Source organism: Thioalkalicoccus limnaeus, assembly GCF_041197575.1.
GTDB lineage: Bacteria > Pseudomonadota > Gammaproteobacteria > Chromatiales > Chromatiaceae > Thioalkalicoccus > Thioalkalicoccus limnaeus.
Map to the genome: position 1 here is coordinate 1 of NZ_JBDKXB010000028.1, position 42,200 is coordinate 42,200.

A 42,200-nucleotide genomic window follows, 5' to 3' on the forward strand; every position below is an offset into this window, starting at 1 on the left:
CGGGCCATCGCTCCCATCGGTGCCGATGCTGGCGAACCAGCAATCGGCGCAGCCGGCGATCGCTCGAGCGGCGGACAGCGCCAGCTGCTGATTGCGGCCGCCGCGTCCCGGTTCGTTGGGTAAGCGGACCGTCGTTTCGCCCCCCCAGAGATGCAGCCCCGGTGGGCCGTCACGCAATCGGGCGCCGAGCGCGGCACCCTGTCCCTCGGCATCGCCGGCGATGAAGACATCCTGTCGATAGACCGGCCACCCCTGGGCACGGGCTGCCGCCGCGACGGCAGCCTTGGCCTGGTCGAGCGTCGCGATCCACTCGAGATCCACCCCTGGACCCGGATCGTCCGCCCGTTCGGCCAACCCTCGCTCGACCCAGGCCGCAAGCCACCCCGGCGGCGCCAGGGCACGGACCCGGGACGCCAGGGTGGGATCCGGCACCAGAAGCCCGGAGCCGATCACCGACGGGTCGTCACCCGGGACGTCCGAGATCGCGAGCGCTCGAACCGGTCGGCCGCACAGCCACTTCAGGAGCCCGCCGCCCTTGATCCGCGACAGCGCCTTGCGCACCAGATTGATGTCGCCGATCGACCAACCGCTCGCCAGCAGCCAGTCGTTCGCGCGGCGCAGATCGGCCAGGTTCAACCCGCCGACCGGGTCTTCGACGAGGCTCGAGGCGCCACCTGACAGCAGGAACAAGGTTGGTTGGCGGTGCTGCGTCAGCTCCGCGATCAAGGCTCGGCCCGCGATCAGACTGCCGGCATCGGGCAGCGGATGACCGCCGACGATCGGCATCAATCCATCATCGATCAGCCGCTCCGGCCGCAGATGCCCGGCCTTCGATACCACCAGGCCGCCGACGAGATCATCGCCGAGGCGTTCGATCGCACCCTCGGCCATCGCCTGGGCCGCCTTGCCGAGCGCGATCAACCTCACCGGCCCGGACATCGGCCGCGCCGCAAGGGTCCGCGCAACGCCCGCGCGGCCGTGGACCGCGGTCAGGCCCACATCGATCAGATCCAGCAGCGCGCGGCGCGGCGTTTGAGGCTGGCTGTCCACTTGGTCAGGTACTTCCATCCGGGATCCTCCGGTGGCGGGATCCATGGATCCACGGCGCCTCATCGAGGTTAGCGAGGCGGTCAAGCCCTCTGTTCGCCAGTGCCCGCGGCCCCTAGGCGGTGACAGTGGGCCTGGTGAGTCGCACTGATCGGCACCGCCCCGGGATAGCTCATGGCGCAGGCTGGCTGCGCCTCGGGACAGCGCGGCTCGAAGTGACACCCCGCCGGCGGCGCGGCCGGCGATGGCAGGTCACCGGTCAGTCGGATCACCGGCCGCTGCCCGTCGGCATCTGGAACCGCCGACAGCAGGGCTTTCGTGTACGGGTGCCGCGGGTCCCCGAGCACCTCGTCGAGGCGTCCACGCTCGACGATCCGGCCGAGGTACATGACCGCGACCTCATGGGCCATGTGCGAAACCACCGACAGGTCATGCGTGATGAATAGGAACGACAGGTCTCGATCGCTTTGCAGCTCTTGGAGCAGGTTCAGGATCTGTGCCTGCACTGACACATCGAGCGCGCTCGTTGGCTCGTCGCAAACGATGATCTCGGGTTCGACCGCGAGCGCGCGCGCGATACTGATGCGCTGCCGCTGGCCGCCCGAGAACTGGTGCGGATAGCGATTCGCATCGTCCGGACGCAGGCCGACCTGCTCCAGAAGCTCCGCGGCGCGCCGCCAGCGAGCGCGACGGCCGCGCACGAGTCCGAGCGTCAGCAATCCTTCGGCGACGATGTCGCCGATGCGCATGCGCGGGTTCATCGAGGCATAGGGATCCTGAAACACGATCTGCAAATCCTTGCGCAGCGGACGCATGCGGCGTTCGCCGAGATCGGCGAGATCGTGCCCGGCGTAGCGGATCGCCCCGGCCGTCGTCGGCACGAGCCCCAGCAGGCCGAGGCCCACGGTCGTCTTGCCGCAGCCAGACTCGCCAACCAGCGCCAGGGTTCGCCCGGCGTGCAACGTCAGGGACACGCCATCGACCGCCTTGAGCGCACCGACCGTTCGACCCAGAAACCCTCGGCGGATCGGGAAGTGAATGGCCAAATCGGCTACTTGCAGCCGTGGCTCCGCCCCCCCCCGAGGGTGCCGCGCGGGCTCCGGCGCGGCGGCTTCAGGCGGAGCCGCGGCCAGTTGGCCGGCGGCCCACAGATGACAGCGGACCCGATGCGCGTCGTTCAGGGGATGCCAGTCCGGTTCCCGCTGATGGCAGGCAGCATGCGCCCGGTCGCACCGTTCGGCGAATCGGCAACCCCGATGGGCATGGCCAAGCGGCGGCACCCGCCCTGGAATCACCGCGAGCGCCCGGCCGCGCCGCGCCAAGGTCGGGCGGCTCAGCATCAGCTTCAGGCTGTATGGATGCGCCGGGCCGGCGAAGAAGGCACCGCTCGGGGCGGTCTCGACGATCTGCCCCGCATACATCACAGCCAACCGATCGGCGGTCTGGGCGACGACCCCGAGATCGTGCGTGATCAACAGTATCGCCATCCCGGTGCGCTGTTGCAGGTCCTTCAGCAGAGCCAGGATCTGCGCCTGAATCGTGACATCGAGGGCCGTCGTCGGCTCGTCGGCGATCAACAACTTCGGCCGACCGGCCAAGGCCATTGCGATCATGACCCGCTGCTTCATGCCACCGGACAATTGATGCGGGTAGTCATCGACGCGCCGCGCCGGATCCGGGATCCCGACCTCGGTCAGCAGTTCGACGACCCGTTGCATCGGGTCGCGCGAAGCCATCTGGCCCGCGTGCAGCCGCACGGCCTCGGCGATCTGTCGGCCGATCGGCATGACCGGATTCAGCGCGCTTTGCGGTTCCTGAAAGATCATCGCGATCTCGCCGCCGCGGACTCGGCGCATCGCCGATTCGGGCAGTGACACCAAGTCCCGGCCAGCGAGCTGAATCCTTCCGGCAGTGATCTGCACCGGCGCGGCCAGCAGCCGGACCAGCGCCAACGCGGCCATCGTCTTGCCGCAACCGGATTCGCCGAGCAAGGCCAGCGTCTCCCCGGCCCGCACCGACAGGCTCACCCGATCCAGGATGCGCCAGTTGCCGGATGCATGACGGATCTCGACCGTCAGGTCCGTGACCTGAAGCAGCGGTTCGGTCAGGCTAGCCCTGTGCATCTGTCGCATGGAAAAACCCAAGGATGCGGATTACCTTTCCCGGATTAGATCATCCGCGACGCGCGAGGTAAACGACACCGCCACCTCGACCCGGCCAACGGAGGACCCAAGATGACCGAACCGAACGTCGAGCGCCTGACCGGCGCCGCCATCGCCCCCTACCTGAGCGAGGTCGCGCGGCTGCGCATCGCGGTGTTCCGCGAGTGGCCCTACCTCTACGACGGCGACATGGAGTACGAAAAGCACTATCTGGCGACCTACAGCGCCTCGCCCGAGAGCCTGTTCGTCCTCGTGCGCGACGGGGAGCGCATCGTCGGCGCCTCGACCGGATTGCCAATGGCCGATGAAACGGACGAATTCAAACGCCCCTTCATCGCCCAGGGTTACGACCCGCAGCGGATCTTCTACTTCGGCGAATCCGTCCTGCTGCCCGCGTACCGCGGCCGCGGCCTCGGCGTGCGCTTCTTCGAAGAGCGCGAGGGCTACGCCGGCGCGCTCGGGGGCTTCACCCACACCGCCTTCTGCGCCGTCGAGCGACCTGCCGACCATCCGCGCCGCCCCGCGGGCCACGTGCCGCTCGATGCCTTCTGGGGCCGCCGCGGCTACGTCAAACACCCGGAACTCGCGACCACCTACACCTGGAAGGACCTCGACGAGCCCGAACAAACCGCGAAACCAATGACCTTCTGGCTCAAGCGCCTGACCGGCTGACCTCAGTCCGCGGCGGCCCATTGCGCTTTCGGGACGACTCCTAGCTCAGCCGTGCCCACCCCGATTGCTTGGATCGGGTCTACTGGGACACTATGTATCGTGTTCGCGGGCCGATGGACGATCCCTGGCGCTCGATCGCGCCCCGCCTGTCATCCCCAAGCAACGAAGGACGCAAGACATGGACTATCGGCTCCCCGATGCGACACTGTCGACAATTATCGTGCGGCTCGTCTTTTTTACCGCCGTCTGGTCGATTATCACCGGCGCCGACCCGGAGTCCTGGGTCTTCGGTATACCATCCGTGCTCTTCGCAACTTGGGTCAGTCTGCTCCTGGCGCCAGCCCACCCCCGGACTTTGTCGCCGTTGGGTATCATGCGCTTTGTCCCCTACTTCTTGTGGGGTTCCCTGCGCGGCGGCCTGGATGTCGCGGCACGTGTCCTGGGCCCGCGCCTGCGCATCAAACCCGGGTTCTATCGGTATCGGGTGCGGTTGCGCAGTCGTGCGGCACTGGTCGTGTTCCTGGATACGCTGAGCCTGTTGCCAGGCACGCTTGGCGCGAATCTCGACGACGACCAACACGCCGTGATCCACTCCATCGATACCAGCGTCGATCTGGAACCGAGCCTCAAAGAACTGGAACGACTCGTGGGCGATATGTTTCGCGAGGATTTGACGGACGACACCGATGACTGAATTCCTGTTGGCCGTGGCGCTGCTGCTGTTCGCGACGATGGCCGTGAGCCTGATCCGCGTGGTTCGCGGACCGACCGCCGCTGATCGGATGATGGCCGCGCAACTGCTGGGCACGACCGGCGTCGGCGTGTTGCTGGTCCTGACACGGGTGCTCGATGCCCCAGCACTGACCGATGTCGCCCTGGTTTTCGCGCTATTGGCGGCGGTGGCCATTGCCGCCTTCACCCGGCGATGGCCGAACCCGGAGAGGGATCGATGATGAACTGGATCGCCGCGGCGCTGCTGATCGCCGGGTGTTTTTTTTACATCGCCGGGACCGTCGGCCTGTTGCGGCTTCCGGACGGTTTCTCGCGGCTGCACGCACTGACCAAGGCTGACAACCTCGGGCTCGGATTCCTGGTCCTGGGTCTGATCCTGCTGGCTCCGGACTGGCTGTATGCGCTCAAACTGGTCCTGATCTGGCTGCTTGTGGTCATCTCCGGTGCCTCGGGCGCCCATCTGATCGCCAAACGCGCGCTGCAAGATCAACGCGAGGAGATCTGAATGACGATGGATCTGACGCTGTTCGACCTGCTCCTGGTCGTGTCGCTGATCGCGATGGCGGTCTTCTGTCTCTTCAGCGCCGACATCCAACGGGCCGTGATCCTGTTCATCGTGTTCGGTCTGTTGATGGCCCTGGCCTGGGCGCGGCTGCGCGCGCCCGATGTCGCGCTGGCCGAGGCCGCGATCGGTGCCGGCCTCAGCGGTGCGATGCTGCTCGCCGCCGCGCGTCGGTCGATGGAGGGCCAGCGCCGACGGACCGACCTCCGCGTCGACCGCGAGGAGGGCCCGAGATGACGCCCACCCTCGGACGAATTCTGTTCGCCTCTCTCTTCGCGATTCTCGGTGGGCTCTTATTCTGGGCCTTCACCGTGGCGCTGCTCGAAGGGCCGCCGGAGCGTTTGGCCGTGATTGCCGCAGACGCCATCCCGCTCAGCGGCGTGTCGAACCCGGTGACCTCGGTGCTGCTGAACTTCCGCGCCTACGACACGCTGCTCGAGATGGCCGTTTTGCTGGCCGCGCTGCTCGGGATCTGGGCCGCTGGGCCGGCAAGTCCCGGTTTCGAACGCGCCGGGATCGTGTTTGCGAGCCTGACCGATTGGCTGGTGCCGCTGCTGATCCTCGCGGCCGGGTACCTGTTGTGGGTCGGCGGTCATGCGCCGGGTGGCGCCTTCCAGGCCGGGGCCCTGCTCGCCGCTGCCGGCGTCGTGCTGCGCCTGTCCGGACAGGCCGATGCCGGCCTTCCGCGCGGGGTCTGGTTGCGTGCGCTGGCGGTTGCCGGTCTCGCGGCCTTCGTGCTCGTCGGTCTCGGCCTGCTGGTGATTGGCCAAGGCTTCCTGACCTATCCCCTGGCCCACGCCAAATGGCTGATCTTGTCGATCGAGACCGCGGCGACCCTGGCCATCGGCGCGACGCTGGCCGCGGCCTACGTCGGCGGTCGCGTGGGCGACGAGGGGTCCGCATGATGACCCAAGGCCTTTACATCGCCGCGGGGCTGCTGCTCTTCTTCCTCGGGCTCTGGTCCTTCATCATGCATGCACCGGTGTTACGCAAGCTGATCGCGCTGAACGTGATGGGCAGCGGTGTCTTCCTGATCTTCGTCACCTTCGCCTACCGCGGCCAGGAGGCCGCGCCGGACCCGGTGCCGCACGCCCTGGTGCTGACCGGCATCGTCGTCGCCGTCAGCGCCACCGCGCTGGCCCTCGCTCTCTGGCGTCGCCTGGAGGATCAGGACGGTGATTGATACCCTGGCCTTGGCTGTCGCGCTGCCGCTGCTCGGCGCGATCGGGGCAACGCTGTGGCCGCGGCGGAGTCTCCCCCTGTCGTTGGTCGCGGGCCTAGCCACCACGGCCGCCGCCTTGGCGCTGACCGTCGAGGTGGCGCTCGACGGTGTGCAACGCTCCGATTTCGGCGGTTGGGGTGCGCCGCTCGGGATTGCGCTGCAGGCCGACGGCCTTTCGGTCGCGCTGTTGGCGATGTCGAACCTGGTCACCCTGGCCGCGACCTTCTACTCCGCGGAGTACTTCGGCGACAAGGCCGTGCGGCGCCATTTCTGGCCCCTGTGGATGCTCTTGTGGGCCTCGCTGAACGGGCTCTTCATCGCCGCCGATCTGTTCAACATCTATGTCGCGCTGGAGTTGCTCGGGCTCGCCGCCGTCGCGCTAGCCGCCTTGACCGGAACGCGCGATGCGGTATCGGCGAGCTTGCGTTATCTGTTGGCGAGTCTGCTCGGCGCGATCACCTATCTCCTCGGGGTCACACTCCTCTATGGCGCCTATGGCACGCTGGATCTGGGGCTTTTGGCCGACGCCATCACCTCGGGTCCGGTGGCCTGGGGTGCGCTGACGTTGATGATCGGCGGGCTGTTGATCAAGACCGCCCTGTTTCCGATGCACTTCTGGTTGCCGCCGGCGCACGGTAACGCCCCGGCACCGGTCAGCGCCGCACTGTCGGCCCTGGTGGTCAAGGTATCCTTCTACTTGATCTTGCGCCTCTGGTTCGACCTCTTCGGACCCATCGTGACCCCAGCCGCGGCCAATCTTCTGGGCATCCTCGGGGCCGCGGCCATCCTATGGGGCTCCTGGCAAGCCGTGATGGCCGAGCGCCTCAAATTGATGGCGGCCTACTCGACGGTCGCGCAGATCGGCTATCTGTTTCTGTTCTTCCCGGTGATCGCGTCGCTCGAACCGAGCCCCGCCCGCGACGATCTGATTGGGGCGATGGTGCTCTTTGCCCTGTCGCATGGCTTCGCGAAGGCCGCGCTGTTCCTCGCCGCCGGCCACATTCAGCAATGCGCGGGCCATGACCGGATCGACGACCTCGCCGGCACCGTCCAACGGTTGCCGGCGACCTCCTTCGTCATCGCCCTGGCCGGCGTCGCCCTGATCGGCTTGCCGCTGAGCGGGGCCTTCACCGCGAAATGGTTGTTGCTCAGCGGGGCGATCGCGGCCGGTCAATGGTGGTGGGTGCTGGTCGTCCTGGCCGGCACCCTGTTGGCCGCCGGTTACATCTTCCGGATGCTGGGCAAGGTCTTCGGGTTCCAGGAAACGCCCTATGCGTGCATCACCGCGGTGCGCTCCGAGGTACCGGCACTGCTGCTCGCGACCACGGCGACGCTGGTCCTCGGACTCGCCGCGAACCCCTTGTGGTTCCTGCTGGGTTTCGGAGACCTGCGATGACGCTGACGAACTGGCTCCCTGCCCTGATCGTCCTGAGCTCCCTAATCCCGGGGCTGCTGATCTTCGCCCTCAAGGAGGAACAGGTCACCACCCGGACCGTTCTCAATATGTTCGGGGCCACGTTCAAACTCGTGCTCGTCGGCATCATGGTTTGGGGGGTCCTGCAGAACCAGGTCTACGAATCGCGGTGGGTTCTGGCGCCGGGCCTCGAATTGATCCTGCATGCCGATGCCCTGTCGGTCCTGTTCGTCGTCCTGTCGTCGGGGCTTTGGTTCTTCACAACCATCTACGCGATCGGTTATCTCGAGGGATCACCGTACCGCAGCCGTTTCTTCGGCTTCTTCAGCCTGTGCGTCTCGGCCACCGTCGGCATCGCGCTCGCGGGGAACCTGATCACCTTCGTCATCTTCTACGAGATCCTGACGCTGGCGACCTATCCGCTGATCGCCCACCGCGGTACGCCTCAGGCCACCCGCGGGGCCCGCATCTATCTGTACTATACGATGACCGGCGGCGCGCTCTTGCTGATCGGAGCCGTCTGGCTGCAGGTCCTGGCCGGGCCGGTCGATTTCGTCGAAGGCGGGGTGCTCGATGTCCTGCCGACGGAACTGTCGGGCCAGTTGATCCTGATCTTTTTCCTGATGTTGGCCGGGCTCGGTGTCAAGGCCGCGTTGGTCCCGCTCCATGGCTGGCTGCCGCAGGCCATGGTGGCGCCCGCGCCGGTCAGCGCGCTGTTGCATGCGGTCGCCGTCGTCAAGGCCGGCGCCTTTGGGATCGTCCGCATCGTCTATGACGTCTATGGCATCGAGTTCGCGCACTCGCTCGGGCTGCTGACGGCCCTGGCGATCCTCGCGTCGATCACGATCATCTATGGGTCGGTCCAAGCCCTGTTGCAGGATGAGCTCAAGAAGCGGCTGGCCTATTCGACCGTCAGTCAAGTGTCCTATATCGCGCTCGGCGCCGCGATCTTCGGTCCGGTCGGCACCATCGGCGGGCTGCTCCACCTGATCCACCAGGGCATTATGAAGATCACCCTGTTCTTCGGTGCCGGCAACTATGCCGAGACGCTCGGCGTGCACAAGGTCAGCGAACTCAATGGTGTCGGGCAACGCATGCCTTGGACGACGCTGGCCTTCACGATCGGGGCCTTGGGGATGATCGGCATCCCGCCCGTGGCGGGTTTCATCAGCAAATGGTATCTCGGCGTCGGGGCCGCCACCGCCGGCATGGACTGGGTGATCTTGGTGCTCGCGGTCAGCAGCCTGCTCAATGCCGCCTATTTCCTGCCGATCCTCTATCGCGCCTGGTTCCGCGAACCACCGGCGCAATGGCCGAAGGAGTCGATCCCGGCCGGCACCTGGGAAACCAAGTGGACCCTGCTGATGCCACCGGTGATCACCGCCGCCCTTGCCTTAGCGCTCGGGCTGCTGGCCACGGCGCCCTTCAGCGTCCTGGAGTGGTCGCGACTGATCGCGATCCGCGAGTACGGACTGTGAGCGGCTTGCTCCTGATCGCGGCCTGGGCCTGGCCGCTGGCGTTGGCCGCGGTCGCGCACCGACCTGGGTTCTGGTGGTCCCCGATGGTCGGCGTGATCCCGGCACTTCTCGTGCTCGCGGTGCTGCCCACCGAGTCTGCACCCTTCGTGATCCCATGGATGCTGTTCGGAGCCACCTTCGCCCTCGATACCCTCGGTTGGGCCTTTCTCGCCTTTTCGTCGCTCTTGTGGGCCGTCACGAGCGTTTTCGTCAGCGACCGGCAACGCTGGGGGCCTCGCGCCGGACGCCTGCGCGTGTTCTTCCTGCTCGCGATGGGCGGCAATCTGATGCTGATCCTGGCCGCTGACGGAATCAGCTTCTTCGTTGGTTTCGCGTTGATGGGCCTCGCCGCGTACGGTCTCGTCGCTCACCAGGGGGGAGAGCAACGGCGCCGCGCCGGTCGGCTTTATCTTGCTTGGACCATCGTCGGCGAGGTGGCGCTCTTCTCTGGGTTGGTCTTGGCCGCCCACCAGGCTGCCGGTCATCTGGGGCTCGCGGCCCTCGCCGCCGGTGCCGCCGAGTCGCAACTGGCCTTTCTTCTGATCCTGATGGGCTTCGGCATCAAAGCTGCCCTGCCCGGGCTTCACCCCTGGCTCCCAGTGACCTATGGCCACGCCCCGAGCGCAACGGCCGCCATCCTCTCCAGCGCGATGATCAAGGCCGGTCTGCTCGGTTGGCTACGCTTCCTGCCGCTCGGCGGCGAGCCGCTCCCCATTTGGGGAGAAACCCTGGTCTGGCTCGGCCTGATCGCAGTCTTCGGGGCTTCGCTCATCGGTCTGACGCAACGCCTGCCTGGCGCGATCCTCGGCTATTCGAGCATCGCCAAGATGGGGATCCTCGTGCTCGGTCTTGGCCTGATCTTGATCGATCCCGCCCTGGCGCCGGCTGGCATCCTCGCCCTGACGCTGTTCGCCGCCCATCATGCACTGGTCAAAGGCGGACTGTTCCTCGGGGTGGAGCTGCGTCGCAACCTGCCGCGCCCATCCCGCGTCGCCCCACTGGTACCGATCGGCCTCTTAGGGCTCGCCTTGGCGCTCAGCGACGCCCCTTGGTCCAGCGGCGCCCTGGCCAAACACCAGCTCGAACCCTTGCTGACTTCCGGCGATTGGGCGTGGCTCAAGTCGGCGCTGACCTGGGCGACGGTCGGCACCCTGCTCCTGATGGCCCGGCTTCTGTGGGTGCTCTGGCGCCTGCCCGCCAGCGAGACCACCACGAGCCCCGCCGGCCTCTGGGCCTGGGGCCTGTTGCTTGTGGTCATCATCGGCTTTCCGTTCGTGCTCGGCGAAGGCCAGGACTGGTCCGGGACAGCCTGGCCGCTCGCGATCGGCATCGCGATCGCGATCCCGTTCGCGCTGTTGGCCTGGTGGCGTCCCCACTGGACACGTGGACTGATCGGCCTGATCCCACCCGGAGACATCCTGGTCGTCGCTCGTCCCCTGCGGCGGCTGGTCGCGAGGCGGCTCGGCCCAGTGCGAGGGCTTTGGAACCGGGCCCGTGCGGCTGGCATAGGACTGCTGCAACGGATCCGCCCATCGCCTTCCGACACGAACCATGATCCCGAACGTGCGCTGCGCGATTGGGTGATGGTCGGTGTGCTGTGGCTTGGCATCATCGCGCTCCTCGCGATCCTGCTTCTCGCCCAGTAACCAGCCGGATCCCCCCTTCGAGCAGTGCCACATAGGCTCCGACGTCCAGTGTCGGTTGCCAATCGCCTGGCAACGAGCCCACCGCCGAGCGGAGTGCCATCAAAGGCAGATTGACGCCGGCGACACGGCACAGGTCGATCCCACCGGACGGACGCGGGTTGATCTCCAACAGGCATTCACGGCCATCGGCCCGCTCCCGGGTCTGGAAATTGAAGATGCCGTGGAGTCGAAACAGGCCGGCCAGTCGTCGGGCAAGGTCTAGCGTCGCGGCTCGCTGCTCGATCAACTGGCCGCGGCCAGTGCCCTTGCGCCTTATCACGGCGGCGCGCAAGACGCCGTGTTCGGCGAGACAATCGACGGAGCGCTCGGGTCCGGGCAGGTATTCCATCAGCAAAAACACGCGTTGTTCCTTGTTGAGATCGAGCCACCGGGCGATCTCATCGGCCGAGGCGTGCTGGACGTCGTTATCGAGCCAGCGATCGAAAGGCGACCGGCTGGCGTCGATGATGCGGAAGCCGCCGCCAAAGATGCCGCGGGCCGGCTTGATGCAGAGCGGTTCCTCGTGGTCGCGCGCAAGCTCCCGGTAGGCCTCTCGGAACCCGAGGCTGGTTACGACCGGGCGGTGGACAGGCAGCGCGATCTCCGGGGCCGCCTGGGCCAGATACGCGAGAAAGGTCTGCTTGTTGTCGAGCCGCTCGAAGGTCGCGAGGTCCGGGACCGGAAGCATCCAGTGCAGCCCGTCACGGCGCAGTCGGTGCGCGTTACGCAGCAATCCGCGCCAACGCGACTGCGGCCAGACGATGGTGATCCCTTCGCGGGCGCACAGATCGACGAGCCAGTCGGCATAAGCCGCATCGTCGAGCTGCGCCGGTTCGAGGTGCAAGCGCTCGGCGGTCACGGCCAACGGCGTGATCGCGGTGTGGTAGCTTGCCTGCACGCGAAACTCGCCGGGCACCATCTCGTCGCGAATTCCGCGCACGACCTGGGCGACCGACGACAACCCGCGCGTGAACAGGACCCCGACCGGTGCAGCCATGCTCGAGCAGTCCCGAAGATCGCGGCAGGTTCCGCCACGCGCACACAAGTCCCCGCATCCAACGCCGACCGGGATCATTGCGACACGCGGCAGGCCGCGTTCGCGTGGTGATCGGGCCCATCTGTGATGCGGCGACGGTAGCTGAGCATCGCCGGTGACCCGGGCGGCCAAACCCGATCGAAACGCTGCAGGAAGGCTTCGCGATCCCATGGCACAAGGATCGCATCGATGTAGGCATCCCTTACCCGCGTTCGGCAAGCGCTCGCGTGGTCATCCGGCAACACCGCGGCGTGCCTGGCGACACGCGTGATCATGACGCGGCTGTCGTCCTTGAAGTCCGGCATGCCGGCCGACCCGTTGTTGAACACCGCTCGGTCGCCGGGAAAACCCTGGGCGAAACAACGACAGGTATGGCTGCTCGCCAGCAGGTCCACATCGGCCTCCCGGAACCATTGTTCTAGCCGTGGATCGCTGTGACCGACGGGCGGCATCGCATCGAGTTCGAGACCCCAGCCCGCGAGGCTGTCCGGATCCCCATGGACCACGCCGATGCGGCAATCTCCGACCTGGAGCCGCCGTTGCGGGGGCAGGCCGCGGAGACCACTCACGAGATCGTCAGCACGGCGCGCAGCCTCCTGCAGCCGCGCGATGATCGCGTTCGACCAGGCCACCGTCTGGTCCGGGGTCGAGGCCGGGTAGGCGCAACCGCACCCTGCGCCGGGTTGCGGATCGATCAGTTCGGCCTCCACGTTGCCCAGGCTCGCGGCGTGGGCGCTGACGCGTCGCTGTACGTCTGCGAACCACTGGGGTTCCGCGTCGAACCAGTGGAAGTCTCCGTTGACCACCAGTTGTGGTTGCGGGAGGCCCATCGCCACTTCGTGGGCGGCCAGCGCCTCGATCGCATCCAGTGCTTGAAGGTTTCCGTAAAGACCGCCGACAATGAAAACGCTGTGTGCGTGCAGCGGAGCCAGCTTCGCGATCGTCGCGGCCCGGGTCCGGTAGGTGACGGGGCAAAGGCGCCCGGGCGATGCACTCGCGGTAGCCATCGACTTCAGGCCGGCGCGTCCATCGGGCCCCGGTCGCCCAATGCGAAGGCGGCCAGGCCAACCCCGAGGGCGATGAGGTTCAGAAGCAGCAATTTGCTGTAGTCGTGGCTGAAACCCGTCAGCGTACCGATCCAGCCCAGGTAGCCCGAGCTCTCCAGAAAATAGAGGATCGCGGCGCCGACGGCGGCCAACACGGCGACGGCGAGCGCCGCGGGTGCGACACGCCGATTCAGGCCGATACTCCAAATGATCACCGGGGTCAGGAACATCGCCGCGGTCCCGCTCACCGCCACGGCGGCGAACAGGTCCTGTGTGCCGAAGAACACCATCAGCAGACCGAGCAGCGCGAACACAGCCATCGCGATGCGTCCTTGTGCGGGTGCCCCCCGCCCGAGACCCATGTCGACCACGGCGAGCTTGGCGGTGCTGGAAAAGGTGGAATCCATCGTCGAAGCGGCCGAGATCACCAGCGCCACGCCGAGCAGCAGCGCGGCCGGCTGCCCCATCATGCGGGTGAGCGTGTCGAGAAAGGCCTCTTCGCCGCTGCGGTGCAGTCCGGTGAAGACGCCAAGCAAGCCGAAGGCCAGGATCAGCAGCGACGAGATCCAGAAGGCCTGCACGAAGCTGCGTCGGGTCGTGCTCCGGTCGGCCAGAAAACCCCGGTCGGTCATCACCGGGTCGTGCAGCGGATAGCTCAACACCTGGAGGAGTGCGACCAGCAGCAGGATCCAGCCGGGGCTGACCGGATCCGGACTGCTCGCCAGAATCGCTCCGGCGTCGAACTCGGGTGCGAAAAGCATCATGACAAAAAGCACCGTGAGCAGTATCGCCAGCGTCCCGAACTGCAGCACGTCGGTTCGGAGGGAGGCGTGCAATCCGCCCAGCATCGAGTAGCCCAGCGTGACGCCGGCCACTGCGAGGATGGCGGTGGCATAAGCGAGGCTGCCGGTCGCACCGAACACGATGCCGACGACCAGAAGGTTGGCGAATACCTCGGAGACCAGTCGAACGCCGATCAGCAGATTGAAGCTACCGGTGCCCAGTCGGCCGAACCGGGCCTGCATGAAACTCTGGATGTTGCGAGCCCCGTGACGAAAGCGGAGCTGGTCGACGATCCATCCGCCGGTCAGGAACGACAGGTAGTAGGCGGTGTAGGCCAGCGCGCCGGCGATGCCGAAGAAATAGCCGAGGATCGCGGCGTTGAGCAGCGAACGCGCGAAGATCCAGGTGGTAACCTGGGAGAAGGTCAGGGTCCAGACGCCGGGTTTCGTTCCCGCCGGGCTCGAGCCGAAGAAGAATCCATCGGCCGTTCGGGCGCGCGGGGCCAAGGCGAAGCTGGCGGCAGCGAAGGCGACCAGAATCCCGGAAAGGAGCACGAGCGAAAGATCGGTCATGGTTCGAACATCTCCCGGCGGTTCAACGGCGCGGTGGGCGAGCAGGCTGCGGTAGTTCACAGCCAGGTTCCGTGAAGCAGACGGCCTGCGAGGCGACAAGACTCCTCAACGCGCAATTCGATGAAGGCACAACGGGCGCCTTCCCAGACTCACCCAGTTGGTGCGGCGTTGCGTCGCTTCATTATCACTGAATCCGAGGCCGATTGGACCTCCCATGCCGAGTGCGACGATGAAGGGGCACGTCATGGTAGTCGGTTGGGCACTCGCCCCCTGCCAACGGCATCCGCCCGCGACGCTCGGCGCAGAGCTGTCGCGGCCGCGCCATCGCCGACTCGAGAAGTCCACGATACCGAATTCCGGACAATCCGCCGAAATCCGCCACCAGCCTCGCCGGCACAGCGAGCCCGCCTATTATTGTTCGACCCGCCCCGATCGAGTGCGCAGGCGGGACAGGACGCGGGCATCGCCGCGGCGATAGGCGGCCGCCGCGCTCGGGCGCTCGGCTTCGTACGGGGCAAGCGCGAGCGACGGGTGGGTGAGTCCGCCCAGCGGGTCTGCGGTCGAGTCAGGGCAGGTTTCGGCGACGATGCCGAAATCGGCGAGGTAGGCCAGCGCCAACGCGATGGCGGGCTCGATCTGGGCCTTCACGGCCGGCCGGAGGCTGCCGCCATAGTCATCCAGTTCGACCGGCTGCACACCGATCAGCAGAAGGTTCTTGGGGAACTCGCCGAGCAGGGCCGCGAGCGCCAGCACCTCCTGGAAGCCCGTTTGGTGCAGGCTCATCTTCTTCGCGCCGAGGTACTTGGGGACCTCGTCACCCTCGACCCGCATCAGGGTCCCGGGCGATAAGCCATAGTCGATCGCATCGAAGACGACGAGGATGTCCGCGGCCCGGACCCGGTCGAGCAGATTGAGCCCCTGGGTACCACCGTCGAGCAGCGCGACCTGCGCCGGGAAACGCCAACGTTGCTGCAAGACCTCGACGACGCGCACACCGAAGCCTTCGTCGGCCCACAGCAGATTCCCGATGCCGAGGATCAGCACCCGCGGCGGGCCGGCATCCGGCCGCGCCGCCGGCGGCCGGCCCCTCATGGCCGGTCATCCTTGAACATCCGCCAACCGCTGATCATGGTGCTGATCAGGCTCTGGCGCGACATGATGTCCTCGCGGATCGCGGTGTAGACGTGCAGCATCACGAAGACGACGATGATCCACATGCCCCAGTGGTGCCACATCCGCACGTCCTGGCTCTGGCCGACGAACGGGATGACCCAGCCGAACAACTGATCCTGCCAGCTACCGAGACCCGTCTGCTCCGAGTAGAGGGCGAAGCCGGTGACGATCATGACCAGGCCGCCGACCGTGATGATGGTGACCATGAAGAGGTGGGCGAGCGGGTTGTGGCCGACATATTTCTTGGGCTCCTTCTCGAGAAAGGCGTACCAGCGCACCTCGTGCGCCAGCTCGCGCCAGAAACTCGCCCGCCAGAAAGGCAGCGTGAAGAGCTGCCGCGCATAGCGATTGCCGACGAAGGCCCAGTAGATCCGGAACAGGAAGCCGACGGCAAAGACATAGGCCGTCGCGAAATGGGCGAAACGGATATAGCCCATCAAAAAGTGGTCGCTGGCCTCACCCGGCAGCGACGGGGGTGGATTGGCGATCAGGTAGCCAGTGATCGCCAGGATGGTGATCGCCAAGGCGTTGATCCAGTGCCAGGCCCGCAAGGGAGCCTGGTAGACGTAAACGGCCGTCTGTTTGACCTGTGGCAGACCGTTGGGCATGGGATGTCCTCCGCGCGCTCACGCTGGAATAGTCGATCGTGGACGATGCTCGTTATCGAGGGTTGCAAAAGTCATCGCAGACGGCGCGCTGCGACACGCTGCAAGGACGTCCGTGTCAGCTCGGCGGCGGGATCCCTCCCGCCGACGGTCGCCGCGAGGCGCCTCCGATGACTTTCGGGCCGATTGATATGTCCCAGAAGCCTCAGCGCACCTGGATCCGGGTCAGCTCTTGGCCATCCGGGCCGATGATATGCGTCGCGCAGGCGAGACAAGGATCGAAACTGTGCAGCGTGCGCAGGATCTCCAACGGCTCGTCGGCCTTGGCGAGCGGTGTGCCGAGCAGCGCCGCCTCGTAGGCGCCGATGTTGCCGGCCGCATCGCGCGGCGAGGCGTTCCAGGTGGTCGGCACAACGGCCTGGTAGTTGGCGATCCGGCCATCACGGATCAGGACCCAGTGGCCGAGCGCGCCACGGGGTGCCTCGGTGGTGCCGACGCCGCGGACCTCCTTCGGCCAGGTCTTCGGATCCCAACGCTCGGTGTTGGCCGTGGCGGTATCGCCGGCCTTGATATTGGCGACCAGCTTGTCCTGGAAATGGCGCATCTTATGGGCAGCCCAGGATGCCTCGAGCCCGCGCGCCGCGGTGCGCCCGAGTGTCGAGAAGAGCGCATCGAGCGGCAGCCCAAGGTCCGTCAGTACCTTGTCGACCGGCTCCTTGAACTCGGGAATGCCCTTCGCATAGCCGATCACATAGCGCGCCAGCGGACCCACCTCCATCGCGTGGCCGCGCCATCGCGGTGCCTTGACCCACGAGTACTTCGCGTCCTCGTCGATCTCCTCGATCCGGGTCCTCGTCCCAACGGTGTTCGGGCCGAGGGCGAAGTTGGGCTCGGTCACCCCGTCCCAGGGGTGAAGGCCACGCGCCTCATCGGCATAGCGGAACCAAGAGTGGGTGACGAACTCCTGGATCTCGTCCGGATCGCGCAGGTCCACATCGTGGACCTCGCTCAGATTGCCGTTGATGATGGCCCCGCGCGGCATCAGCAGGTTGTCGGCCGAATCGTCGTTGGCGTGCTCCGGGATGTCGCCATAGGACAGGACCGCCTGGCGGCTCAGGCCGCCACCGTAGGTCCAGTCCTTGTAGAAGGACGCGATCGCGATCAGGTCCGGTAGGTAGACCTTGTCGATGAACTCGATGGTCTGGTCGATGATCGCGCTGACGAGATTCAGCCGCTCCATGTTGACGGCACCGACGGCCCCTGCGCCGTCGACATTGATGGCGCAGGGCATGCCACCGACGATCCAGTTCGGGTGTGGGTTCTTGCCACCGTAGACGGCGTGGATCTTGACGATCTCCTTCTGGAAGTCGAGCGCTTCCAGGTAGTGGGCCACCGCCATCAGGTTGGCCTCGGGCGGCAGCCGGTAGGCCGGATTGCCCCAATAGCCATTCATGAAAGGCCCGAGCTGTCCGAGTTCGACGAAGCGCTTGAGCCGCTGCTGGATGTCCCGGAAATAGCCCGGCGATGACTTGGGCCAATCGCTGATCGACTGGGCCAGCGCGCTGGTCGCCTTGGGATCGGCCTTCAACGCCGAGACGACATCGACCCAGTCGAGCGCGTGCAGATGATAGAAATGCACCAGGTGGTCTTGGGCCTGGAGCGTGAGCTGCATGATGTTGCGGATCGAGTTGGCGTTCTCGGGAATCGGGATGCCGAGGGCATCCTCGACCGCCCGAACCGAGGTCAGCGCGTGCGTCCCGGTGCAGACGCCGCAGATCCGTTGCGTGAAGGCCCAGGCATCGCGCGGGTCGCGCCCGCGCAGGATCACCTCGAGCCCGCGCCACATGGTGCCGGCACTGACGGCGTTGCGGATGACGTTGTCCTCGTCGAGGTTCACCTCGCAGCGCAGATGGCCCTCGATCCGGGTCACCGGGTCGACGACGAAGCGGCGCCCGCTGCGGTCGAGCGTGAAGCCATTCGGCGTGGTGATCGAAGCGCTCATGGCTTGTCCTCCTCAGTGGTGCTCGATGGCCGGCGATGCTTCAGAAGACTCACGGTGGCATGGGCCGCGATCGCGGCACCAACGGCACCAGCGGCAGCCAAACCGACACGGTCGGCGTTGGCCTCGACGCCGAAGACCCGCGTGTCGGTGACCTGCTGATAGAAGCCGGACTGGTCCCAGAAGGCGTTCTCGGAACAGCCGATGCAGCCGTGACCGGACTGAATCGGGAAGGAGACGCCCGTGTTCCAGCCGACCGTCGAGCAGGCGTTATAGGTCGTGGGCCCCTTGCAGCCCATCTTGTAGAGGCAGTAGCCGCGCCGCGCCCCTTCGTCATCCCAGGCCTCGACAAACTGGCCGGCGTCGAAGTGCGGACGGCGATAACACTTGTCGTGAATGCGCTGACCGTAGAACATCAAGGGTCGGCCCTGCCGATCGAGCGGTGGCAGGCGCTCGAAGGTCAACATATAGGTCAGCACCCCGGTCATGACCTCCGCGATCGGCGGGCAGCCGGGCACCTTGATGACCGGCTTGTCGCGAATCACCTGGTGCACCGGGGTCGCGCGGGTCGGATTCGGATGGGCGGCCTGCACGCAACCCCAGGAGGCGCAGGTACCCCAAGCGACAACGGCCTGAGCATCGGCGGCCATCTCGTGCAACTGCTCGACGAACGGCCGACCGGCGACGATACAGCTCATGCCGTCCTGCTCGAGCGGGGCGTTCCCCTCGACCGCGAGGAGATAGCGGCCTTTGTACTTCTCCCGTGTCTCTTCGAGGATCGCCTCGGCCTGATGGCCGGCGGCGGCCATGATCAGATCCTGGTAGTCGAGCGAGATCATCGAGAGGATGATGTCGCTAGCCAGCGGGTGGGCCGAACGAATGAAGGACTCCGAGCAGCAGGTGCACTCCAGGCCGTGGAGCCAGATGACCGGGATCCGTGGCTTGGTCTCCATCGCCTCGGCAATGTGACCGGCGAAAGACGGTGCGAGGCCAAGCGAGGCGGCCGTCACACCGCAGAACTCGAGAAAGCGGCGACGGCTGATCCCCCGGCGGCGCATGGCCTCATAGAAGGTATCTGTGATTGGCATCTGTGGTCCTCGAGAGGCGATCGGTGAGGGCACCGATGGGGGCCGATAGTCACGATCTGTTTCCGAACCGATTCCCGAGAGATTTAGTCAAAAACACCTTGGGGAATCAGGTTGGTGGGATCATGCACGAACGGCCAAGACCACAGCAATACCGAGAGAATTACATAATAATTTAAGCGAATTCAGATGCTTTTAGTATCTATTCAGGTTCGAATTCAACTGTTCTGAGGGATGAACGGCGGGATGCGCTGCGCGAGTTACGCGAGTGCGAACTACGCGAGAAGGGCGGGATGCGCTGCGCTTTCCCGCCCTACGGGGTACGTACCGCCGACATGCCTGGGGCTGCTGGGTGCGGCGCCAGGCGTTCGATCATTTCGCGCAGGGCCTCCGCCTTGATCGGTTTCGACAGGAAATCGTCCATGCCCGCTGCGAGACAGGCGGCCCGGGTATCCTCCGCCGCATCGGCGGTCAAGGCGACGATCGGCAGGCGCCGTCCGCGCTCGCGCGCCCGGACGGCGCACGTCAAGGCCAGGCCATCGAGCTTCGGCATCCGCAGGTCGATGAACGCGATGTCGAAGGCACCGGCCGCGATTCGCTGCAGGGCCTCCTCGCCATCCGCGACACGGACCACCCGATGGCCCAAGCGTTCGAGGAAGGTCACGATGACCTTCGCGGCGATCTCGTTGTCTTCGGCGACCAGCACCCGAATCCCGGCCGGCCGCTGGTCCGCGCTTGCCGGGGCGCCCGAGGAGGAGACGGGCGATGGCTCCGGGGTCGCGGGAACGGGGTGGCCGGCACTCGGCAAGGGGAGCCGAATCCAGAAACGGCTCCCCTGTCCGGGCGTGCTCTCGGCACCGATGGTTCCCCCCATCAATCGGGTCAGGTCGCGCGCGATCGTCGTGCCAAGTCCGGAGCCACCGAAGCGCCGCGTCGTCGACTGATCCGCCTGTCGAAAACGCTCGAAGACGATCGCCAGCTGTTCGGTCGACATCCCGATGCCGGTATCCCGGACCTGGATCAACAGATGAGGTTCGGTTACCGCGTCCTCGGGTGGCCGGTGCTCGACGGACAATTCGACCTCGCCCCGCTCGGTGAACTTGACCGCGTTGCCGAGCAGGTTGAGCAGGATCTGCCGAATCCGAAGTGGATCGCCGACATAGGACGATGACAGGCCGGGAGCGATACGCAGGCTGAGTGTCAGGCCCTTGTCGAGGGCACGCGGCTCGATCAGACGGCAGACCTCCTCGAGCGTCGTTCGCAGATCGAATGGTATCGCCTCCAGTTCCAGCCGACGCGCATCGATCTTGGACAGATCGAGAATGTCGCCGATCAGCGAGCGAAGAAGTTCGGCAGACCGTGAGATACCCTGGACGTACTCCTGCTGCTCTTTCGTCAGTTCGGTTGCCTTCAGCAAGTCCGTCATGCCGATGACACCAGTCAAAGGGGTGCGCAGCTCGTGGGTCATCACGGCCAGGAAGTCGCTTTTGGCCCGATTGGCGCGCTCAGCCTCGGCCCGCGCCTGCTGGACCCGGGCCAGCAGCGAATACTGATACAGAGGCAGCGCCACCAGCAGCAGCAGGAAGAAAGCCGCCTCAAACGGATGTTTCAGCCAGTGGTCGAGCGCAACCAACACCAGGCCATAGGCCACCACCGACGCGAGAGTCGCAAAGATCAGGTGGCTGCGACCATAGCGGGTACCTGCCGAGATGAAGATCCAGATATAGAAGAGATAGAAAGGGCTGATCGCTTCCTGCGTCAGCAGGATGACCAGGCTGGTCGCAAGGATATCGATCAACAGGCTCAGGTACCGTCGGACCGGCGAATGGGGTTGCCGCAATACGCTGACGAACAAGCCGACGCCGACGACGAGAAAGCCGGCAAAGAGCGCCACGAAATGCCGAACATCGACCTGATAGTAGCCGGTGGCGGCGCCAAGTCCGATGTAGAAGAGACCAAAGATCCAGATCCCCATCCTTACGGCCGCGGACTGGAATTCCGGGTTGCTCCATTGCCCTGGCTTCGACACAAACGTCCTGTACATGATCGAACCCCTGATCCTCATTCATGACCACATTCATCACTACGCGCCTCGCAAACCGCTTTCGCGGCATCCGATCCGGATCGACACGCCCGGTGGCCGGTTCCAGCGCGGGTTTTCGCCATTGGGCTTCGTGCTATATTAGCGAAACCTTCGGCTGCTCGGGGCGTCGCTGATGCATCGGCCCGACGCCGGAGTCCACCCCGCTCGTGCAGGGTTCGACATCCGGGACGTCGATCTGAATCGGGCGACCAGTCGACCAGAGCGGCGCTGTCTGGTTGGGGCCGGACCGCCGGTCCGCGACCGGCTGAAACAGGTCAATCGCGTCCGCGATCGCGGCGCCTTTTCAGGGCGCCAACAAAAAGCAGGAATAAACAACATGCCTCGCCCGGAAACGGATGGTCGCCCCGCGCGCGCCGCCCGTGCGCGGTGATTATCGAGAGAAGAGGAGCACATCATGTCGAAGAAGCATCCCGTCGTCGCCGTCACCGGCTCGTCCGGCGCCGGCACCACGACCGTCAAACGGGCCTTCGAACACATCTTTCAACGGGATGGGATCACCGCTGCCGTCATCGAGGGCGACAGTTTCCATCGCTACAATCGCGTCGACATGAAGGCCGAGATGGCCAAGGCTCAGCGCGAGAACCGGAACATCAGTCACTTCGGCGCCGAGGCCAACCGCTTCGATCTGCTCGAGACGCTGTTTCACGATTACGGCGAGCGCGGGGGCGGTCAGAAACGCTTTTACCTTCATAGCCCGGAAGAGGCGGCCGATCACAATGCGCGACTCGGCACCGACCTGAAGCCGGGTGAATTCACACCGTGGGAAGACCTCCCCGCCGGGACTGACCTGCTCTTCTACGAAGGGCTCCACGGCCTGGTCGTCACCGAAGAGCATAACGTCGCCCGCCATGTCGACCTCGGGGTCGGGGTCGTACCGATCGTGAATCTGGAATGGATCCAGAAGATCCATCGCGACAACGCCGAGCGTGGTTACTCGGCCGAGGCGATCGTCGACACCATCCTGCGCCGGATGCCCGACTACATCAATTACATCGTGCCGCAGTTCTCGATGACCGATATCAACTTCCAACGGGTCGCGACGGTCGACACATCGAATCCGTTCATCGCCCGTGAGATCCCGACCGCGGACGAAAGCTTCGTCATCATTCGCTTTCGCGAGCCGGAGAAGTTCCAGATCGACTTCCCGTACCTGTTGGCGATGATCCACGACTCCTTCATGACCCGCCGCAATACGATCGTCGTTCCCGGCGGCAAGATGGGCTTCGCGATGGAGATCATCCTGCAACCGATCATCGAGCGGATGATGGACGACCGCCGCGTCTGATCGCACCCCAGCGGGGCGGTCCCGACGATCGCCCCGCATCGCGCACACCAGCGATGCCCCCTCGGGCGCCGCCTCGACATCCTCGCCGCAGCTCAGGATCGAATCCATGCCAGCGACATGGTACGCGCCGTCGGCTACCGGTCAGTTGGGGCGGATCGGCGGATCGCTCTCGTCTTGACGCTGTTGGAGCGACTCGATCCCCAGCAACTGCGCGCGGCGGCTGTCGGCGCGCAGCACCGTGATGCGGAAACCACCGACTTCGACCTGCTCGCCCCTCTTCGGGACCCGCCCCAAGGCATTGGCTACGAGACCGCCGAGCGTATCGAACTCGTCATCGGCCAGCGCAGAGCCGAAATAGGCATTGAAATCCTCGATCGAGGTGCGGGCCTTGGCCGTGAATTCGCGCCGGCTGCGCTGGAAGATGCTGGCGCCTTCGTCGAAGTCGTGCTCATCCTCGATCTCGCCGACGATCTGCTCCAGGACATCCTCGATCGTCACGAGGCCGGCCGCGCTGCCGTATTCGTCGACGACGATCGCCATGTGATTGCGGCTCGCGCGGAACTCCTTCAGCAAGACATTGAGCCGTTTGCTCTCGGGCACGAAGACCGCTGAACGCAAGAGATCGCGCAGGTTGAAGGTGCGCCGCCGGGTGTCGTTACAGTAGGCGAGCAGATCCTTGGCCAGCAGGATGCCGACGACCTCGCCCTTGTCCTCGCCGGTCACCGGGAAACGCGAGTGGGCCGATTCGATCGCGATCTCGATGATGCGCTCCAACGGATCGTCGCGCCGCACCGCAACCATCTCGGCGCGCGGGATCATGATGTCGCGGACACGCTGATCGGAGACCTGAAGAACCCCTTCGATCATGCACAGGGCATCGGTATCGAGGAGCTCCCGACCCCGCGCCTCCTTCAGCAGCTCGATGAGCTGCTCCCGGTCCTGCGGTTCGCCTCCGAAGAGCTGGCCCAAACGTTCCAGCCAGCCACGCGGACGCGAACCGCTGCTAGATCGATCGCTCGTCATCACTTGACCTTGGTTCCTCATAAGGGTTGGCAAATCCTAACTCGTGCAGTATCAGGCTTTCCAGCCTCTCCATCGAATCGGCCGCGTCCGAATCCTGGTGATCGTAACCGAGCAGGTGCAGCACACCATGCACGACCAGATGCGCCCAATGGGCCTCGACCGATTTGTGCTGCTCAGCGGCCTCGCGCGCCACCAACGGAGCGCACAGCACCAAGTCGCCGAGCAGATCGTCACCGTCGAAGCCCGGTGGCGGTTCGAATGGAAAGGACAACACATTGGTCGGGCCGGACCGGCCTCGATAGCGGTGATTCAGTTCCGCCCCCTCGGGCTCGTCGACGAGGCGCAGCGTCACCTCGGCGCGCGCCCGGCGCCCGGCCAGCGCCGCGGTGACCCAGCGCTCGCACTGCTTCGAGCTGGGCGTGGCATCGGCGCTGGTCGCCCATTGCAGATCGAGCGACAGCTCCACCTTCGCGTCCGGGCTCGTCGCCATGCCGTCAGGGCTCGGTGCGCCGCGCCTGGCCGGGCTGTCGGTCGAAGGCCTCGTAGGCATTGACGATGCGCTGCACCAGCGTGTGTCGGACCACGTCACGGGCGTTGAAGAAGGTGAAGCTGATCCCCGGCACGTCGCGCAGGATCTCGACCGCCTGACGTAAGCCCGACGGCTGACCACGGGGCAAATCGACTTGCGTCACGTCGCCGGTGATCACCGCGGTCGAACCGAAGCCGAGGCGGGTCAGAAACATCTTCATCTGCTCGGGTGTCGTGTTCTGCGCCTCATCGAGGATGATGAAGGCCTCGTTCAGCGTACGCCCACGCATGTACGCAAGCGGGGCCACCTCGATGACGTTGCGTTCGATGAGCTTATTGACCTTCTCGAAGCCGAGCATCTCGAACAGCGCATCGTACAGCGGACGCAGATAGGGATCGATCTTCTGCGCCAGGTCACCCGGCAGGAAACCGAGCCGCTCGCCGGCTTCGACCGCCGGCCGTACGAGCAGCAGACGCCGGACACGATCCGTCTCGAGCGCCTCGACCGCGCTCGCGACAGCGAGATAGGTCTTGCCGGTGCCGGCCGGGCCGACGCCAAAATTGATGTCGTGATGTTGTATCGCGTGCAGGTATTCCTGTTGATTCGGCCCACGCGCGCGCACCAGACCGCGCTTGGTCTTGATCAAGATCTCGGGGCGTCGATCGAACCGTTCCCCGAGGCGCGCATCGAGATCCGCTTCCTGGAGGTGCAAATGGACCGTCTCCGGATTCAGGACCTCGCTGGCGGTCGCCGAGTACAGGTCGCGCAGCACCTGTTCGCCGGCCGTGACGCCATCGGGATCGCCGATCAGCCGAAAAGCGGTGCCGCGATTGTTGATCTCGATCCCGAGTCGACGCTCGATCTGGCGCAAGTGCTGATCGAGCTGCCCGCACAGATTCGCCAGGCGTACGTTATCGGCCGGTGTCAGGTCGAGATCGAGGGTCCGCGGGGCCGGTGCCAAGGTCGCTGTAAGGGACATCAAGCCGCCAACGCGTCGCTCAGCGCGCCACGCAGCGAGTTCGGCAGCGCCTCGGTGATCACGACATCGACGAAGCGGCCGATCAGGTCGCTCGGGCCAACGAAATTGACCACCCGATTGTTCTCGGTGCGCCCGGCAAGCTGTCTCGGATCCTTGCGCGCCGGCCCCTCGACGAGGATCCGTTGACGCGACCCGACCATGCCCAGGCTGATCGCCTGTGCCTGCGCCGTGATCCGCTGCTGCAGCTGGGCGAGCCGCTCCTGCTTGACCGCCAACGGCAGGGTATCCGGGTAATCGGCGGCCGGCGTGCCGGGGCGGGGACTGTAGACGAAGCTGAAGCTCTGATCGAAGCCGATCTCCTCGATCAGGTCCAGTGTCGCGGCGAAATCCGCCTCGCTCTCGCCGGGAAAGCCGACGATGAAATCCGACGACAGGCTGATCCCTGGACGGGCCTCGCGCAGACGCCGGATCTTGGACTTGTATTCAAGCACCGTGTGGCCACGCTTCATTCGCGCGAGGATCCGGTCCGAGCCACTCTGGATCGGCAGATGCAGATAACCGGCTAGCGCCGGGATCTCGCGGTAGGCCGCGATCAGGGCCTCATCGAATTCGACCGGATGGCTGGTCGTGAAGCGCACCCGATCGATGCCGTCGATCGCCGCCACATAACGAATCAACAGCGCCAGATCGGCCTCGGCCCCCTCGTCGGTCAGGCCGCGATAAGCGTTGACGTTCTGTCCGAGCAGATTGACCTCGCGGACCCCCTGCTCGGCGAGCGCGGCGACCTCGGCGATGACGTCATCGAACGGCCGACTGACCTCCTCGCCACGGGTATAGGGCACCACGCAATAGGTGCAGTATTTCGAGCAGCCCTCCATCACCGACACGAAGGCCGTGGGACCCTCGGCACGCGGTGGGGGCAGACAATCGAACTTCTCGATCTCGGGAAAGGACACATCGATCTGCGGCACGCGCTGCCGCGCCAACGCATCGAGCATCGCCGGCAACCGGTGCAGCGTCTGTGGCCCGAAGACCAGATCGACGAACGGCGCTCGAGCACGGATCGCGTCACCCTCCTGGCTCGCGACACAACCGCCGACACCGATGACGAGATCCGGCCGCCGTGCCTTCCAGGGTCGCCAACGGCCCAACTGGGAAAAGACCTTCTCCTGGGCCTTCTCGCGAATCGAGCAGGTGTTGATCAGCAGGACATCGGCCTCTTCCGGCCGCTCGGCGAGTTCCAGGCCGTGCGAGACGCGCAACGCATCCGCCATCCGGGCGGAGTCGTACTCGTTCATCTGGCAACCGTAGGTCTGGATGAAAAGCTTTTTCACCATAAGGGCTTTGATTTGTGGCATGGCCGCGAATCTTCAAGCCTCCGTGCGACAGGTGTCAAGCATTGGGCTCCCACCGACAGCGCCACCATACCGGGCGACACAAAAGCCTTGCGACAAATAACGCGAATTATTATCATTACCGGAAATGCCAGGCTGTCCATGTCGTTGGCCCTTTCCGGATACGAAGCCCGGTCGGATCGACAGCTGGCGTGGGTGGCTCACCCGATAGGCCGTATGCGGGCGCGCCGCCCGATGACGAATTCACTCACCTCGACCCGTGCTTGCTCGGAGGACCAATGAACCAGACCATGCAGCCCAGATCCGTCGGCTTCTCCGTACCTCATGCCATGAGCCGCCCGGAACCCCAACGGGTTCGCAGTGACACCCTGTTGCAAGGTGGTCGTCGTTTGATCATCGAGCACGGCGGCGCCAGCTACACGCTGCTGCTGACCCGCAACGACAAACTGATCCTGACCAAGTAGACCAACGACGATCGCGATCGACCTCCTGTTATTCGCCCAGGCCTCGGCCACCCTCACGGTGCAGGGAGGCACCGTTTCGTTCGGCGAGCTCCGGCCGCCGAACGGTCAGTGGCCGGCGTCCACCGCCGGCCCCGCGCTGCGAAGCGAAGGTCAGGGACACTCCTTCGGCGCCTCCGCGACGGCGCACGGATGCTCCGTCCGGTTCGATGGAACGGGAACTCCGCCCGCTCCGCGTCGCAAAGGCCCATGGACGGGCCTTTGCGACACCTAATCGTCACGCTGCCCCGCGCACCCCTAGCCTGACGAGGGACAGATGGCGCAACCTCAGGCTGTTCGTGACCACGAAGACACTCGATAAGGCCATCGCCAGACCAGCGGCCATCGGGTTCAAGTGCCATCCATAGGCCAGGTAGAAGACCCCGGCCGCAACCGGTATCAATAGAACATTGTACGCGAAGGCCCAGAACAGGTTACCCCGGATCGTCCCCAAGGTCCGGCGGGCGAGATCCAGTGCCGTTATGACGCGCGCCAATTCGCCCCGGGTCAAGGTAACATCGGCCGCCTCGATCGCGATGTCGGTCCCCGATCCCAAAGCGATGCCGACATCGGCCTGAGCCAGGGCCGGCGCATCGTTGATCCCATCGCCGACGAAGGCCACGGTGCGTCCTTCGCCCTTCAATTCGCGAACGAGATCGGCCTTTCCTCCCGGCAGCACCTCGGCCCAGACACGATCGACACCAAGTCTGCGCGCCACGGCTGAAGCCGCGCCCTGGTTGTCGCCGGTGATCATCGCGACCGTCAAGCCGCGCGCCTTCAGCGCCGCGACCATGGCCGCGGCATCGGGTTTCAGCGGATCGGCGAAGGCCAGCAGCGCCTTGACCTGGTCGTCGACGGCCACCACGACCGGGGTGTGACCCTCGCTTGCGAGGGCCTCGATGCGCGCGGCGAGCGTCGCATCGACCGCCATCCCCTGCTGCGCGGCCCAGCGCGCCGTGCCGATCAAGACCTGATGCCCATCGACCTGCGCCCGAACACCCTGCCCCGGCTCGGCCGTGAAACCATCAGTGCCGGGCCAGGTCAGTCCGCGCTCGCGCGCGGCCTCGAGCACGGCAACGGCGAGCGGGTGTTCGCTGCCGGCCTCGGCCGCGGCGGCCAGCCGCAAGATGTCATCCGCCTCGCCAGCCACGGGCTCGAGATGCGTGAGTCGCGGCCGGCCCTCGGTCAAGGTGCCTGTCTTGTCGAATACCAGCAGGTCGACCCGCGCCAGCGTCTCGATCGCCGAGCCCTTGCGGAACAACACCCCGAGCTCGGCGCCGCGCCCGCTGCCGACCAGGATCGCCGCGGGGGTCGCAAGCCCCATCGCACAGGGACAGGCGACGACGAGCACCGCGACCGCGCTCAGCAGCGCGAAATTCACAGCCGGCGGCGGGGCGTAGACAAGCCAGATGGCGAAGGTGGCCAGCGCGATCAGGATCACCGTGGGGGTAAACACGCCGACTACCCGATCAGCGACCCGTTGAATGGGCGGTTTGCTCCCCTGAGCCTGCTCGACCAGGCGAATGATCCGGGCGAGCACGGTGGCCTCGCCGACCTCGGTCACCGCCGCCCGCAGCGACCCGTGCTGGTTGAGGGTCCCGCCGACGAGGGGGTCGCCCGGCCCCTTGTGTACGGGGACCGGCTCGCCGGTCAGCATCGACTCGTCGACATAAGTCTCCCCCTGCTCGATCCTTGCATCGACCGGAATCCGTTCGCCGGGGCGGATGATTAGCAGATCACCAACCTGCAACTGCGCCGTCGCCACCTCTTCCTCGCGATCGACACGCCAGACGCGCGCGGTCTTCGCCTGCAAGCCGATGAGTTTACGCACCGCCGCCGAGGCCCGGCCCTTGGCCAGCTCCTCGAGATACTTGCCGAGCAAGATCACGGTGATGACGACGGCCGCCGTCTCGAAGTAGATATGCCGAGCCTCGGGCGGGAAGAATCCGGGCGCCAGCAACACCGCCAGGCTGTAGAGCCAAGCCGCCCCGGTCCCGGTCATGACCAGGCTGTTCATGTCCGGCGAGCCTTGCCGATACGCCGCCCACCCGGCGCGGAAAAACCGCCGGCCGGGACCGAGAATGACAGCGGTCGTCAGCAGTGCCTGGAGCCAATCCCAGACGGCCGGTGGCGCGAATCGGCTCAGGAAATCGTCGAACCCCGGAACCAGGTGCGCGCCCATCGCGACGATGAACACGGGCAAGGTCAACAGGACAGCGATCGCTACGGCGCGTCGCGCGCCGGCGCGATCGCTGTCCTCGGCCTCGTGCTCATGGGTGCCGCCGAGCATCCGCGGCTCGTAGCCGGCCTGCGTGATGGCTTGCGCGATAGCCGTCTCGTCGGCATCCGGGGCCAAGCGCAGGCTCGCGCGTTCGGTGGCCAAATTGACATGGACATCGATGACCCCTGGCAGCCGCGCCAGCACGCGCTCGACCCGGGCCGAGCAGTTCGCGCAGGTCATGCCGCCGACGCCGATCTCCCAGTCCTTCGTCGATTCGGCCATGCCGTCCACCATCGAGGCATCAACCCGGAGTGGGCGAGCCCATCTGGGCCTGCAGGTAGTTCTGCAGACCCATTTTGTCGATCAGACCCAATTGCTGTTCCAGCCAGTGGGCGTGATCCTCTTCGGTATCTTCGAGCAGGCGACGCAGGATCTCGCGGGTCTGGAAGTCGCGTTCCTCCTCGCAGCAGACGATGGCGGCCCTCAGGGCCGCGGCAACCTCGTACTCGAGTGCGAGATCGTGGCGCAGCATCTCGGGGACCGTGGCACCAACGCGCAACGGATCGCGCTGGGTCAAATCCGGCACCGCCTCGAGGAACAGCATGCGTCGGATCAGGGCGTCGGCGTGCTGTTTCTCCTCGTCGGTCTCGTGGTCGATGCGCGTGTACAGCTTGGTCAGACCCCAGTCTTCATACATGCGCGAGTGGATGAAATACTGATCGATGGCCGTCAACTCGTTGGCCAGTAACCGTTGCAGTTGCTCGATGACACGCGGATGGCCTTTCACGGTGAATCTCCTCCTGGGCAACGCCTAGATCGCGGATTCGAGGTAGTTCGGCAAGCCAACCTGATCGATCAGCGACAACTGGGTCTCGAGCCAATCGATGCGCTCCTCGACGTCCTCCTGGATCTCGGCCAGCAGGTGGCGACTGACGTAATCGCGCTGGGACTCGCAATGGGCAATCGCGGCGACGAGGGCATCCCGGTAATGGGTCTCGGTGGCGAGATCGTTACGAAGCAATTCCGGGACATCTTCGCCGATCAGCAGCTTGTCGAGGTCTTGCAGGTTAGGCAGCCCTTCGAGGAAGAGAACACGCTCGATGATGCGGTCGGCCTGCTTCATGGCTTCGATCGAGGCCGCCTTCTCGCGCCCCTCGAGCGTTTGGAAACCCCAATTTCCGAGCATCCGCGCGTGTAGGAAATACTGGTTGATCGCCGTCAGCGCGATCTTGAGCACCCCGTTGAGCTGGCGATTGATGGTCGGGTCTGTCTTCATCGTGCTATCCCCGCGTTTCGGTTCGTTGACTGAGGGGCCGTCGGCCGACCGATAGCCGGAACATTGCCATCGTTGGCGTTTTTATCAAGTCTGGCCACCCCGACACTTGACACCAATAAGAACCATTCCTATTATCAGACTCAATCCCGATTACTCCAGCATCAGGACCCCTCGCCGCCATGTATGTCTGCATCTGTCAATCCGTGACCGATCGTGAGATCCGCCAGGCCGTCGACCGCGGGGCCCGCACGATCCTAGACCTTCAGTCCGAGCTCGGCGTCGCGACCGGATGCGGGCGCTGCGAAAGCTGCGCGCGCGATGTCATGAACGAGCAGCTCTGGACCGGCACCCCAGCCGCGGGCGACTTGACCCCCGTGATGGCCTGTGGATAGGGCGCGTGCGATGAACTCTCGAAACAACCCGACGTTCCGCGCACGTCTTTGGGCGACGCTGGAGCGTTTCGTCGACGAAGTACCCTACGGAACCCGCCGATACCGCTGGCGCCTGCTCCAGGAGCAGGCTCGGGAGTCGGCTATTCGTCAGCGCGAGCGGACGAAACCGACGCGCTGAGCGGTCGTTCAAGACAACCTGCGGCCCGGGGAGCGCTTCGGGCCACGCCTCGCCAGCCGAGTTCGGGACTCCGAGTTCGCCAGCCGAGATCTTCAAGTTCAACCTTCGACCTGGAGCTCGCTGGCATGCACGACCACAGACTCGCCCCCCCGACTCGATCCGACCTCGACCAGCTCGATCCGGAGATCCTACAACGAGAGCTCGGCACCCTGATGCGGCGTTATTTGGGCTCGAGGTCGGCGCCGATGGCGCGCGCCGTCGCCGGCCATCTCGAGGCCCTGTGCTGCCATCCGGAGTTCTTCGGCAGCAACGATGAACGGTGCGTCTATCTGCGTCTCGTCCGCCAATGGCGGTGGTTGGCCGATCAGGATACGGCCGCGGTACTACACTGACCGACTTCGGGAGACCAGACCATGACGCAACGCGCTCGAGTCTCCATCCACGCGGCGCCGCAGCCAGCCGCACCGACCGAGACAGCCCTCCTCAACGGGTCGCCTTCCTTATTGGCCAGCGGCGGCTTCCCCGACACTCGAGAACAACCGGCACCGGATCGATTCGGCGGCGAGGCACCCCTCGATACGCCGCTCTTCAACCGGCGACGACCGAACCCGGCGGCCGTCACCGAAGCAGCGACCGTTGCCAAAAAGAGCGGTCCGATAAAGCTGTGGGACATCCCCCACAAGTACCATTGCCCGATCGTCGGGACCTGCCTCCTGGTCGATGAGTTGCGGCGCATTTCCGACAAGGTCGAAGCCGGCGCCCATCGGTCGGCGAACGACTATCGGATCCACGTCCGGTTCGTCGGCGCCGCCGAAACCAAGAACCCGTTGTCGATCGCGACCCAGCGACTGCTCGACCGCAAGTTCGCATCGAGCATTCGACAGTTCGCACGCGCGAAGGGGTCGGACGAGATCGAGGCCCTGTGGCGCGGCGCAGTGGCCGAAGGAAACATCCCCGGTCCCTTCTGGGCGCTGATGTCACACCCGCGCGCCGACCATCGGGTGAAGGCCATTGCCTACGAGGATGTCCACATGCTGTCGCATCAGGTCGGCGCCGGACTTCAGGCCGAGGCCAAGGCACTGGCCGAAGCGCGCGCGCGCCTCGATCAGGTCGAGCGCGACCGGCAAGCGGAGAAGCGTCGGCTCGAACGCCAGTTAGCGGATCGCGACCGGGAGTTGGCCGCGCTGCGCGAGGAGCTCGACTTGGCCGCCGCGCGGCAGCGTCAGCCGGCCTGCGTCGAGCCGCCCCAGCGCCCCGATCGCGACCAGGAATCGACGGCAAGAGTCCGCGCGGCCGCCCTCGAGGCGCGGATCACGGACCTCGATCGCAACCTCGAGCGGATGACACGGGAGAACCGGCGCTTGGCACGCCAGGTTCAGGATCTCAGCAACGAAAACCACGCGCTGACCGCGAATCTCGCCGAGCAGCAGGCGGCCAAAGAAGCCCTGGAACGGCTGCTGTCCCGCGCCGGCGCCAGCTCGGAGGGTTTGCCTGGTTGCGCCGGCAGCGGCGAGTGTGCCAAGTGCGTCGACCTCGGCGGCCGGCGCATCCTCTGTATCGGCGGGCGCGGCACCCTCGCCGATCACTACCGCGACCTGGTCGCCCGGTACAACGGCGAACTCGTCCGCCATGACGGCGGCCTCGAGGACAGTCATCGCCGCCTCGAGGCGATGATGGCCGCGGCCGACGCCGTAGTCTGTCCGGCCGACTTCGTCAGCCACAACGCCTACCAACGCGCCAAGCGCTTTTGCAAGCGCCACGCGAAGCCCTGCATCCTGTTGCGCAGCTCCGGGATCGCGAACTTCGCCCGCGCCTTGGAGCAACTGGCGGCCTGATCCGCCCTACCCGGACCAGGTCACCCGCCGGTCGCCTCTGTTCCCTTCTGTGCCGGCACCCGCCGCCTCATCCGGAGCGCGACGGGTGCCGGCGCCTTCAGCCCCGTCCTCGACGCGACGGCGCCCGTCGAACGAAGACGAACCAATAGACCAGTGCCAGCGCCCCGACCCAAACGGCCGCGAGCCACCCGATCACACCGTCATAGTCGCCGACCAGGACCGCCAAAGAGGCGTCATCCGGGTTTCCGGTCAGGCGTCGCGTGACCTGAATCACGAAGACCCAGCCGGCGTGCAGCCCGATGCACCAACCAATGTGACCCGTGTGCTCGCGAACCAGCGCGAGCAACACCCCGACCAGGAACAGCGCGACGAGCGAATCGACATGCGACCACTGGAACAGGCCGACGAAGACCTGCGCGAACATCTGCGCGGACCCGAGCCAATCGAAGGGGACCCCGTCCGGCAGCCCGCTCGGCTTCATCATGTGCAGCACCGCATAGAGCAACGCCGACCAGAGTGCGGCCTGAAGCAACCCATGATGGCGGCGAATCGCGGTATAGAGCGCGCCACGAAAGAAGGTCTCCTCGAGCAGGCCGATCAGCAACCCGGCCAGCAGCGCCTGGGCCATGATCCGGACCAACCAGGCGGCGTCGAACGCCCGATCCGGAACCCGCACCTCGAGCGCCACCAGGGCCGCGACCAGGACCAGCAACATGACGAACCCGGCCAACCAGCCCAGGACCACCGCGCGCGCGAAGGGTCGCCAGGCCAGGCCGTAGCCGAGGGCCTGGCGAGAGTCCAGGCCCAGCCAACGCAAGAAGGGCCACAGACCGAGCAGGATGAAGACCTGCGCGAGGCGTCCCATGATCCGTTGCGGCGGATGATCGAGCCAGCCGGTCGCGACCAGCGGAACCGTCAGGACCGCCGCCAACACCAGGCAGACGAACAGGAAAAGAAAGAACTGGCCGGTTTCCTTCAAGATCGAGACCTCGCTGGCGTCGAAGGGGGATCGAAACGGCGATCTGCGACTGGGTCTGGCGCAACCTCGGCCGACCGGCCGATGACCTGTGCCGCGGCGACGACGGCCTGGCCCAACGACAGGCCGCCATCGTTGGTCGGGACTTGGCGATGGGCCAAAACGACGAGCCCGAGACCGCGCAACCGCAACGCCAAATCCTCGAACAGCAGACGGTTCTGGAAGACACCGCCGGACAAGGCGGTCGTCGAGCAGTGGTGGCGAGCCGCGAGCCGGGCGGCCCCGTTCGCGACGGCCTCGGCCAGGCCCCGATGGAAACGGACCGCGACCTCGGGTGCCGACCGACCGGCAGCGAGATCGGCGAGCAGCGCCTGCCACATCGGCGTCGGGTCGAGCTCGATCGTATCCGAGGGTGCACCCTCCACGGCCTCTCGCCACGCGAACGGATAAGCCGAGGTGTCGTCGTCGCCGGCACGACAAGCCAACGCCTCGAGTTCGATGGCCGCCTGGCCCTCGTATTGGATGCCGCCCCGGCCGATCCCGAGGACCGCCGCCACCGCATCGAACAGGCGGCCGCAGGCGCTGGTGACCGGCGCGTTGAAGCCGGTCGCCATCTGTCGATCCAGGATCTCGAGCGGCCGATCGGCCAGCCACTGGACGACCTCGAGGTCCGGGTAGGCGGCCCGCACCCGCTCCCAGCCGAGGTGCGTCGCCAGGTGCGCATAGGCCGTTCGCCAGGGTTCGAGGATCGCCTTGCCACCGCCCGGCAGCGGCGTTGGTGCCAGCCAACCGACGCGCTCGTAGCCGGCATAGTCGGCGAGCAGCAACTCACCGCCCCAGAGGGTCCCATCGGCACCGTAACCGAGCCCATCGAGCGCGATACCGAGGACGCGACCGCCGGCCAGCGGCCAGCCATTGTCGGCCAGAACCGCCGCGATATGGGCATGGTGGTGCTGGATGCGCCGGATCGGCACCTCGGCGCGCGCGGCGCGCTCGATCCCGACCAGCGTCGACCGGTAGCCAGGATGGTGATCGAGCGCGAACCAGGCCGGCTGGTGACGGAACAGCTCCAGGTACAGGTCGATCGTCCGTTCGTACTCACGGGCCGTGCGCGCGTCCTCGAGATCCCCGAGGTGTTGCGATAAGACGGCCTGCCCGTCCTGAAGCAAGCAGATGGTGTTCTTGAGCTCCCCGCCGAACGCGAGGATCGGTGGGCCCGCGGCGAAGCCCGGCGGCAGGTTCAACGGCGCCGGGGCATAGCCGCGCGCGCGCCGCAACAGGCGCGGGGCGCCATCGAGGATGCGCACGACCGAATCGTCGACCCGGTTGACGATGGCCCGATCGTGCCACAGCCAGTAATCGGCGAGGCCATGAAGCCGCTCGGCCGCCTCGTCGTTGTCGGTGCACTGGGGTTCGTCCGAGCGGTTGCCGCTGGTCATGACCAGCGGCCGCTCCCAGGCGTCGAGCAACAGGTGGTGGATCGGGCTGTACGGCAACATGAAACCGATCGTCGTCTGGCCCGGCGCGACCTCATCCGCGACCCGCTCGGCCCCGTCGGCCGCGAGCAGCAGGATCGGCGCCGCGACGCTGGCGAGCTGCTCAGCCTCGATCGCGTCCAAGCGCGCGAAGCGGCGGATCACATCGAGGTCGCGCGCCATCAGCGCGAACGGCTTGGCGAAACGCGCCTTGCGCCGGCGCAACTCGGCCACCGCACGCGCATCGGTGGCGTCGCACGCGAGATGAAAGCCGCCGATGCCCTTGATCGCGACGATCGCACCCTGCCCCAGCAAGTGGCTCGCGGCCGCGATCGCATCGACGGCCCCGAGCACGGCCGGATCGAGCGCCTGCCCTCCCCGTTCGCTGATCCAGACCCGCGGCCCGCAGATCGCACAGGCGTTGGGCTGGGCATGGAAGCGCCGATCGCCGGGATCCTCGTATTCGCGCTGGCACGCCGCGCACATCGCAAAGACGGCCATGCTCGTGTTCGCGCGGTCGTACGGGATCGCCGCGACGATGCTGAGCCGCGGCCCGCAATGCGTGCAATTGATGAAGGGATAACGATAACGGCGGTCGGCCGGGTCGAACAGTTCCCGGCGGCACGCCGGACAGGTCGCGGCATCCGGCACGATGCCCGTGTGCACGGACCCTGCGACGCTGGCGACGATGCGAAAGCCCGCCGCAGGCGGTGGCTCGTCGCACGGCTGGCGTTCGAGCGCGTCGATCCGCGCCAACGGCGGGCATTGGACCAAGAGCTCCGCGCAAAAGCGATCACGCTCGGGCGGCGGACCCCAGATCCGGATCAGCACGCCCTCGCCGTCGTTTCGCACCTCGCCGGTCAGGCCCAGATCCTGGGCCAAACGCCAGACCGTCGGTCGAAAGCCGACCCCCTGGACCAGGCCGCGCACCCGGATGCGTTCGCCGTTCATCGCGCCCCGTCCTCGGCGAGTAGCCGCCGGACCACCTCGCCGGCGAGCATCAGGCCGAACAGGGCCGGCAGATAGCTGATGGTCCCATTGACGGCCCGCGGGCGCCCGCGGCTCATCGGCTCCGGCGGGAGCGGTGGGCGCGGCGGCTCATCGGACCAGACGGCCAGCACGCCGCGACCCAGCCCGCGCCGCCGCAACCGCTGGCGCACCTCGCGGGCGAGCGGACAGCCACGGGAATCCATCAGATCACCGAGACGCAACCGCGACGGGTCGGTGCGCCCGCCAGCGCCCATGCTGCTCGCGACCGGGATGCCGCTGGTCAAGGCCGTCTCGAGCAGGGCCAGCTTGCAGGTCAGGCTGTCGATCGCATCGAGCACCTGATCCGGACGGTCGGCCAGCAGCCCCGGCATCTCGTCGGCCGCGATGAAACGATCGATCAGCGTCAAGCGACATCCGGGCTGGATATCGGCGATGCGCTCGCCGGCCAGCGCCACCTTGCGCTGGCCCAGCGTCGAATGCAGCGCCAGCAGCTGCCGGTTGAGATTCGACGGCGCGACCTCATCGCCATCGACCAGCGTCAGGCGCCCGACACCGGCGCGGGCCAGCGCCTCGGCCGCGTAAGCGCCGACACCACCAAGCCCGACCACCAGCACATGCGCCCGCGCCAACCGCTCGAGACCCGCATCCCCGACCAGGATCCGCGTCCGTTCGGCCAGCGCCGCCGGATCGGCCGAACGCGACGAGCAGGTTTCAGTCACGAAAAGCCCTCCAGCTCTGCAGTGGAACGGATCTATTTTCCCTCAGAGCGGGCATGCCGCACAGCTGTCGCGCCAACTGGGCGTGTTGAATCGGGCCAACGGCCCGCCGGACAGGAATCGGAAGGGTGCACGCCCATCGTCCTGCATCCTCCACTTGATCTCGCCCGCCGCCATCCTAGCGGGTATCACGAATAGGTCTGGTACAGCGTCCCTGGGCCGACCCAAATGGCTTTACCGCCTGACAGCCTCAGGCAGCCGACAGCGGCCGCAAACGCTCGCCGCGTTGGTCCGTAGCGAACGACCAGAAGCGAACAAGCGGAACAGGCTCACACTCTGAGCCTGTGCAGCTGCTATAGTCGCGCGGACGGAGCAAAGACTCTCAGGGTGTACGGATCAGCCATGCCGAAGCGCAGCAACCCCATCTACCTCGACAGCGCAGCGAGCACGCGGGTCGCCCCCGAGGTATGCGCGGCGATGATCGGCCAGCTCGATGAGGCGAGCCCCTTCGCCAATCCCTCCTCAGCACAACACGAGCCCGGGCGTCACGCCGCGGCCCGCTCCGTCGGTGCCGACCGCACGCTGCGCGATCCGATCGGCACCTGTGTCCGTTGCTTAAGCACCGGCTCGCTTCTGGCCGGCACGGCTCCGCGCGTCGGGAATCCTTAGCGTCCCGCCCATGTCAGTTCGAACCCTCGATTATTACGATCAGCACGCGGCGGCGTTCTTTGCCGACACGATCGACGTCGACATGTCGCCGCTCCAAGAGCATTTCCTTCGGCTACTCCCGGATCGTGCCCGAATCCTTGATGCTGGGTGCGGCTCCGGTCGCGACGCCAAGTGCTTCGCGGACCGCGGCTACCGCGTCACCGCGTTCGATGCCTCGCCGAAGTTGGTCGCATTGGCGGCATCCCATCTCGGACAACCTGTACACTGCCTGCGCTTCCAGGACCTTTCTTGGGAGCACGAGTTCGACGGTATCTGGGCTAGCGCCAGTCTGCTGCATGTGCCTATCGCCGAACTGCCGGATGTGCTCCGACGCCTCACTCGCGCGCTGAAGAGGCCCGGCGTGCTGTACGCCTCGTTCAAGTACGGACAAGGGGAGCGCGAGCATCGCGGCCGGCGCTTCACCGACCTGGATGAGCCGGGCCTCGCCGCCCTGCTGCGCCACGTGCCCGACCTCGAACCCGTGCGGATCTGGTCGAGCACTGACCGGCGCCCGGGTCGCGAGGCCGAGCGCTGGCTCAACACGATCCTACGCACGACCGGTTCCACATGGGTCAATTCCTAACCACGGGCGGCGCATCCGACCCGTTCCTTCCAAGGCTGTTGGAGGCGATCCGCCGGGCAAACCGCATCGACCTTGCGGTCGCCTTCATCAAGATCAGCGGCCTCGATTTGATCTATCCGGCGCTGATCGATGCGGTCGAGACCCGCGATGCCGAACTCCGCGTGTTGACCAGCGACTATCTCGACGTGACCGATCCGAATGCGTTGCGGCGCCTGATGCTGCTGTCCGAGCGGGGCGCGAGTATCCGCGTCTTTCAGAGCGAGCGGCAGAGCTTCCACCTCAAGGCTTACATCTGCGTGCAGAACCGTGAAAGCGAGACGCTCTGGGGCACGGCCTTCGTCGGGTCCAGCAATATCAGTCGGACGGCGCTGACGGACGGGCTGGAGTGGAACCTGCGGGTCGAGCAGACGGATGACGTCGAATCTGCAGAAGGCCGACGCTTTCGCGAGATTCGGGAACAATTCGAGGCGATATTCTCGCATCCGCAGGTCAGCTGCCTCGACCACGAATGGATCGAGCAGTACGAACAGCGAAGGCGCCTAGTACAGAATCTTCCCGTCGCTGCGGGCTGTGACGAGCCCGAGGAGCCTGTTCCGCAGCCGTCCCTGGTCCAGCAGGAGGCTTTGGCCGCGCTTGCCGCCAGTCGTGCGGCGGGATACAAGCGCGGGTTGGTCGTCATGGCTACGGGGCTCGGCAAGACTTACCTTGCCGCATTCGACAGTCGGGCTGTGCAGGCCAAGCGCGTGTTGTTCGTCGCCCATCGTGAAGAGATCCTGCTGCAGGCCGAGGCGAGCTTTCAGCGGGTGCATGCGGGCGCACGGGTTGGCCGCTACACCGGCACCTCAAAACAGACGAATGTCGATCTGCTGTTCGCCTCGGTGCAGACCCTGGGGAAGGCACAACACCTCGAGCGTTTCGCTGCCGATCACTTCGACTATGTCGTCGTGGACGAATTTCACCATGCAGCGGCCCCGACGTACCGAGAGCTAATCAGGCATCTGCGCCCCTCCTTCTTGCTTGGGCTCACGGCCACGCCGGAACGCACGGACCAATCGGACATCCTCAGTCTGTGCGACGACAACTTGGTTTACAGCCGGCACCTGTTCGACGGCATCGAACTCGGCGCATTGAGCCCGTTTCATTATCACGGCATTTACGACGAGACGGTCGATTACCGTGAGATCCCTTGGCGCAACGGTCGCTTCGACCCCCAAGCCCTGGAGCACAAGCTGGCCACGGAGGGTCGAGCCAAACACGCGTTGCGTTACTGGTCCGAGCGTGCCCGCCAGCGCACGCTCGCGTTTTGCATATCCCGGTCGCACGCAGACTTCATGGCGGAGCGCTTTCGCCGCCAGGGCGTCCGCGCCGAGGCCGTCTACCGTGGATCGGCACTCGAACGCAGCGCGGCCCTGGAACAGCTCGAGCAGGGCCGCCTCCAGGTGATCTTTTCGGTCGACCTGTTCAACGAGGGTATCGACCTCCCCGCCATCGACACCGTCATGATGCTGCGTCCGACCGAATCAAAAGTGTTGTTCCTTCAGCAACTCGGCCGCGGTCTCCGGCGTCATCCGGACAAGGAAGCCTTGGTGGTGCTCGATTTCGTCGGCAATCACCAGGGATTCCTCAACAAGCCCCAGGCACTGTTCGGGGTCGGTAGCAGCTACGCTGAACTGGCGGATTTCGGTCGTGATGTCCGCGACGGTCGGCTCGAGCTGCCGCGGGGCTGTTTCGCCAACTACGACCTCGCGATCATCGAATTCCTGATCCGACTTCAAGGCCAGGGGCCGGCAACCGACTACCAAGCACTGCGCGCCTCGCTGGGCCGGCGTCCGACGCTGGTGGAGTTCTACCGCAGCGGATCGAGTCTTCAAGCGCTTCGCCGTCAGCACGGACAATGGTGGGCGCTGGTTGCCGACCAAGGCGATCTATCGCCCGACGAGCGCGCCAGCTTGGAACAGCACGGCGACTTTTTCCGCGAGGTGGAAACCACGAGCATGACGAAATGCTTCAAGGCCATCGTCCTGGAGTCACTGCTCGACCTCGACGGCTTTCGCCGGCCGCCGACCATCGAAGATTTGGGCAGCCAAGCGCTGGAGGTCTTCCGGCGTCGGCGTCGTTTCATCGTCGACATTCGTGAGGATCTGCGCCAGATCGACGACGTCGAGCCCGCCAAGTGGCTCAGCTACTGGAAAGGCAATCCGATCAAGGCCTGGATCGGCGGAAATCGACGTGACGACGCCACGCGCTGGTTCAAGCTCGATCGAGGTCGCTTCGCGGCCGCGTTCTCCGTGGCGGAGGACGAGTTGGCCACCTTCCATGCAATGGTTCATGAACTGGTTGGCTACAGGCTTGCCGCCTACGAGCCTCGCCTGCCCGAGACGGCGCCCGCAGATCCCGCTCCCACGAAGCGGGAGCGCGCCACGGTGTTGCCTTTCGCGAAACCATCAGCCCATCGAAAAGACGAGGACATCGCCGACACCGACGGGACCGAAGTACCCTACTTCCCAGACCTGCGCATTGCTTGTGGGCATTTCCGCAGCGGCAAGACCGATGTGGAAACCATCTATCGGGTCCCGGCGGGCCACGGCACCATCGACCCACGCCGCCACTTCGTTGCGCGGGCCACCGGTCATTCTATGAACGGTGGCAAGCACCCCGTGCGCGACGGCGACTATCTGTTGCTCGAACTCGTCGATCCAGCCAACGCCGGCTCGATAACCGGCAGCGTCGTGGCGATCGAGCGACAAGACGTTTCCGGTGCGGATCAATACGTTCTGCGTTTGGTGACGAAAAACCGGGATGGCCGCTACCTACTCAAAGCAGCTCACCCGGACTATCCCGACTTCGAAGCCAATGATGAGATGCGACCCTTGGCTCGATTGCGCGCCGTCTGGGCTGGTAACGAGGAAGGATCGCTCGGACCAGAGTGACCGCTTGCCCAGCGGGACGATCAAGACGCCCGATTGGCGCTTCGACGCGGCCGCCGCCCAGATCGACACCGTCGATCAGTGGATCGCGGCGGTCGGTCAACGTGCTGGCAATCGAAACCTTTTGCGGCGAGGAACCGCGCCAAAGCCAGACGTAACTGGTTATCCACCAGCCACTTCATGCCGCGATCAGGATGGCGTGATCGGTCTGGATGGCTGCATAATCGAGGGCGGCAAGGATGTCTTTCTCTTCGAGCAAAGGATAATCCTCGAGAATTTCAGCATGGGAAGCACCGGCACCTAGCAGGCTCAGAGTATCGCTGACGCGGTAGCCTCGGATACAGGGACGCCCCCCGCATTTGCCGGGCTCCAGGGTGATGCGTTCAAGCCTCTTCTGGTCCATGATTTAGCTCCGGTGGATTGAAACAACGCCCGGAATGTAGAACATTTTCCCCGCGCCCTCCGGGCCGTGGCATCGTTCGGAGATGGAAAAGACGTTCGCCACGAATACCCAACTCGTCTCGGGCGCGATGGCGGGCCGACGCCGTCTCTTCCGAAGCTTCATCGCCTTGCGCGACTCGCCCTTGACGCTCCTCCTGCCGTTAGCAAGGACACCAGCGTCGTTCCGCAGTCTCGGGGCGAACTGGGTGCCGCTTACATATACGTGGTACGTCCCTTATTCCCGCCGTCCCCTATTCCCGCACGGCTTCGCCACCATCGCCCGTGGGCGCGCGAGCCGTGCGCGCATCTTAATCGAGCATTCGGAACCCGCTTGCAAGCGCCACCCGGTGGTGACCTGGTCTAATAGCAACGGACACCTCGGTTAAGTAACAATT

Annotated in this window: 40 protein-coding genes; 19 read left to right on the forward strand and 21 right to left on the reverse strand. The window is 65.7% G+C overall.

Features of this window, described 5'->3' with window-relative positions; genetic code table 11:
• Together ABC977_RS15300 and ABC977_RS15305 are read right to left on the reverse strand one after the other, a co-directional pair.
• Positions 1 to 1,068 (reverse strand): DUF4147 domain-containing protein (locus ABC977_RS15300; protein ID WP_369668144.1); only part of this gene is annotated, 1,068 nt, incomplete at its 3' end.
• A gap of 62 nt (positions 1,069 to 1,130) precedes the next feature.
• Positions 1,131 to 3,179: an ABC transporter ATP-binding protein gene (locus tag ABC977_RS15305; RefSeq protein ID WP_369668145.1), complete on the reverse strand. Its 2,049-nt coding sequence runs from the start codon at positions 3,177 to 3,179 to the stop codon at positions 1,131 to 1,133.
• 102 nt (positions 3,180 to 3,281) lie between these two features.
• Here ABC977_RS15305 and ABC977_RS15310 point away from each other — a divergent pair, with 102 nt between their 5' ends.
• The 10 genes from ABC977_RS15310 to ABC977_RS15355 all read left to right on the forward strand — a co-directional run bounded on the left by ABC977_RS15310 (position 3,282) and on the right by ABC977_RS15355 (position 10,974).
• Positions 3,282 to 3,881: a GNAT family N-acetyltransferase gene (locus ABC977_RS15310; RefSeq protein WP_369668146.1), complete on the forward strand. Its 600-nt coding sequence runs from the start codon at positions 3,282 to 3,284 to the stop codon at positions 3,879 to 3,881.
• A gap of 178 nt (positions 3,882 to 4,059) precedes the next feature.
• Positions 4,060 to 4,575, forward strand: a complete 516-nt coding sequence (locus ABC977_RS15315; protein ID WP_369668147.1) for a Na+/H+ antiporter subunit E — start codon at positions 4,060 to 4,062, stop codon at positions 4,573 to 4,575.
• Positions 4,568 to 4,834 carry an MrpF/PhaF family protein gene (locus ABC977_RS15320; protein ID WP_369668148.1) on the forward strand — a complete coding sequence of 89 codons (267 nt, stop codon included), beginning with the start codon at positions 4,568 to 4,570 and terminating at the stop codon, positions 4,832 to 4,834. The genes ABC977_RS15315 and ABC977_RS15320 overlap by 8 nt, the downstream gene beginning before the upstream one ends.
• Positions 4,831 to 5,118, forward strand: a complete 288-nt coding sequence (gene mnhG / locus ABC977_RS15325) for a monovalent cation/H(+) antiporter subunit G (protein ID WP_369668149.1) — start codon at positions 4,831 to 4,833, stop codon at positions 5,116 to 5,118. Before ABC977_RS15320 ends, mnhG begins: the two co-directional genes overlap by 4 nt.
• The gene (locus ABC977_RS15330) at positions 5,119 to 5,412 is read left to right on the forward strand and encodes a Na(+)/H(+) antiporter subunit B (RefSeq protein ID WP_369668150.1); all 294 of its coding nucleotides are present in this window, start codon (positions 5,119 to 5,121) and stop codon (positions 5,410 to 5,412) included.
• Entirely contained in the window at positions 5,409 to 6,080 is a 672-nt protein-coding gene (locus tag ABC977_RS15335; protein WP_369668151.1) for an MnhB domain-containing protein, read from the forward strand. The genes ABC977_RS15330 and ABC977_RS15335 overlap by 4 nt, the downstream gene beginning before the upstream one ends.
• Positions 6,077 to 6,358 (forward strand): cation:proton antiporter subunit C, encoded by a 282-nt coding sequence (locus tag ABC977_RS15340; RefSeq protein WP_369668152.1) that lies wholly within the window; start codon positions 6,077 to 6,079, stop codon positions 6,356 to 6,358. The genes ABC977_RS15335 and ABC977_RS15340 overlap by 4 nt, the downstream gene beginning before the upstream one ends.
• Positions 6,351 to 7,793: a complex I subunit 5 family protein gene (locus tag ABC977_RS15345; RefSeq protein ID WP_369668153.1), complete on the forward strand. Its 1,443-nt coding sequence runs from the start codon at positions 6,351 to 6,353 to the stop codon at positions 7,791 to 7,793. Before ABC977_RS15340 ends, ABC977_RS15345 begins: the two co-directional genes overlap by 8 nt.
• On the forward strand, positions 7,790 to 9,289 hold the full coding sequence (locus tag ABC977_RS15350; protein WP_369668154.1) for a complex I subunit 5 family protein: 1,500 nt from the start codon (positions 7,790 to 7,792) through the stop codon (positions 9,287 to 9,289). The genes ABC977_RS15345 and ABC977_RS15350 overlap by 4 nt, the downstream gene beginning before the upstream one ends.
• Complete coding sequence (locus tag ABC977_RS15355; protein ID WP_369668155.1) at positions 9,286 to 10,974, forward strand: complex I subunit 5 family protein; 1,689 nt, start codon at positions 9,286 to 9,288, stop codon at positions 10,972 to 10,974. The genes ABC977_RS15350 and ABC977_RS15355 overlap by 4 nt, the downstream gene beginning before the upstream one ends.
• On the opposite strand, the gene ABC977_RS15360 is transcribed toward ABC977_RS15355, so the two are convergent.
• The 8 genes from ABC977_RS15360 to ABC977_RS15395 all read right to left on the reverse strand — a co-directional run bounded on the left by ABC977_RS15360 (position 10,937) and on the right by ABC977_RS15395 (position 21,356).
• Entirely contained in the window at positions 10,937 to 12,010 is a 1,074-nt protein-coding gene (locus ABC977_RS15360) for an ATP-grasp domain-containing protein (RefSeq protein WP_369668156.1), read from the reverse strand. The two genes, ABC977_RS15355 and ABC977_RS15360, sit on opposite strands and share 38 nt — an antisense overlap.
• A gap of 74 nt (positions 12,011 to 12,084) precedes the next feature.
• Positions 12,085 to 13,056, reverse strand: a complete 972-nt coding sequence (locus ABC977_RS15365; RefSeq protein ID WP_369668157.1) for a metallophosphoesterase family protein — start codon at positions 13,054 to 13,056, stop codon at positions 12,085 to 12,087.
• A gap of 5 nt (positions 13,057 to 13,061) precedes the next feature.
• The gene (locus tag ABC977_RS15370) at positions 13,062 to 14,450 is read right to left on the reverse strand and encodes a sodium:proline symporter (RefSeq protein ID WP_369668158.1); all 1,389 of its coding nucleotides are present in this window, start codon (positions 14,448 to 14,450) and stop codon (positions 13,062 to 13,064) included.
• A 411-nt stretch (positions 14,451 to 14,861) separates the two neighbouring features.
• Positions 14,862 to 15,542 carry a HyaD/HybD family hydrogenase maturation endopeptidase gene (locus ABC977_RS15375; RefSeq protein WP_369668159.1) on the reverse strand — a complete coding sequence of 227 codons (681 nt, stop codon included), beginning with the start codon at positions 15,540 to 15,542 and terminating at the stop codon, positions 14,862 to 14,864.
• Positions 15,539 to 16,231: a Ni/Fe-hydrogenase, b-type cytochrome subunit gene (cybH, locus tag ABC977_RS15380; RefSeq protein ID WP_369668160.1), complete on the reverse strand. Its 693-nt coding sequence runs from the start codon at positions 16,229 to 16,231 to the stop codon at positions 15,539 to 15,541. The genes ABC977_RS15375 and cybH overlap by 4 nt, the downstream gene beginning before the upstream one ends.
• A 202-nt stretch (positions 16,232 to 16,433) precedes the next feature.
• Positions 16,434 to 18,230 (reverse strand): nickel-dependent hydrogenase large subunit, encoded by a 1,797-nt coding sequence (locus tag ABC977_RS15385; protein WP_369668161.1) that lies wholly within the window; start codon positions 18,228 to 18,230, stop codon positions 16,434 to 16,436.
• Positions 18,227 to 19,315, reverse strand: coding sequence for a hydrogenase small subunit (locus tag ABC977_RS15390; RefSeq protein WP_369668162.1), 1,089 nt, complete (start codon positions 19,313 to 19,315; stop codon positions 18,227 to 18,229). Before ABC977_RS15390 ends, ABC977_RS15385 begins: the two co-directional genes overlap by 4 nt.
• Positions 19,316 to 19,625: 310 nt before the next feature.
• Positions 19,626 to 21,356: an ATP-binding protein gene (locus ABC977_RS15395; RefSeq protein ID WP_369668163.1), complete on the reverse strand. Its 1,731-nt coding sequence runs from the start codon at positions 21,354 to 21,356 to the stop codon at positions 19,626 to 19,628.
• A 454-nt stretch (positions 21,357 to 21,810) separates the two neighbouring features.
• Here ABC977_RS15395 and ABC977_RS15400 point away from each other — a divergent pair, with 454 nt between their 5' ends.
• Positions 21,811 to 22,701 (forward strand): phosphoribulokinase, encoded by an 891-nt coding sequence (locus ABC977_RS15400; protein WP_369668164.1) that lies wholly within the window; start codon positions 21,811 to 21,813, stop codon positions 22,699 to 22,701.
• Positions 22,702 to 22,842: 141 nt separating this feature from the next.
• Here the strand turns inward: ABC977_RS15400 and ABC977_RS15405 are convergent, their stop codons facing one another.
• From ABC977_RS15405 to miaB, 4 genes are read right to left on the reverse strand one after another with little or no spacing between them, the layout of a single operon-like run.
• The gene (locus ABC977_RS15405) at positions 22,843 to 23,724 is read right to left on the reverse strand and encodes a CorC family transporter (protein WP_369668165.1); all 882 of its coding nucleotides are present in this window, start codon (positions 23,722 to 23,724) and stop codon (positions 22,843 to 22,845) included.
• Complete coding sequence (gene ybeY, locus ABC977_RS15410; RefSeq protein WP_369668166.1) at positions 23,705 to 24,214, reverse strand: rRNA maturation RNase YbeY; 510 nt, start codon at positions 24,212 to 24,214, stop codon at positions 23,705 to 23,707. Before ybeY ends, ABC977_RS15405 begins: the two co-directional genes overlap by 20 nt.
• A gap of 4 nt (positions 24,215 to 24,218) precedes the next feature.
• Entirely contained in the window at positions 24,219 to 25,232 is a 1,014-nt protein-coding gene (locus tag ABC977_RS15415; protein WP_439849197.1) for a PhoH family protein, read from the reverse strand.
• A complete protein-coding gene (gene miaB, locus ABC977_RS15420) occupies positions 25,232 to 26,569 on the reverse strand; it encodes a tRNA (N6-isopentenyl adenosine(37)-C2)-methylthiotransferase MiaB (protein WP_369668183.1) in 1,338 nt (445 codons plus the stop codon). The genes ABC977_RS15415 and miaB overlap by 1 nt, the downstream gene beginning before the upstream one ends.
• Positions 26,570 to 26,865: 296 nt before the next feature.
• Here miaB and hemP point away from each other — a divergent pair, with 296 nt between their 5' ends.
• On the forward strand, positions 26,866 to 27,051 hold the full coding sequence (gene hemP, locus ABC977_RS15425) for a hemin uptake protein HemP (protein ID WP_369668167.1): 186 nt from the start codon (positions 26,866 to 26,868) through the stop codon (positions 27,049 to 27,051).
• Positions 27,052 to 27,325: 274 nt separating this feature from the next.
• Here hemP and ABC977_RS15430 read toward each other — a convergent pair whose 3' ends face one another.
• From ABC977_RS15430 to bfr (ABC977_RS15440), 3 genes are read right to left on the reverse strand one after another with little or no spacing between them, the layout of a single operon-like run.
• Positions 27,326 to 29,590, reverse strand: coding sequence for a heavy metal translocating P-type ATPase (locus ABC977_RS15430; RefSeq protein ID WP_369668168.1), 2,265 nt, complete (start codon positions 29,588 to 29,590; stop codon positions 27,326 to 27,328).
• Between the two features lie 19 nt (positions 29,591 to 29,609).
• Complete coding sequence (bfr, locus tag ABC977_RS15435) at positions 29,610 to 30,095, reverse strand: bacterioferritin (RefSeq protein WP_369668169.1); 486 nt, start codon at positions 30,093 to 30,095, stop codon at positions 29,610 to 29,612.
• Positions 30,096 to 30,119: 24 nt separating this feature from the next.
• Positions 30,120 to 30,584 carry a bacterioferritin gene (gene bfr / locus ABC977_RS15440; RefSeq protein WP_369668170.1) on the reverse strand — a complete coding sequence of 155 codons (465 nt, stop codon included), beginning with the start codon at positions 30,582 to 30,584 and terminating at the stop codon, positions 30,120 to 30,122.
• A 179-nt stretch (positions 30,585 to 30,763) separates the two neighbouring features.
• On the opposite strand from bfr (ABC977_RS15440), the gene ABC977_RS15445 reads away from it, so the two are divergent.
• From ABC977_RS15445 to ABC977_RS15460, 4 genes are all read left to right on the forward strand, one after another.
• Positions 30,764 to 30,976, forward strand: a complete 213-nt coding sequence (locus tag ABC977_RS15445) for a (2Fe-2S)-binding protein (RefSeq protein WP_369668171.1) — start codon at positions 30,764 to 30,766, stop codon at positions 30,974 to 30,976.
• Between the two features lie 10 nt (positions 30,977 to 30,986).
• Positions 30,987 to 31,154: a hypothetical protein gene (locus tag ABC977_RS15450; RefSeq protein WP_369668172.1), complete on the forward strand. Its 168-nt coding sequence runs from the start codon at positions 30,987 to 30,989 to the stop codon at positions 31,152 to 31,154.
• Positions 31,155 to 31,279: 125 nt separating this feature from the next.
• Complete coding sequence (locus tag ABC977_RS15455) at positions 31,280 to 31,546, forward strand: ATP dependent RNA helicase (RefSeq protein WP_369668173.1); 267 nt, start codon at positions 31,280 to 31,282, stop codon at positions 31,544 to 31,546.
• Positions 31,547 to 31,567: 21 nt separating this feature from the next.
• A complete protein-coding gene (locus ABC977_RS15460) occupies positions 31,568 to 32,989 on the forward strand; it encodes a DUF2325 domain-containing protein (RefSeq protein WP_369668174.1) in 1,422 nt (473 codons plus the stop codon).
• 97 nt (positions 32,990 to 33,086) lie between these two features.
• On the opposite strand, the gene ABC977_RS15465 is transcribed toward ABC977_RS15460, so the two are convergent.
• The 3 genes from ABC977_RS15465 to ABC977_RS15475 are packed head-to-tail and all read right to left on the reverse strand — an operon-like array spanning position 33,087 to position 37,149.
• Entirely contained in the window at positions 33,087 to 33,968 is an 882-nt protein-coding gene (locus ABC977_RS15465) for a CPBP family intramembrane glutamic endopeptidase (RefSeq protein ID WP_369668175.1), read from the reverse strand.
• Complete coding sequence (gene hypF / locus ABC977_RS15470; protein WP_369668176.1) at positions 33,965 to 36,391, reverse strand: carbamoyltransferase HypF; 2,427 nt, start codon at positions 36,389 to 36,391, stop codon at positions 33,965 to 33,967. The genes ABC977_RS15465 and hypF overlap by 4 nt, the downstream gene beginning before the upstream one ends.
• On the reverse strand, positions 36,388 to 37,149 hold the full coding sequence (locus ABC977_RS15475; protein WP_369668177.1) for a tRNA threonylcarbamoyladenosine dehydratase: 762 nt from the start codon (positions 37,147 to 37,149) through the stop codon (positions 36,388 to 36,390). Before ABC977_RS15475 ends, hypF begins: the two co-directional genes overlap by 4 nt.
• A gap of 399 nt (positions 37,150 to 37,548) precedes the next feature.
• Here ABC977_RS15475 and ABC977_RS15480 point away from each other — a divergent pair, with 399 nt between their 5' ends.
• From ABC977_RS15480 to ABC977_RS15490, 3 genes are read left to right on the forward strand one after another with little or no spacing between them, the layout of a single operon-like run.
• Positions 37,549 to 37,815: a hypothetical protein gene (locus tag ABC977_RS15480; RefSeq protein WP_369668178.1), complete on the forward strand. Its 267-nt coding sequence runs from the start codon at positions 37,549 to 37,551 to the stop codon at positions 37,813 to 37,815.
• Positions 37,816 to 37,825: 10 nt separating this feature from the next.
• The gene (locus ABC977_RS15485; RefSeq protein ID WP_369668179.1) at positions 37,826 to 38,437 is read left to right on the forward strand and encodes a class I SAM-dependent methyltransferase; all 612 of its coding nucleotides are present in this window, start codon (positions 37,826 to 37,828) and stop codon (positions 38,435 to 38,437) included.
• On the forward strand, positions 38,422 to 41,367 hold the full coding sequence (locus ABC977_RS15490; RefSeq protein ID WP_369668180.1) for a DEAD/DEAH box helicase family protein: 2,946 nt from the start codon (positions 38,422 to 38,424) through the stop codon (positions 41,365 to 41,367). Before ABC977_RS15485 ends, ABC977_RS15490 begins: the two co-directional genes overlap by 16 nt.
• 175 nt (positions 41,368 to 41,542) lie before the next feature.
• On the opposite strand, the gene ABC977_RS15495 is transcribed toward ABC977_RS15490, so the two are convergent.
• Positions 41,543 to 41,767: a DUF433 domain-containing protein gene (locus ABC977_RS15495; RefSeq protein WP_369668181.1), complete on the reverse strand. Its 225-nt coding sequence runs from the start codon at positions 41,765 to 41,767 to the stop codon at positions 41,543 to 41,545.
• Positions 41,768 to 42,200: the final 433 nt, after the last annotated feature.

Excerpts from the sequence above, each read along its gene's own strand:
- ABC977_RS15400 (WP_369668164.1), top strand. The coding sequence starts at position 21,811 with ATGTCGAAGAAGCATCCCGTCGTCGCCGTCACCGGCTCGTCCGGCGCC.
- ybeY (WP_369668166.1), bottom strand. The coding sequence starts at position 24,214 with ATGGCGACGAGCCCGGACGCGAAGGTGGAGCTGTCGCTCGATCTGCAA.
- ABC977_RS15370 (WP_369668158.1), bottom strand. The coding sequence starts at position 14,450 with ATGACCGATCTTTCGCTCGTGCTCCTTTCCGGGATTCTGGTCGCCTTC.
- hemP (WP_369668167.1), top strand. The coding sequence starts at position 26,866 with ATGAACCAGACCATGCAGCCCAGATCCGTCGGCTTCTCCGTACCTCAT.
- bfr (WP_369668170.1), bottom strand. The coding sequence starts at position 30,584 with ATGAAGACAGACCCGACCATCAATCGCCAGCTCAACGGGGTGCTCAAG.
- ABC977_RS15480 (WP_369668178.1), top strand. The coding sequence starts at position 37,549 with ATGCCGAAGCGCAGCAACCCCATCTACCTCGACAGCGCAGCGAGCACG.
- ABC977_RS15455 (WP_369668173.1), top strand. The coding sequence starts at position 31,280 with ATGCACGACCACAGACTCGCCCCCCCGACTCGATCCGACCTCGACCAG.
- ABC977_RS15365 (WP_369668157.1), bottom strand. The coding sequence starts at position 13,056 with ATGGCTACCGCGAGTGCATCGCCCGGGCGCCTTTGCCCCGTCACCTAC.
- miaB (WP_369668183.1), bottom strand. The coding sequence starts at position 26,569 with ATGGTGAAAAAGCTTTTCATCCAGACCTACGGTTGCCAGATGAACGAG.
- ABC977_RS15335 (WP_369668151.1), top strand. The coding sequence starts at position 5,409 with ATGACGCCCACCCTCGGACGAATTCTGTTCGCCTCTCTCTTCGCGATT.
- ABC977_RS15415 (WP_439849197.1), bottom strand. The coding sequence starts at position 25,232 with ATGTCCCTTACAGCGACCTTGGCACCGGCCCCGCGGACCCTCGATCTC.
- ABC977_RS15350 (WP_369668154.1), top strand. The coding sequence starts at position 7,790 with ATGACGCTGACGAACTGGCTCCCTGCCCTGATCGTCCTGAGCTCCCTA.
- ABC977_RS15390 (WP_369668162.1), bottom strand. The coding sequence starts at position 19,315 with ATGCCAATCACAGATACCTTCTATGAGGCCATGCGCCGCCGGGGGATC.
- ABC977_RS15305 (WP_369668145.1), bottom strand. The coding sequence starts at position 3,179 with ATGCGACAGATGCACAGGGCTAGCCTGACCGAACCGCTGCTTCAGGTC.
- ABC977_RS15430 (WP_369668168.1), bottom strand. The coding sequence starts at position 29,590 with ATGGCCGAATCGACGAAGGACTGGGAGATCGGCGTCGGCGGCATGACC.
- ABC977_RS15315 (WP_369668147.1), top strand. The coding sequence starts at position 4,060 with ATGGACTATCGGCTCCCCGATGCGACACTGTCGACAATTATCGTGCGG.
- ABC977_RS15330 (WP_369668150.1), top strand. The coding sequence starts at position 5,119 with ATGACGATGGATCTGACGCTGTTCGACCTGCTCCTGGTCGTGTCGCTG.
- ABC977_RS15485 (WP_369668179.1), top strand. The coding sequence starts at position 37,826 with ATGTCAGTTCGAACCCTCGATTATTACGATCAGCACGCGGCGGCGTTC.
- ABC977_RS15450 (WP_369668172.1), top strand. The coding sequence starts at position 30,987 with ATGAACTCTCGAAACAACCCGACGTTCCGCGCACGTCTTTGGGCGACG.
- ABC977_RS15340 (WP_369668152.1), top strand. The coding sequence starts at position 6,077 with ATGATGACCCAAGGCCTTTACATCGCCGCGGGGCTGCTGCTCTTCTTC.
- ABC977_RS15460 (WP_369668174.1), top strand. The coding sequence starts at position 31,568 with ATGACGCAACGCGCTCGAGTCTCCATCCACGCGGCGCCGCAGCCAGCC.
- ABC977_RS15320 (WP_369668148.1), top strand. The coding sequence starts at position 4,568 with ATGACTGAATTCCTGTTGGCCGTGGCGCTGCTGCTGTTCGCGACGATG.
- ABC977_RS15310 (WP_369668146.1), top strand. The coding sequence starts at position 3,282 with ATGACCGAACCGAACGTCGAGCGCCTGACCGGCGCCGCCATCGCCCCC.
- ABC977_RS15375 (WP_369668159.1), bottom strand. The coding sequence starts at position 15,542 with ATGAGGGGCCGGCCGCCGGCGGCGCGGCCGGATGCCGGCCCGCCGCGG.
- ABC977_RS15490 (WP_369668180.1), top strand. The coding sequence starts at position 38,422 with ATGGGTCAATTCCTAACCACGGGCGGCGCATCCGACCCGTTCCTTCCA.
- ABC977_RS15385 (WP_369668161.1), bottom strand. The coding sequence starts at position 18,230 with ATGAGCGCTTCGATCACCACGCCGAATGGCTTCACGCTCGACCGCAGC.
- ABC977_RS15360 (WP_369668156.1), bottom strand. The coding sequence starts at position 12,010 with ATGGCTGCACCGGTCGGGGTCCTGTTCACGCGCGGGTTGTCGTCGGTC.
- ABC977_RS15405 (WP_369668165.1), bottom strand. The coding sequence starts at position 23,724 with ATGACGAGCGATCGATCTAGCAGCGGTTCGCGTCCGCGTGGCTGGCTG.
- cybH (WP_369668160.1), bottom strand. The coding sequence starts at position 16,231 with ATGCCCAACGGTCTGCCACAGGTCAAACAGACGGCCGTTTACGTCTAC.
- ABC977_RS15395 (WP_369668163.1), bottom strand. The coding sequence starts at position 21,356 with ATGTACAGGACGTTTGTGTCGAAGCCAGGGCAATGGAGCAACCCGGAA.
- mnhG (WP_369668149.1), top strand. The coding sequence starts at position 4,831 with ATGATGAACTGGATCGCCGCGGCGCTGCTGATCGCCGGGTGTTTTTTT.
- ABC977_RS15495 (WP_369668181.1), bottom strand. The coding sequence starts at position 41,767 with ATGGACCAGAAGAGGCTTGAACGCATCACCCTGGAGCCCGGCAAATGC.
- ABC977_RS15445 (WP_369668171.1), top strand. The coding sequence starts at position 30,764 with ATGTATGTCTGCATCTGTCAATCCGTGACCGATCGTGAGATCCGCCAG.
- hypF (WP_369668176.1), bottom strand. The coding sequence starts at position 36,391 with ATGAACGGCGAACGCATCCGGGTGCGCGGCCTGGTCCAGGGGGTCGGC.